Here is a 53,982-nt window from a genome sequence, read left to right as displayed (position 1 = left end):
AACCGGGCGCTATCTCATCCTGGAAAAACTAGGCGCAGGAGGATTTAGCGAGACTTATTTGGCTCGTGATAAATATCTTCCACAGCATCCTTTGTGTGTGGTGAAGCGGCTGAGACTACCCTCAGACAGCAAAATTTCGCTAGAGACAGCCCGCCACTTGTTTGAAACAGAAGCGCAGCTACTTGGACAGCTTGGACAAAATTATCCTCAGATTCCAACGCTGTTCGCGTATGCTCAGGAGCAAGATTCGACCTATCTGGTGCAAGAATACATCGAGGGTGAGACGCTTAGTACGTGGTCGAATCAATCGGTTACTGCCAAGAGAGCGATCGAGCTTCTTACAAACGTGCTGTCTATATTGGACTATGTTCACTCGCATCACGTTATTCACTGTGATGTCACGCCAAGCAATCTGATTTGTCGTCGTCAAGATAGCAAGATTGTCCTGATTGATTTTGGCGCAGCTTGTTCTGAAGCAACGAAGAATTCATCTGCGAATCCTGCTTTGCTGATTGGAACTCCGGGCTATATTCCAGATGAGCAATGTCTAGGAATGCCACAGGTGAATAGTGATCTCTATGCTCTAGGGATTTTAGTGATTCATCTGCTTAGCCGCACTGATCCCCGCCAGTTCAATCAAGACTTGATTACTGGAGAACTGGACTGGAAACACTATTTCAAGCTTGCGTCGATTCCACCCAATCTAGTTCTGATTCTCGATCGAATGGTGCGAAGTCGCGCCAGCGATCGCTACCAACACGTCTCCGAAGTCCTCGCTGATCTGGAGCAGTTGCAAACAAGGGAGCGATCGCATTCTCCGAATTGGTCGCGCCTACAGCGAACGATTTTTCCAATCAGTACGATGCTGTTTGCGGGAACTTTGGTCATGCAGTTCCCCAGATTACAGCAAAGCTACGATCAATCGTTTAAACCGACAATCGAGCAGCTTGAACAACAATTTCTCCCGACATCAGACAATCATTTAACGATGTTGCGAGAACTTTCAGTCAAACCGAGAATTGAGCGGTTACTGATTACTCCACACAAACGAGTCATGGTTAGCGTAGGAACTGATCATTTACTTCGATTGTGGTCGCTGCCAGAGGGTAAACCGTTAGCAACCTTAGCAAGTGGCAAAACACCGATTACCACGTTAGCCGTTAGTTCAGACAGTAAATTTTTAGTCAGCGGTCGCGGAGATGGTACACTTCAGCTTTGGGATATCAATCGAGGTCGATTAGTTCAACAATTTAAAGGACATCAAAAATCTGTACTTGCGATCGCAATTAGTCCGGATCTCAAAATATTGACCAGTAGTAGTAAAGACAATACAATGCGCCAGTGGGATTTACAGACAGGTGCATTGCTTAGAACACTCAAGACTCCTACTTCGGCTATCACCGCGATTGCTTATCCACCAACTTCTGACAGACTGATTACAGCAAGTCGCGATCGTCAACTTCAAGTTTGGAATCTCCGTAATGGGCAGATTGAACGAACATTCTCTGGGCATACCGACGAGATTGTTGGGCTAGAAATTGTAAATGATCATACATTGGTTAGCTTTGGAAAAGACCGAGGGTTAATGTGGGATCTCAAACGAGAAACGATTGCTCAAGTCTTGCCTGAAGCCTCTGCAAACTCCATTATGGTCTCGAAATGCAAGCGCAATATTATGACTGTTCACAGTGACGGAAGCATTCGAGCTTGGATTCCAAAAGAGGGAAAGCTTGTGATGCAAGAAACAGGCAAGCTAGACAATCCCAGAAATATTGCTTTCAGTCCAAATCATGACTATTTGATCAGTTGGAATGTGAATCAACCCTTACGCTTTTGGCAAATTCACGATCGCGAAATTCAGTAACTTCACATCGCTCCGCACAAGAGGAAGAATTTATGCTGCACCAAGTCCCTGAACAGACGATGCACCGGGTTCGCTGGCTATTAACGCTTGGATGGCTTTTGTTGATTGCATCGCTTTTTTATGATCCGATGACTCCTGCATTCACAGATCCGCGTAACTTAGCGAGTCCCTTCCGTGTGAATCTGCATCAGTGCATCAAGCTACGAGAAATTTGCTTACCCCAAGCTTCGTTTTCGATGAGTGCTTTGGTTTGGTGGGCAATGATTGTTCCGAGTGGCATCTTTATTTTGCTGGTGTTTGGGCATGAATTCTGGCGGCGAATTTGTCCATTGTCGTTCTTATCACAGATCCCACGCGCCCTGAAAATTCAGCGACGGCGCAAAGTTGTCGATCGTAATACCGGAGAAGTGCGCCGCGAAGTGGTGACAATCAGCGAACAGTCTTGGCTCGGTCGCAATCATCTCTATGTTCAGTTCAGCTTATTTGTGTTTGGTTTGTGGCTGCGAATTTTGTATGTAAACTCCGATCGCACATCGCTTGGTGTCTTTCTTTTGATTACGATCGCGTGTGCAATCTTAATCGGCTATCTCTATGCAGGTAAAAGCTGGTGTCAATATTTCTGTCCAATGGCTCCAGTGCAAATGGTTTATACCGGACCTCGATCGCTGTTTGGTAGCCAGAACTATCTCAAACCGACCACAACGGCGACTCAATCGATGTGCCGCACGGTCAATTCAGAAACGCATCAAGAGCAAAGTGCTTGTGTTGGTTGCAAAGCAGCCTGTATTGATATTGATGCGGAAAAAAGCTACTGGACAGAGTTGACTAAGCCCGGTCGAAGACTTGTACAGTATGGCTATTTGGGAATGGTGATTGCATTCTACTTGTATTATTTTTTGTATGCGGGTAACTGGGATTATTACTTTACAGGTGCATGGACACACGAAGCAGATCAAGTTGCAAGAGTGTTAGACACAGGGTTTTATATTTACCGTCATGCCATTCCAATTCCGAAAGCAGTTGCCGTCTTCATCACCTTTGTTGTTCTGACTGGCATAACATTTACTCTAGGATTAATCCTGGAAAAACTCTGTCGTAGAGTGCCAAGATCTAGAGTTTCCAAAGAGCAGGCACAACATTTCGCATTTACCATATTTACGATCGCATCCTTTTGGACATTCTTTTCGTATGGTGCGCGTCCCTCACTCAATCGCTTACCGACTTATCCATTGTTAGCCTTCAATGCGCTGATTGTTCTAGTCGGTTCTCTTTGGCTCTATCGCACCTTGCGCCGGACTCGATCGCAATATGAGCGCGAAAATATGGCAATGAGTCTGCGAAAACAGCTTCAGAAATTACCGATCGATCAAAAACTACTCGAAGGACGCTCGATCGACGATTTAACGCCGGACGAAATCTACATGCTAGTCAAAGTCCTACAAGGCGTTTCGCAACAAGTTCGACTCCAAACCTACAGTGATGTCGTGCTGGATCTCCTTCGACAGCAAGCGGTGAGCGCTTCTGGAAGCTTTGAATTTTGCCGTCAACTGCGCCAGGAACTTCAGATTACGGATAGTGAGCATTTCTCAACGATCGAAGCGATCGCGCTCCACTCTCCAGAACTCCTCTCTGTTGCAGCCGCACCTGACTCAGAACTTCATACCGCCACCACTGTCGCAAGAATGATCGCGAGACCCCCTAAACGATTCAATCCTTGAGTTCATGGCTCCGAGGTAACTTCCTATGTTGACGCTAAAATCAGTTAATTTTGAGCAACGAGAGTTTCAAATTCATCAGCTTGACCAATCCCACCCAGAACAAACCGAATGGGTAATTGGGCGACATACAACTTGCGATTTAGTGCTGGCAAGTCCAGAAATTAGCCGAGTGCATGGACGAATTATCTATCTTGATAGTTCTTACTATTTCATTGATGTGGGAAGTGCATCGGGATCAGTGTTAAATGGCGAAGTCGTTCCTCCAGAAGAACCGCGACAACTTCAACTCGGTGATTTACTTCAGCTTGGAGGAACTTTTTTGCACATTGAAGCTTTATCACCGCTGTCTAAATCCTCGATCGAGCCTCCCCTTCCCATACAATCCTGGCAAAATGAGGATCTGCTCTGTCGTTGTTGTCGCATCATTGATGAAGCTCCAGACGTGAAAACATTCTGCTTTGTTGCCGAACCTGCCGTCCAATTCTGCTATCTTCCAGGTCAATTCGTGAATGTTGAACTTGAAATCGACGATCGAACAGTGATTCGTCCCTATTCGATTTCCTCTTCACCAACGCGCCCTTATCATCTCAGTATCACAGTCAAGCGCGTCCCGACCGGGGTAGTGTCTAACTGGTTACATGATCATCTCAAGATTGGCGATCGCATCAAGCTACCCGGTGGCGCGATGGGACAATTTACCTGTGTCCCCAATGTTCCATCAAAGCTACTGTTAATCTCTGCGGGTAGTGGAATTACGCCAATGATGTCGATGCTACGCTGGCTACAAGATACTTTGAGCGATTGCGACATTGTTTTTCTTCACAGTGCGACGACTCCAGAAGACGTTATCTTCCGTCGAGAACTAGAATCGATCGCAGCCCAAATGTCGAACTTACACTTAGCAATTACAGTCACTCGCTCTCATCAGTATTGGATGGGATTAACCGGGCGAATTACTCAATCGATGTTATCTTGGGTTGTTCCAGATTTGCTAGAGCGATCGGCGTATGTCTGCGGTTCTGAACCCTTCATGCAAGGTATTCGGACTCTGTTAGACAGCATGGAATTTCCGATGCAACACTATCAAGAAGAAAGCTTTGGTAGTTCAGCACCACGAGTTCAACCTGCTAGTCAAAATGGTAAAACATTAGTGCCGTCTCCACGAATAGAGGAAGCACTCGTTCTTTACTTCACCAAGTCCGATCGACAAGCCTTAACGGATAGTACCACTCCAATCTTAGAAGCAGCAGAACAAGAAGGCGTTCAGATTCGTCATGCGTGTCGGGCAGGTGCTTGTGGAATGTGTAAAGTAAAAGTTCGCAAAGGGAAAGTTCGCTATCAAACGGCTCCGAGTGCGTTATCGATCTCCGATCAACAAGCAGGCTATGTGCTCTCCTGTGTTGCCTATCCAACCGAGCTTTTAGAAGTTGAGGCATGATCCAGATTCAATGATCTATCCTAGAAACAGTTCTGCGATCGCACTTTTTCTATGTTGAAATCAATTCTCGCTGCTAGTGTTCTTCTAGCGACGCTACCGACTGTTAGTTTTGCGGCTCCCTCCAAATCTGCTCAAACACCCCCTCAACCCACGACCGAGGAAATTTATCAAGCCTGCACCCAAAATCGGGCTGAAACCTTGCCCAATCCCTTTGTAGATGTTTCTCCAAGGGACTGGGCATACAAAGCGGTTTTAACCATGCACTATTGCGGTGCATTCCGTCAGGCGGCTCCAAGAAGCTTATTCGAGCGTCAGCAACCGACTCCCCAACCGTCACCGCAATCTTGATCCCCGTTGAGCATAACAATCGATATAGCTCTGAAGCTCTTGTCTTCGGAGCTTTCCTGATGCACCGGGTTCAGGATATTTCGCCAGTAATTGCCGTGCAGTTTCAATCCGAGCGACTTGAGCTAATAACTGAATCACTTCGATATAGGTTCCAGCCGATTGCGCTCCTCTCCCATTGAGAAGTGCGGCTGCTCGATCGAGAACTGCGATCGCTTCTGAAGTTCGACCCCGACTGATGTAAGCTTGAGCAAGTCTGGGTGAAATGGATAGATATTCATCCGATTTTTGATTCGTGTAGATTAATTCTGCTGCTTGTTGTGCGATGTTCAACTGTCCAACCTGCAAGGCTTTAATAATCAAGTTGTTAAAGTTTGTCTCCTTAAAAGCTTCTTTCGGAATTTCTTGCAGCGTTTTCCAAGCAGGTTCGACTTGATCATCATTAAGAAACTGCTGAGATAAGAACGATAGCGCATAGTTTGGAGTAAACCCTGTGTTCGGATTGATTGGAAGTGCTTTCGCCGCTTTTACCGCAGTTTGACGAGCGCTTTCTGCTGATTGTTCTTGTCCAATTTTGATGTAACCTCGTGCGATCGCACCATAAGTAATTGCTTTCAATTTCGGATTCGTTAAACTTTCTGCAAGTTTCGTTGCTAATTCGAGTGCTGATCGATCTTGAACTCCAATCTGTGCCAAAGCTTCAATTCGGGGAGAACGACTGCTATCGATATTTTGCAGGGGAAGTTGTTGAGCGAGGGAAATTGCTTTATTCGCGTTTTGAGATGCGTAAGCGATCGCGAATTGTTGAAGCACATACAATCGCTCTTCTGGTTCAGTGTTAGGAAAACGCTGGATTGCCGATTCGATCGCATCCAGAGCCTTGAGTTCTTGTGCGATTGGAATCACATAAGATCGAGGTGAAATCAAATTGAGACTTGCTGATCGTCGTAAAGCAGTATTCGCTTCTGGAAGATACCCGTACCGAAGAGCTAAGCCAGCAAGATAAGCTCCGTCGTTATAGTTCTGCGCTTGTCGAACGGCTTGAATGAATTGCTCGATCGCTTGGCTTGCTTTCTGTGTTTGGTTCCGCTTGCGATACTCTCCTGCAACTATTAGCAGATGAAGCGCTCTCACATCAGCAGGACTCGATCGTAGCAGTTGAGCAATGCGATCAGGGTTTCCTCCAGCTTGAAAATAAGCTTGAAGTGCAAGAGAAGGATCAAAATCGAAACTTGGGGTTTTAATCGCTTCCCAAGCGATCGCTAAAATTTTAGGATCATTAGAGACAGCCGCTAAAGCAAGATATCTCGAATCTTCTACATAGGGTCGATCTTTCAGAATTTTATTGAGATAAGGTCTTGCTTTGTCTTCGCGCTTTAGCTGCAAATACAATCGAGCAATGTCAGGATTTAGCTGAGTTGCTGGAGCAAATTTCGTCACTCGATCGACAATCTGTAGTGTTTTTGCAGGTTGATTCGCTTCTAAATAAGATTGAGCTAATGTAAGCGGAACTGTGACTTGAAATAAGAGAGGGACGGTTTGACCGGATTGCATTGTTGCAACGATCGCACTTTCAGCTTGACCTAACAATCCTGCAATTTTCGGGGTTTGTTTTAGCTCTGAAGCAGTCACTAACAATCCACCGAGTTGAGAAGTTCTCGATCGAGCATTCGATTGCTTCAAACTAGCTTGAATTCCACGAGTTAGAACTGTAGTTGCTCGATCGCTTGCTCCCAATCGTTGATAGTATCGAGCTAATCCTGCCATCAATCGATATTTGATTTGCTCATCCGAAAGCTGTTCAATCCGAGCCGCAAGCCTATCTAAAATACCAAGCAGTTGTATTTTCTCACTCGGCTGTGAAAGCTCCTTGAGCAATAGATCCAACTGTGGTGATGTCGGTGTATCAGGACGAACAGCAAACGGTCTACCAATCAACCAGCGATCGAGATAATTTTGTACGATCAGATTGCTCGAAACTGGAGACTGAGCAATTTCATTTAATTCAGCAAAGCTACGGGACACCGAATTGGTGGCAACGATCGCAGGTAATGGCTGATTCGGATAAGGAAGTCGTCGTACAAAATCTTCTGAGATCCGTTGTGAGCAACTTAAATTTACCTGTGCTTGAGCGGGAACAATCGGAAGCGATGTTGTAATCAACAAACCGAGAAGCGAAGCGAGAATTGAGCGATCCGGCATAAGGAACGAACCATCAAAAGCGATTAGTTCTTTTGAATACGATGAGAGCGGCAATGTTTCCAGATTAATTTAGCGATCGCTTATGAAGCAGGTCTAATCTTGCTCATGAAGCGCCTTTGAGTTTTGCAAGTGCTTTAGCTTTCGCAATCCGGACTAAATGCCCAATAGATTCATACAGCACACTTTTGAAAAACAGAATTCCTAAGTGGTCAGGCTGATGCTTCCTGTGGACTCTTGCGTTCAAATTCTGGAGAATCCAATGCTCAAATCTTACTCGTTGTTAGATCTTTCTGCACAGATTCGAGCCAGGAATTAGCTGATGCCCAAAAGAAAGAATGATCTTTATCAAAACACAACATATCATCCTGGCTAATGCACTCGCTCCACTCTTTCAAAGCGTACTCGTACCGAGAGAACGCAGCTTCTAGCTTCATCAGTGTAGGAAATCGAGCAGATTGCGCTTTGGAAGAGAGTCCATCGAGTAGAACTTTTAACTCTTGAACTTGGTCAGCATAGTCTCTGTAATCCACTCCAGTTTTCATGCGTGAGTTAAGAGCAAGAAAAGATTTCAGTATAGTCTCAACATCCTGACGAAGCTCAGGCGGAGAACTTAGAACACTGATACTCGGCTGACCTGCAAGAATCTTTTTCTGTCTCGCAATGTCATAATCAAGTCTGGCTAGATCCTCATCTTTCACTGTCTTGAGAATTTGATCTTTTCTGCTTCTACCCTGATATAAAAGCTTCTCCCTAGCATCAAGTTCCTTACGCCGAGATGCAGTTTTTTTTCGACTTGCCATAATCTCAGACATAGACGAACCAGATTCGATGTCGATCAGCTCTTGCTCGTGTTTAGCATCTTCAATTTCTGTTCTAAGCTTATCGATAGTCTCTTCTACTTTTTCTCTCTGAGCTTTTGCAGCATTTACCGCTAATTTCTTCTTTTGAGTATCTGAAATTGCCTTTTCATATTTTGCAATTTCGCTTTGGGCAGAACTGTGTCTTTGATCCGAATTAGGTAGTTGACGCATTAACTCAACTGCCTTTTGAAAGTATGAGATTGCTATGTCCAAATCTTCTTCTGTTCGCGAAATCGCAGCGATATAAATGGCAAGCTCCGAATTCTGAAGGGCGTTTTCATAAGGATCACTTTGTATTACAGGTTTTCCGACATCTGAGTTTTTAGCTGCTAATTTTTCAGCTTGCTTAAAATAGAAGAATGCTCCAGCGCCCATAACCACAAGTAGAAAACTCGTAAGAATAGCTACAGTCATTTTTCTATTTTTGCCATTAGTCTTCGAGTCCACCTTTTGTGGAGATGTCTTCCGGGTCTCACTAACCGGTTGCTGATATGAGACATTTTTTGCAGGTTCTGGAGTCTTACTAGGGACGTTTAATACGTTGGAGGTCAAATCAAATTCCTGAATCCAGGGAGCTAGACTGCTATCTTTCTGCCTTCCACAAATTTTGATTGACGTAATTGTTTTGAGATTTAATCCTATAACACCTCTATGGACGAATTCTGAGAGTTCTACTTTGTCAAGAGGTTTGGGTGATTCCAATAAGATGTACAAACAGCCAGCTTTTTGATTGACTTTTGCAATAATACCTTTAGGCAAAAGCTGACGATTTATCAAATTTGCGATTGCTTCTGTATTGCCTTTTTTTGCAAGCTCAATCAGATTTTGCTGGGTCATGGAAGTTCGTTTCCTTCACGTCTTCTTCAAAATTCCCCAACAACTGCAACACATAACGCTAATATTTCTTCTACTCATGCCACAGTTCTGAAATCAGAAAAGTTTCTCCTGCTCTTCCTTGGCGAATGGCTTCTTGTAAGTCTGCTAAGATCTGTGTTTTTGGTTCGTGTTCATTGATCGCATCCAATCCACTTTCCTCTAATTGCAGAAACTTGATGAGTTCTTCCCAAAGTTCGACTGGAACTAGCACGTCAGTTTTTTCGCCTGCTGCATTCGTGACATATTTAACGTTGGCTTGAATCTCTGGAATCGACATAACTGCAACTCGACGTAGATTTCTCAATTATAAAAGAAGCCCTCGATCGAACAATTGTCGATCGAGGGCAAATTCATTCAAACCAATCTAGCTAAGGCGACCCGTCACATACGAAGGCGACAGATCCGACCAAGATTGTTTCACCAAGTCCGCATCCGCTTTCACACTACCAAGGTAGTTTCCAGCAGGGAGCGACGGATAACGCTTGTACGGAACCACATCTTCGCCAAAGTAGCGCGAGTATTCTGCACTGTTCACCATCGCATCCACCGCAGCTTTCAAGCCTCCATCCGCCAGAATCTTGTTATATTCGCGAATTTCAGCTTGGGTTGCAGGCGCACGACCCAACAAGTGACGGAACAAGAATTCGATCACTTTAGTGTTCGGGTAGGGTGCATAGAAGCGACGAACATAGATATCGGAGCTTGCCAAGGTCTTGACGAATTCCCGCACCGAGATTTCGCTATTCCGTAGCTTACTTTCGAGATCCGATCGCTTAAATTGGCTCGGTACTTGTCCGCTGAACACATCCATCACTTGCACGTAAATGGCGTTGATCACCAGTTCAGTTTCGTTCTGGGACATCCCCGGATTCATCCGATAAATCCGAGCAGGCTTCCGGCGGCTGGTTCCGACTCCGACTTCTACTGATTGACCGTCACCATTGGTAAACGATCGACCAAGTTGAATAAACCGAGGTTTGCTGCCGTCTGCTTTGCGCTCTTGAACCGCGTTGTCCTGAATTGCCGCAGCCGTTAACGGCATCTGAGCCACATCCATCCGCGATTTCGCAGACGAGAAGCTTGGAACTTCAAGCTTTTTGTTCTGCTTCGTCAGCTTGTTGTACAAGGTCTGCGAGTTCGGGAAGTTTGCCGCAGGCAGGGTTAAGAAGCGGTTGTATGGAACCACGTCTTCACCGAATGCTTCCGCGTACTCTGCACTGTTCACCATCTCGGTAACGAATGCTTTCAAGCCTTGGGTTGCAAGGATCTTGTTGTACTTGCGAATTTCGGCTTGATCCAGGGGAGCACGTCCCAAGAAGTGCTTCGTTCCCAGTTCGATCACTTTCGTGTTCGGGTACGGGGTGTAGAACTCCTTGATGTACAAGCCAGAGCTACCCAAGCCGATAATGAACTCTTTCAGATTGATTTCATTGTTGCCGAGCTTACTTTCGAGTGCCGAGAATTCGTTCTGCGCCACATAAGGAGCAATGTCACGCTCGAACACTTGACGATAAGCGGCTCCGATCACAGTCTTGAGGTTCGCTTTGTCGGTGGTTTGAGTCAGCTTGAACACTTTGGTTTGTTCGCGCTTCTTGCTCACCCCTTGATTGATGCGGAAGTCGATATCCGGTTGAGTCCGCATTCCCGAAGCGGTTCCCAATTCCACGAAGCGAGGCGTTTCTTCCTTCGTAACTTTCGTGCCTTTGTCTTGGATTGAACCGACACGAACCGTTCTGAGGGAGACACCACCCGGAGTGAGATAGCGCTCGTAGGGAACGGTATCTTCGCCGAAGGTCTTGTTGTACTCTTCGGTGTCGAGGATTGCATCAATCACCGCGAATACGCCTTTCTTCGAGCAGAGATCGAAGTATTTGTTGATTTCTTGGCGACCGTAGGTAGGACGACCGAGTAAGCGACGATGAATATATTCGATCGCTTTTGTCACATACAGTTTTTCCCAGTACAGACTGCGGAAAAGAGGCGATTTTGCCAAGCGACGAACGAACTCTTTAACTGTGATTTCACCGTTTTCGAGCTTGATTTCATCGACTTTGAGGCGTTGCCCTTCGTACACATCGCGACCAAAGACTTGCAGATAAGCCGCTTTAATCACTGCTTGGGTCGAACTTTCCGAGAACTTGGTGCTGATGCCTTGAGTTCCAGAAGATTTCTTGCCAAACGAACCCGTAAAGCTTGGGCTTTGATCGTACTTGAAGACTTTCGGACCCAAACTTCCAGGAGCAACACCACGAGCTTCTGGATTGCTCAATTGGTTGTTGATGCCCGGACCGCGATTGATCAGAATCCGACGAGTATCTTTGCCGAATGGAGCCGGACGAGCGCTTGGATTCTTGGTTTCTTTCGGGAAGATTGCACCGAATTGAATTTCCAGCGGATCGTTTCCAGAACCGTAAACGTGCTGATCGGGTAACGGTTGATCGTAAGCAGCAAAGGTTGTGATAAATTGCGGAACCTTGCGGAATGGCGCACTGTAGTTGAACAGGTCTTGTTGTGGACCCCAGTTACGGCATTCTTGTGCTTCTTGACCTAAACCACGCAGATACGGAACGGTTTCTTCTCCGAAGTAGTCCGCATATTCTTTAGAATCGACCAGTGCATCAACCAGCGCATTCAAACCGCCATTGGATACGATCGAGAAATATTTCTGAACTTCTTCACGTGAAGACGGACCCCGACCGAGAATATGACGGAATGCCAATTCTAAAGCGCGGCTATTAATATACGGTTCAAAAAAGTTCTTTCGATACAGCGGCGATTTTGCCAAACGGCGGATGAATTCCTTCATCGAAATATCGCCGTTTTTCACTTTCGATTCGAGGTCGGAGATACCCAGCGAATAAGCGCGGGTGATGTCGCGTTCAAATACCTGACGGTAAGCCGCTTTCACCACATCGTTCTTTTCGCTGCTCGACAGACCGGGCTTCATTGCGAACTTAGGACGGCGTTCTGCTGCATTAAAGTAGATTTGCGGCAGTTGTAGACCTTGAAGATCGCCTGAAGGACGCTGACGTACTTTATCTGAAGGAGTCGGCGCTTTGAATTCGGTGATCAACACGTCGAAATACTGATCAACGATCGTTTTCGCATCCGCATCACCCCGGAAGTAATTTCCAGCGGCAACCTTCATTTCTTGCAGAGCCACGATCGTGGCATCCGTCGAACAAGCCCGCTCAATGATTTCGCGCAAACCGCGAGTATTGACCGAGATAATATTTGGATCGCCTGCAACGATCGCATAAGTCGTGTAGCGCAAGAACCAGCTTAAGTCGCGTAACGACTTCGCCATGTTGCTCGGACCATAACGCGCTACGTTAATCGGACGAAAACCCGGCGGGATTGCTCCTGCACTGGGGGTCAAAAAGAAGTTCCGAATGCCACCGAACAATCCGCCACCAGAGCCTTCCGCATAAGTGACCGTGCCCAGTTTCATCCCTTCTTCGGTATTCAGCGTCGTGCCTGCGATCGTTTTCACAGGTTCTTCAGCGGGTTTTTCCAAAAACGCCATTGGAGAACCACCCGTGAAGATACGGTTCGCCGATCGAGAAACGATTAATTCCGAGTTACGGGTCAGAATTTCAGCAATTTCGAGGCGTTTCTGCCCGGACTTAAAATACTGCACAAGTTCATCAAGCTCACCCCGACCCAAAAAGCGGTCTTGTTGTTCTGCTTGTGAAATCGTAGCAACTGGTACGGTTTGGTATAGTTGCGGGCGTGCAACTGAGCTTCCCCCACTTGCCTTAACACTCATTGATTCTAAAGCTCCCAGTTTACGGATCGTTACTGTGTTAAATCTGACCAGAGCGTCACCTGGCACGTTATTTCTTAAAGAGCCGACATCGCATGACACGCCATCAGCCTTCGCACGTTAAACGATTGCCCAGGGTCAACCAGTTCATTCTTAGATTAAAACGTTTCGGGTTCCTACACTTGAATTATTAAAAAGTGTGACAAAGCCGATCGTGTTTAGTGCTTTGCTCATCATAAAAGACGGATGTACTTATCTGAGAATGGCTTTAAGTTTTGTAACAAAAATGCAATGTGGGGTTGAAACAGATTTGAGGGAATAATGAGTCCGCCCGCAAGATACTCCGCCCAATTGGATTGACGAAACAGGAAGTCAAGTATGTCGATCGAGAAACTTCAACCCGCACCCACTCAACAAGTTGGGGTGTATACGCCCTACTACCCGCAGCAGGGAAAGAAACAGCTTCTACCCTTTGCGATTAGTCTTTATCAGAAAGGCGCTTTAGAGGGAGAGCGCAAAATCGAAGGTGGCGATAGTATTCCCTTTATTGCTTCCTGGAATGTTTCGACGCTTCCGGCGGATTTGTGCCGCTGTCGGATTCAATTCGAGGGAAATGCGGAACTAAGTTATGAAGTGATGATGGCGAATTTTGAATTTGTGGATTTCTTGATTGAAGTCATTCACAACTTTAAGCGCACTCGCTTGTCAGATTTTTCCCAGTCGTTTTATCGAAAGCTGCTGAGAATCGACGATTAAAAGCAATTTAGAAATGGTGTTGAGGGAGCGATCATCTTGGGTCGCTCCCTTAACTTTTAGAGGGATTCTCAGACTTCCGCCCACACGAGTGCGATAGAATTCTTAGAGTCTGAGACGGCTCTTTGATTAACCGGAGTGAGCGCGTGCCTAAGTCTGCCAAGTATTTATTGATTGGTTCCCTGGAAGCCTATAGTGGCAAATCTGCTGCAATTTTAGGACTCTTCCACCAACTGAAAGCGCGAGGGCTGGATCTTGCCTATGGAAAGGCTTTGGGCGGCGGTTGGGGACAAACCCAAATGGCGGATAGTGACGGTGATATTCAGTTTGTGGCAGAAACGATCGGGCTAAATCGCGATCAACTTCAAGCCCCGGTTTTAACGCTGAATCCGGAGACAGTCGAGAATCGGTTGAATGGTTCGGATACGCAGGATTATCGTCAGTTGTTGATTGAGCGATCGCAGCAACAAAAGGGTGATTTGGTCATCCTTGAAGGTCCTGGAACGCTGAGTGAAGGGAAGTTATTTAATTTATCGCTGTTGCAAGTGGCTGATGCAATTCAAGCGTCGGTCATGCTTGTGGCACGATTCCATTCTGTTTTATTGCTCGATTTGATTCTGAGCGCGAAAGAGAAATTAGGCGATCGCTTAATTGGTGTCCTAATTAATGATGTGCCAAGGGATCAGATTGATTCGATTAACAATTCCTTCCGTCCATTCTTAGAGAAACAAGGGATTGCCGTGTTTGGAGTGCTACCCAGCAGTACTTTACTCAGAAGTGTCAGCGTTGCGGAATTGGTTCATCAACTCAACGCTGAGGTTCTGTGTCGGGGCGATCGATTAGATCACATGGTGGAAAGTTTGACGATCGGAGCGATGAACGTCAATTCAGCACTCAAATATTTCCGCGCTCGGCAAAATATGGCAGTCGTTACGGGTGGCGATCGAACTGATTTACAGTTAGCAGCACTCGAAACTTCGACTCAGTGTTTAATTCTGACGGGACATATTCCACCGACGAAAGAGATTGTTTCTCGTGCAGAAGATTTGGAAATTCCGATTCTCTCTGTCGATCTGGACACATTAACAACGGTTGAAATTATTGAACGAGCATTTGGGGAAGTGCGACTGCAAGAACCAATCAAGTTTCAGTGTATTTGCCAAATGATCGAACAGTATTTCGATAGCGATCGACTTCTCACAACCTTGGGATTGATGCCCGCTGAGGCGCGATGAATTGCTAAGGTTTCTATACGATCGGAACAAATCCGATTCGGGTAGCGACGAATACTTTAAGTATGATTTCCAGAATCGAATTTGCTGATTCTGTAGCATTCCTTAAACCTATTCGTTACTTGCTCAATCTATGAAACCCGCGATTCTTGCTCTAACTACTTTTGGAATTGCACTGAGTACTATTTTGCCTGGTTATGCGGAGAGTGCTGATCCAATTCGGCAACTCTTAGAAACTCGATCGTGTGTCCGTTGTGATTTGCGCGATGTGGATTTGCAAGGGAAAAATCTTCGGGGGGTCAATCTACGCGGAGCAAATTTACAGGGTGCAGATTTAAGACGTGCAATCTTGAATGGTGCAAATCTCAGTGGTGCAAATCTTCAAGAAGCAAATCTGAGGAGTGCTGATTTGCAAAGAGCAGATTTGTCGAATGCGGATCTTAGAGATGCCAATTTACGGGACGCGGTTCTGACATTTGCCGAATTGTTTGGGGTAAATTTGCGCGGCACGAACATTGAAGAAGCTCGATCGAGTCAAATTTCCGAAGAGATTCGCAGAACTTACCGCGACATCACTGGACGAAATTCAGACGGCTACAAAGTTCGGGAGTACATTCGAGAACTGGCAGGAGGTCGATCGCTGTCTCAAATTCGGCGGGAAATTGCTCGAAGTGATGATGCGAAAGATGCGATCGCAGAACTCTACGAAGATGTGTTTGGGCGAAGAGTGGATGAAAGCGGGTTGCGAACTTGGACAAGATTTCTAGAGCGAGACAATCGATCGCTGAAAGATATTCGCGAGGAATTAGTTCGCAGTCCAGAAGCACGAGATGCCATCAATCGAATCTATCAGGAACTTCTAGGTCGCGATGCCGATACAAGAGGGCTGCGAACCTGGCTGGATCAACTTCGCCAAGGACGATCGCTCTCTGATATTCGATCGCGCATTGCCAGCAGCAACGAAGCAAAACGGAAATAGGCGTGTACTGCTAAATTAGATGCTGCTTTGCCCAGAGTGCCGCTTGTGTACGATCGTGCAATCCTAATTGGCTCAAAATTCGGCTGATATGGTTTCTAACGGTTCCTTCACTCAGAAAGAGCAACTGGGCAATTTCCGAGTTTGTTTTTCCTTGACTCAATAGTGCAAGCACTTCTAGTTCTCTACGACTCAGTTGATAAGACTCGATCGATTGAGTCGGAAGCATTGCGCTTAAATGTGCGAAAACCTTGGGCGCGATCGTGGGTCCTAATTGACTCACTCCACGATGCAGAGCACGAATCGCATCAATAATCTGGTTTGTAGGTGTGTTTTTGAGAATATAGCCGAGCGCTCCTGCTTGAAGTGCCTGATAGATATATTCGTCCTCATCAAATGTAGAGAGTACTAAGATGCGAATCCAGGGATAACGATCGTGAATTTCTCGCGTTGCTGTCACTCCATCACAATGAGGCATTCGCACATCCATCAAAATGATGTCCGGTTGAAACTGTTCGGCTAATGCGATCGCTTCCTGTCCGTCACTTCCAAGTCCGACCACTTCTAAGTCTGGCTCTAAGCTCAAAATCGCTGCTAACCCTTGACAGAAAATTGCTTGATCATCCACGAGTAGAAGCTTGATCATGTACAGCGCTCTCCTAACCGAGAATGCTCCTCTGAAGTAAGTTGTACTGGAACAATGACTTGAATCTGGGTTCCCTGCCCAACTACGCTCTCAATGCTGAACTGCCCTCCCAGAATTTGCGATCGTTCTTTCATACCTCGTATGCCAAATCCACCCGTTTGCTGAGTTCTATCAAACCCTTTTCCATTGTCTTGGAGCTTGATGAAGATCGCATCAGCGCTACTTCTTCCAAGCAGTATCACCTGAGTTGCATCAGCGTGTTTCTGCACATTTACTAATCCCTCTTGAACAATGCAATAGAGTTGATGACTCAACTGCAAAGGAAGCTGGGGTAGCTTGAAATCAAGCTGGATAGAGAAACCTGCCTGCTGACTTTGTGCAACCAGAACAGCGATCGCATGATTGAGATCAAAGTCAGATTGTCTCAAACTAGACAGCGATCGACGAACATCGTGTAAACATTGATCCGCGAGTTGTCGAGCTAGAAATAGCGATCGCTGTGCTTGTTCTGGATCTCGATGCTGAAGTTTCTGAGCGGCTTCGAGTTGAATTCCTAATCCTGTTAAGGAATGTCCCAGAGAATCGTGAATATCTCTGGCAATCCGAGTTCTTTCTAGAGCCGTCGCAAGCGCTTCAACTTGTTGTGTAAGTGCTTCTGTGCGTTCTCGGCTCTGACGTTCAGATAGAACTAGAAATCCCAGCACGATCGAAAAGGTGCTGCCACCGAGGAAAAAAATTAACTGATTGATCCAAGAGACTTGAAGCTGAAGAACAGTACTCACTCCTTTTTCCGCGATAAGAGCAATTATTCGACCCCAAATTTGCTCCAAAATCCAAGCATATCCCGCAAGATACACGACCCCAAAACTGACCACCATCACGATGACTTCTTTGCGAGGCAGTAGAAAGCAGCTTTTTACAATCCACCAATAGAGAATCAATTGAAAATCAAACTCTAGTAAAACTGCACCTGCAATCATACTCATGCACACAAACAGGTAAAGTCGCCGTTTCCATAGCTCCTGCTGAAACGGTGTGATCAAACTCAGTAAAAGAAAAACAATGTGGAATCCGACCATGAACCAGGTATCGGGCAGAAAGGGTCGATACGGGTGATAGCGCATCATAATCAGACCTAGCACCAAGTCGAGCAGAATGATGACAATATCGAGTGCTGTGACCGTTTCGGGGAGCGATCGCGTCACTGAGTTGAGAAACTGACGGAATGCGATTTTGCCCATAGCTGAGACTCTGCCGAAACCTTGGTTCTATGATCAACGGATTTGCTCCCAACACATCATTACAATTGTCACGATTTTTGATGACATCTGTGGCGGACGATCGCGCCTTCGATGCGACTAAACTGCGGATGATGATTTTGGAAAAGAATAGATGCGAGTTTCATTCTCTCTTGCTGTTGCCAGCTTTCTCGGTTTAGTGCTGATTCAGCCTGCTCGTGCGATCGACTGCGATCCGATGGCAATCGGCATGGAAGCAGATAACTGTCGATCGAAAATTGCATTTAACACAAACACAAATGCGCCTGGGTCGATCGAGCAATACAAACTCAGCTTATCGACTCAACTCCCGATCGCAATTGCTAGATACAACCAAACGGCGACAGCGATGATTGCCCAACGCCAAGTCAAACCTACGATCGTTGTTTCACAGAGTAGCCTTGAAAATTTGCCTGTGGTCGCTCTATCGCTCGATAATGTGCAGGCTCCAATTGCTCTTAGTTCACGGTTACAGCCCTAGTTTTGTTTGTGGTGTGAGATATGCGAAAAATCCTGAAAATGTTGACAACGATCGAGGAAATGGACGATTTCAGTTCTCATTAGGCGGATAGTACGAGATACAACCGTTTCACTGTTTCAATGCTTCGATAATTTTCAAGTTCGCTTTTGGAAATGGGAATTCAGAAAGTTCATCGATCGTCACCCAGCGAATTTCATCACATTCGATCGCTTGTGGTTCTCCTGAGACGTGCTGACAGTGATGAACATTCAAGGAAACTCGAAAGTGGGTGTAAGTGTGATCAACTGTAATCAAATGCTCACCCACTTCAATCTCGATGCCGAGTTCTTCCTGGATTTCGCGCTTGATACAGTGTTCGATCGTTTCACCCGGTTCGACTTTTCCGCCCGGAAATTCCCACAGTCCACCGAGTAAGCCCTCTGCTTTTCGTCGATCGATGAGAATCTTCTGATCTTTCCAAATCACTGCGACTCCAATCACTTTGTGTGGAATCGGCGCACGAGTTTCTGACATAGGAAGCTCCGACTGAACTCCTCGATTGTACGCCTCACAGTGCGATCGCCAAGGACAAATTAAACAAGCTGGATTTTTCGGAGTGCAAACGGTTGCACCTAAATCCATTAATGCTTGATTAAAATCGCGCCCGTTTTCGGGATCGACCAATGTTTCAGAAAGCGCCCAAAGTTGCGACATCGATCGGCTTGGTGGAACTTCCAGCGCAATCATTCGCGCTAAAACTCGTTTCACATTGCCATCTAAAATCGCTAACGGTTGATTAAATGCTGCACTCAGAATTCCGCCTGCCGTGGTACGTCCAATTCCAGGAAGTTTCAGAACGGTTTCTAAATCGGTTGGGAACTGTCCTTGGTGTTCTTCTAAAACTTGTTGTGCAGCACGATGAAAGTTTCGGGCACGAGCATAGTATCCCAAACCTTCCCAAGCTTTGAGAACCATTTGCAAATCAGCATTCGCAAAAGATTCGATCGATGGAAACAGTTTCATCCATCTTTCAAAATATGGAATCACTGTTTTGACTTGAGTTTGCTGAAGCATAATTTCAGAAGCCCAGATTGTGTAAGGATCGCGTGTCTCTCTCCAAGGAAGTGATCGACCTTGATCCACATACCAATCAAGCAAAGACGATCGCAGTTCAGACACAACAAAATTCGGCAGAGAGAAACCCCCTGCCGATGAATTAGTATTCAACGATCGACTATTCGGCATCGATCGCTTGGAACGACTTCTCAAACGCTAATCTTTGCTCTGCGCTCTTGAGGAAATAGCCGCTCATCATTGCAGACGCGAGCAGGCGACCTAAATCTTCGCGGCTCGTGGTAATCGTCACTTCAAAATTTTCGGGTGGAAGACCCCCCAACAATCCGAAAATATTGCGCTCCATCACTTGCAAAACTTCTGGCGATGAAGGCTTCGAGAGTTGAGCGATCGTCTCAGGATCAAGCGACTGAACATACTGTAAAAACTTACCGTTCGATTCGCCGACACCTTGGATGAACTCAGGAAGTTGATTGGATGTATCGTTCACGGTCTTCTACCTCGCAACTGAGGATTGATTCAATATACATACTGTAACAAAGCCAGAATTCCCCCACAGTCAGTAGAACCGAACTTGCTGTGTTCGGGATACTGCCGTCTGTCGGGTGATACGATTTAGACGATGCTTTAAAGATCCCTCGCTTCGGTTGTATTGCGCCCGTGATTGGAAATCACGGTCTATCGGATCAAAGTCCGCTGAAGGGGACTGAAAGCCATTTGTAGAAAACTCCTCAGTCTGTTTCTAACAGACTTTGTTCCGATAGCCCCGAATTCCATTCGAGGGGCGATTCAGGCGGTAAACCACTATTCTTAAACTGTTCGTTCTTTGGGTGTGATTTCGGCGATAAATCACTATTCTCAAACTGTCATCTCGAATCAGTTTAGATCGATCGCAAATTTGTTAACTCAGAGAAGTAAGCTCGATCGCACTATTCACATCTATCTTTTGATAGATAACGTATAAATGCAGATCACTGAACTGTCTAAGTTGTATCAGAAATCACTTAACTTTAATTAGAATTGTTTATCGATAACAGTTCTTTCCAAAAGATCAGCTAAAATTATTTATGCAGTGAAATCTTTTTACTGTTCCCTGGGTTAACTAGGAAAGAATCAGGGCTTCCTGCTAATCCGTGTCGAATTGGTTAAATTCATCTATGCACATCGGGAGTGAGACGACCGCTCCGGAGCGACCTGCCCCATCTTCAAGCCACACTGTGGCGAATCTTGTTGGGACGGCGATCGCGCTGGTTACGCTTGTTCTACCGCTATTCGTGATCGCCCATTACACTCCAGAGAGTCCACCGCCACCTGCTCCTACCCGAATGCGTAATTAAACTCAGAAAGATCGGTTCATACGACTTGCTTGATAAAGGTTTCATCAGGCAGAATGAAATTTACCTACCCTAAATCCGTGGAATCGCTAAGATTATTCCTAGAGGTTAGGAATTCATTCTGAGGCTGAGTACATGACATCTTATGCAACCTCGTCCGCTAGAGCCGACATGAGCGAGTTACGTCGCTTGAAAACTTTGCTGCCTCCAGAACTCCAAAGCTGGGTGACGATCGAGACGACGACCGCTGTAAATCCCCCGTTGATCACGTCCGAAGAAATCGGTCGCGATGAAGTGGAGATTCAGATTGATATGCCGAAATGGGATCAACTGGCGATCGACCAGCGCAATCTCTTGTTTTGGCACGAAGTCGCTCGGATTCAAGCAGACACGATTCCCAAAGATGGCTGGGAAATGGCGGCATTAGCGATCGGGCTAGGTGGCGCAGTGGGTGAGCTATGGGTTCAAGATGGCTTACTGTTGCTGTTGGCAATGGGACTCTCTGGTGTAGCAGGCTGGAGACTGTACCAGAAAAATAATAGTGATAAAACGGTCAAAGAAGCGATCGAGGCGGATGAACGAGCGATCCAGTTAGCGACTCGATTTGGCTACACGCTCCCGAATGCGTATAAAAGCTTGGGCAGCGCGTTGAAAACCTTGATCGATCAGACACCGAAGAAAAAACTGCGATCGCGCTATCAATCCCGACTGGATGCGCTGAAGAAGAGTGCGGCGAAAGCGAAAGCAAAAATGCGATCGGCGGCTCCTTCTGATTTTTAGCTGATTGAAATAAACATATAGTGATCCTATTTGAGTCGTAAACGTTAGAAAGAGTGGGGGGTAGGGAGTAGGGAGTAAGAAATCAAAACGGGAGCAACACCCCACTCCCCACTCCCCACTCCCCACTTCTTCACAACCCTCCCGACTTCACAACTCACTTAGGATTGCTATATCAACGGATGTAACGGCTCTTGATTAAGCGTTACATCCGTTTTTTGTTGCGATCATTATGATGGATCGCGAGGCGTGAATGCCTGCACCGGGTTCAGGAGACAGGAATGGCTTTTAATATCAATGCGCTGAGACTTCCCACGATTCAACGAGGTTCAACGGGATCAGCCGTGGGAGCATGGCAGCGATTTTTACAGGATCAAAATTATCCGATCGGAGCCGTGGACAATGGCTTCGGCAGTGTCGCTGATAGAGTGACTAGAGACTACCAACAGAAAAATGGATTGGTTGCAGATGGCATTGTCGGCAGGGGAACTTATACGAAAGCGTTGTCACAAGGATTTATTTATCGCGTTGCGGGTTTGACTGCTGCAATGTTGCTGAGTTATTTGAACTATGGAATTGCAGAAGTTCAAGACTTACAACGAAGTTTGAATGTCATCGGGCGATTGAATCCACCGTTAACGATCGATGGAAATTTCGGGTTCGGTAGCACGAAAGGAATGACCGAGGCTTATAAGATTCTCGATGTGAATTTCCGCCCACGTTTAGATGCTCAATTGTCGAATCAAACAAAACAAAGATTAGGAATCGACTACGCGCCTGGATTAGCGATTTTAACCGAATACGCTCGAAGACAACGATCGAGATTAAGCGGAGCGCAGTGGGTGAGATTTTTTCCCGCAAGTAGCTCGATCGATGATTTAGCCTCACCCTTCCGTCAGAGAGTCCAAGCCTTTGAAAAAGCGTTACGAGATGCAGGCGCATCGATTACTGTGACCAATACGTATCGTCCGCCTCAACGGGCTTACATGATGCACTATGCGGTGCAATTGAATAATCGGGATATTGCGCCTTGGGATGTGCCCCCGATGGCTGGAATTGATATCGATTGGGTACATTACACCGATGCCGCTTCGTATCAAGCGGCGCGAGATATGGTAAATGCGTTCGATATTGGTGGCAATCCTGCGGCGCTAGTGTCTCGACATACTCAGGCATTAGCGATCGATTGGATTGTCACTTGGAAGCCTCCAATGCGAATCCGCGATGGCAATGGGCGAACCGTCTCGATCGGCACTCCTGCTGAGGCGAATAATAATTCTGATTTGTGGGATGTGGGCGCGACCTACGGCGTGTACAAGTTAGAGTACGATCCGCCGCATTGGTCGGTGGATGGCTATTGAAACTTCAATGTGACACTCCCACGACTCCACTTCGCTAAGGTCGTGGGATTCTTCTACCCTACTTTCTCCTCCCACAGGTCGGGGACGGTCTTGCCTTGTTGCCGCAGTTCTGAATCGAGAAATAACCAATACAAAATCTCTTCGGCTCGATCGCGTTCTTCGCGAATGGCATCAAGATACTGTTTTACTATTTCATACTGGTTCTCATCGGCACATTCAAGTGCCCGTTCAAACTGAACGCGATGCCGATCCTGAATCTGTAAAAATTGATATGCGTATTCATCCTCACGCGGATCTTCGACCATCCAACAATGGTCAATTACATACAACACATCAGATCGCGAAACAGGTTGCACAGTTGCTTGGTATCTCTCAATACAGAACTTATTATGTCAGGCAAAACGGAAAGTGAAGTATCGATTCTTTGATCGTAGACAAATGAGAACGTCCGAAAGCGTAATCCAGATTACAAAGGATAAAGAATTTTAAGCGATCGTAGAACACTTTGTAATGTGGAGAATTGCAAAACAACGCTAATTTTGAGGGGAAAATCCGTTAATTTAAGAGCATAAAAGCCTCTAAATTTTCGTCTCTTCGCTCATCTTCAACATGAAAATACAACTTGATCGGAAGTTGACAACCTGCCCTAAAAATCTAATTTGTACTGTTCACAACACGACATTCGAGGTGGGCAAACTTCGGCTTCTGCTCTATACCGATCGCGGCTTCTTATTAGGCGATATTTCTCCCGACTGTCTCAAGCTTTCTGCTTCTGAAATCCGTACCAAATTGCGTGAGCGGGCTTGCGCGATGTTGCAAGACGACAATCCCGATCGCGATCGCTTGAGAGATTCTGCCCTAGAACTGCTCCAAGCCTCACAAGAACACGTTCGATTCCCTAGCGCATTCGATTGGTGGATGAAGAAATTTGAAATTTTTTCAGAAGAATCCCAGGAAATCGAAGCGACTCGCAGCGGACTCTCGGACTACTATGTGCTGGAACGATCGCGGTTACAGAAAATGCTCGACGACGATCGCGACTAATCCAAACGAGAGCCGATTTGCGCTAGTGTGGTCGAAAGTGATGTGGATAGTTCGATCGTGAAATCGCTCCAGAAATTTTCGGCAACCGTTGGATTGGCAATGCTGTGTGTATTGCCGCTATCCAGTTGTGCAAACTCCCCACTAGCAGGTTCACTCAGGGATTCGCTGGCGGCTGACCCTCGGTTAACGGGTAGTCCAAGTCCTCAGTCTTCACCGCAACAGACTGCACAACTGCCGCCGAGTTTTCCTACAGAAGTGCCTCGCTATCCGAATGCAAGCTTGATTGAAGCTCGATCGACGGGAAATACGCCGATCGAGCAAAGTACCGATTTGTTTACGCGCTGGTCAACTTCGGATGATCGCGATCGTATTTTCAATTTCTATCGGGATGAACTGCAAAAAAATGGCTGGACGCTGAGTGAGCAAAACGCAGAGCAAGGACGACTGATTGCTTCGCGGCAAGGCTTGAGGGTTGGAATTGGAGTTGCAGCGGCTCAGAGTGGAGCAAATTTCTCGATCGAGACTCAAGCGGAACAACAAGCAGCACAACCTGGAACGCCAAGTCCTTCTCCAACTGCAAGTCCCGCTCCGGATAGTTCTAGTGTTGCGTTTTCTGATGTTGAGAAAGCCCCTCAAGAACTGCGATCGTACATCAATGATCTAGCTCAATTAGGTGTGCTAACCTCGCAAACGAAATCTGGTAACACTGCTTTGTTTGAACCGAATAAGACGATTACGCGGCGGGTTTATGCGCGATGGTTAGTGGAAGCGAACAATCGAATTTATCGCGATCGACCTGCAAGACAGATTCGTTTAGCTGTGGAAACAGGACAATCTGCGTTTCGAGATGTGCCTGCGAAAGATGCAGACTTCGCAGTGATTCAGGGATTAGCAGAGGCGGGATTGATTCCGAGTCCGCTCTCTGGCAACAATAGTGCGAACTTGTTCCGACCGGATGCCCCTTTGACGCGGGAAGATTTGATTCTGTGGAAGATTCCAGTGGATACGCGACAAGTGTTGCCGAATGCCACGATCGAGTCGGTAAAACAAACTTGGGGCTTCCAGGATGCGAATCGGATTGATCCGACAGCTTTGAGAGCGGTGTATGCGGATTTCCAGAATGGTGATCAGGCGAATATTCGACGAGCTTTTGGCTATACCACGATCTTTCAGCCGAAGCGATCGGTGACTCGTGCAGAGGCGGCAGCGGTACTTTGGTACTTTGGATTTCAGGGGGATGGAATTTCGGCGCAGCAGGCTTTAAAAGGGGAAACGAAGCCGCAGTAGGTGTTGAGTGTAAGACAAGTCTTGTCGCTTCGTTTTAATCGGCTTCAGCCCCCTAAATCCCCCAAATTTGGGGGACTTTGAGCTAGAAGAATTTCCAGAATTCTAGGGCGGTTTCGCGCTTCAAAGTCCCCCAGAATGGGGGATTTAGGGGGCGAAGAGTCCGTAACATTAACAGACTGATCTGGGATAACACCCCTTAAACCTTTACCCAGCTTGCCGATTTCCCGCCTCCGGCTCCGGCTTGTTCAAGCGCGATCGATTCATTTCGATCGAGGTTCTTGATCTCGTTAGCTTGAACTTTGGCATTAAATGAGGTTTGCCCATGCCATAAGTGAGTGCATAACTCTGAGAGAGTCCCCATAACCAAAGTGCTGGAAATCTCGGCTCTAACCAGGGTTGAATCTGAAAGAGAACTTTCGGGAACCAACCACTGAACATCCAGCTAATCAAAGCATTCAGTCCAAAATTGACATAGTTTCCAGTCCAACGCAGCAGATCTTTCGAGCCTGCCATCTGCCAAATCCAGAGCAATAAAGCTGGATTTTTTAATGCAGCGACGATCGCCATTGTATTAAACCTTGTCCAGGTCACACGGTCTTTGATAAACGCATCTGCAATCTCTGGCGGTTGGTCTGCTAACACATCAAAGAATGTATTCAGCATTGAATTGACTTGCTGTGGTGGTAATGACTTTCCAGTTGGAACCATCATTCCTTTCGAGAACATCCACGTGACCGCGACATTGCTTTGATAAGCTCGAATTGCATTCAGCGATCGCTGATTGAGCAAATCATGTTTCAAAGCACCATCTAATAGCTGTGTGAGTCGGGATAGATTTCGCACTAATGAACCGAAGCCCGTAAAAACTAGCGGGGATTGCAAAGAAGCCGCATCCCCGATCGCAATTAATCGATCGAAAGCAATTGTGCGATCGCGGCTATTGGTGCTGAAATGTCCTGGAATATATCCGAAGGTTGCTTTTTTCCAGACTAATTTCTCCATATCGCAGCGACGATACTCTGGCAAAATCGTAAAGAAATCCTCGTACATTTCGAGCAATGAACCCGGATTCTCAGGATGCACTTGATGATAGTGGAACAGATAAAACGTGAGTTCCTTTCCTTCGGCTGGGAACAGTTCCCAAATCAATTGTCGTCCGCGTGAAATGTCACCGTGACTATTTAGAACATCGCCATAATGCGAATCCCAAACACCCGGATCAAAACCATCCGCAATCACGGCTCCAACCGTCGGGCAAACACTATCAAAAGCGCGTCCTCCGTTTAATTGCCAAGCGATCGGAGAAGCAGTTCCCATCGCATCTACTAACAATCGTCCGGTAATTTGGCGCTCTTGCTGAGTCGGAAGATGCGTTGCATAAACAGTAACTTGATTGGAACTGATATCAGCGCGTTGAAATTCCGTCTCGTCCCAAATTTCGCCCCCTGCTTCTCGAAGTTTCTCGCCACAGAGTTTGAGGAATCTCTCAGCATCGATCGCAATATTCAACACGGTCGGAGTGCGGAGAATTTTCGCTTTTGCTTGCGGTGGATTGTTCGCATCAAAAAATTTATGGAAGCCGTCTACATATTCGTTAGCAATCACGCGATCGAATTCCGCAGATGTAAACAAGCCCAAATCAATCAAGCTCTGAAATTCACTACGCGAAATATTCCACTCTCGATTCATCCGTCCAAACGGCATCCGCTCAATCAGCAGAACTCGATAACCTAATTTCGCCATCACTGCCGCATGAACAATTCCTAACGCGCCCCCTAGATAAATTAGATCAAAAGGCGGTTTTACACGAGCCGTATTGCCATCATCAGTGACAAACACCACTTGACGCGGTTTCTGAGGAGTCCGAACGCCCTCCCGCCAGCGTTGTTCCCACCAGTACACCCGATTGAGGTCATATTCCCCATTCGGAATCTTTTTGAAGAACTCAACGGTTTTGGGATAGTACGCCGCTAACGCTTCAAAGATCGATTGTTGAGATAAATCAATTTGTGGCGGCTCTGGGTAACGATTTGGAAACTGCGATCGAATCTCCTGGACAAACCGATCTAAAATCTGCTTCTCACCGGAGACAGTTCCAAGCCGGAACACTTTGAGATAGGTCGATCGCTGAAGTGACCAGACAAAAATCGACAGTTCACCACCCAGACTCAATCGAATCCCCGCAGGAGTTAGCGTTTTTTCACCAGATTTAGGGCTGTAGCCTGTATGCAACCACTGAATGACGGCATCAGTATCAGGAGTTGGGACTTCAAGATAGAGGATTTCTTTCATAACTGCGTTCTAAACTCCGAATCGGGGACTCAAGCGGGTTGACAAATCAAGGAAAAACAAGCTACTCCTGATACCAACTTTAAAACTTCACATCTCTCTTATTATTCCTGATTAAAGCCGCGACTGGAATTGCCCAATGAATTATCCGCTTTCACGTCCTTCTCAACCTCCCGAACCTGTCACCGAAGAGCTATTGCTAAAAGCACTCTCTGAGGTGATTGGAACGGCTCGATCGCAGGGTCGATCGCTGGAAGAAGTGAAAGCGGAAGTGTTGGCAGAAGATCCGCTACTTGATCCTGCTCAACGTCACTGGCTGAGTGATATTGTGGCGCAGGCGTGGGAAAGTCTTCCATGAGTGGCTCTATTCAAGTCCTGGGAATCGATCTCGGTGGAACGGCAATCAAATTAGGACGATTTACTCCAGATGGAACTTGTCTTCGATCGATGACGATTCCGACTCCTCAGCCTGCGTTTCCTGAACCTGTCTTAAGTGCGATCGTAACTGCAATCTGTGAACTCGATCCAGATCAAGAAGCATCTGCGATCGGAATTGGAATGCCAGGTCCGACGGATGCCGCTGGACGGATTGCCCGAATTGCAATCAATTTACCAAATTGGATCGAAGTCCCGATCGCAGATTGGATCGAAGCTAAGACTGGAAGACCCACGATCGCTTCAAATGATGCCAATTGTGCGGGATTAGGTGAGGCTTGGTTGGGTGCAGGTCGATCGTTCCGCAATTTCATCTTGCTTACTTTAGGAACGGGGGTTGGTGGCGCGATTATTCTCAATGGCGAACTCTTTATCGGGCACAATGGCGCGGCGGGTGAATTGGGTTTGATTAGCCTGGATGCGAATGGTGCGCCTTGTAATAGCGGCAATCGCGGATCGTTAGAGCAACATACCTCGATTCAAGCCATTCGACGACGAACGGGAAAAGAACCAGATGAACTAGGGCGATTGGCTCGATCGAATGATCCTGAAGCGTTGGAATTTTGGCGATTGTATGGGCGCGATTTAGGCTTAGGACTCACCAGTTTAATTTATGTACTGACTCCAGAAGCGATCGTGATTGGGGGCGGTGTGAGTGCGAGTGCGGATTTTTTTTTGCCGAGTGCGATCGCAGAAATTGAACAGCGAGTGATGCCCACTTCACGCGAAGGATTGCAGATTTTAAGAGCAGAATTAGGCAATCGAGCGGGAATGGTGGGAGCGGCGAAACTTGCGATGAGTCAAACTAATCCTTAAAAACTTGGCGATTCCACCGTTTCATCCCAAGTTCGTACACCGTAAGAATACGAAGTCAATCTGATTTTTTTGTAATAAAGATACAGATAAACACGGAGTGTACTTAAGTAATCTCTCTATACACTGTCGGTGCAGTCAGCCTTGCCCTGATTTCACCCAAGAGCAGTATTCAAGCTGTGATCACTATGAAGGATAAACGCTTTATTTCTCAGGTTCGGACATCAACCTTCTGGATACGTTGTTTTGCAGTTTCGCTGATTCTGGGCGGATTCGGAGGCGTAAAATTGGCGACCGCAACCGATTTTGGCAAAATTAGCTCAGAAAAGTCAGAACTCGATCGACTCGCAGCGAATTCAACCCGCTTAGAGAAAACGACGATCGACCTAACGATTCGCGATGCCGCGTGGCTCAAACCGACTTCAAAATCGACTCCCGTTCAATCCAAGCAGCCTTCTGTTGAGAAAGCACCGCTGAAGAAACAAGACAGCAGACCTACATCAAAAACGGAATTCCTAAACCGCCAGCCTCAAGGAAAAGCTCAACAACTTCTCGTAGAAGCCCCGATCGTAGAATCAACGATCGCTCAAACGTCCAGCCCCCAAGATACTGAAGAATTACGTAGACAATTAGTGATTGATCCCTTAACCGAGCTTCGGATTCCTGCTTACTCTCCAGGTTCCTCGGTTGGAGTTCCCACTGCATTCGGAGCGAACTTTGGAGATGCCTTTGTTGGACTATTCATCGCCAATCGCAGACCGAGAATCAATGATCCCGATAGTGCTTTGAGCGTTGGTTTTGGATTAGGCGATTCTGAACGGGCACTGGGATTAGAAATCAATGCCAACATCGGGAGCTTGAGACGCTTCGGACAAAACGGAGAAATTGGACTGAAACTGCATCGTGCCCTCCCTGGAAAAGCCGCGATCGCACTCGGTTATGATTCTGGAATTATCTGGGGTGATGAAAACAGAGACACGGTTTCAACGCTCTACGGTGTTGCCAGCAAAGTCTTTGATCTGCGCCCTGGAAACTTAGAAGACTCCTTGCCGTTAACATTAACCCTGGGAATTGGTGGCGGACGATTTCGATCGTTTGAAAATACTGTAAATCGTCGCGGTGGCGTAGGAGTATTCGCGAGTGCTGGATTGCGCGTGGTTCCTCAAGCCTCAATCATTGGAAGCTGGACAGGACAAGACCTGAATCTAGGCGTTTCCTATGTTCCGATCAAGACAACACCGCTGTATCTCACCTTTGTGGCGGGCAATGTTCTGAACCGAAACGATAACTCTACTGTGTTCTCGTTCGGAATTGGCTATGGGTTCAACTATACCGGGTATCAGTTCTAAGTCTTATGAATCGTATTCTTCTCAATTGTGCAACCCTGTTGGGAACTATCCTAACGTTGTCGATCGCACTTCCAATTTCTGCAAATACACCGACCGGAACTCCTGGATATAACCCCGGTTCCGAAGTGGCTCCTCCTTCCCGTCCGATTCGGTTTCCTCGTGTTCCAGGTCTCCGCATCGATCGCAATGGCAATATTGTTGTTCCGCCTCCGATTCAGCAGCAGTTCAACCAGAATGTGATTGCTTTAGTCAGACAGTTGAGAACGGGATCAGATCTCGATCGAGCGATCGCAGATTTGCTACAAGCTCCGCCTGGAATCTACCGCTACATGGAAGTGATCGGTGAACTAAGAACCGTCATTTCTCAGCCTGCGGTTCCTCCTACTGAGCCAGGAGTTGAAATCGAGCGTCCGGGCTTTGTCCGGCTCGATTTGAAGCGGCAAGGAAGTACTCCTGCGAGTATTGCTGAACGATTCTCGCGCTATAGTGCAAACCTCAACACTCAAGGCGGACGATTTAGAATTTTCGGCAACGATCGACAAGGTGTAACTCGGAACATTGAAGTCGTGTTAGTTCCGAAGCTCGATCGAACAATGGAGCTTCGATTCACCTCGAACTCGAATGCACTAAAAGGTTCAAATGAACTCTCTTTTACTGCGCCGAATCCCAGAATTGCTGCGATTCTAGCGGGTGTATTACCAGCGTTAGATGCTGCGAATGCGTCACTACCCACAATGCAAACTGCCGCAAAGATTGTTCTATCACTCGGCAATCTGAACTTATCTACAACTGAAATCCAACAACTCGCCCAAGGTCTTGCAGAAACCTTGATTGCAAGTGAGGGATTGTTATCAGGATGTGGTCAAGATACCGCAGCTTTGACTTGTACAGATGTGAGTGTGAACTCATTAGCGATCGCAATTCGAGCTTACAATGATGTCGTTTTGAAAACTCCTAAACCTGCTCTACTTGCGTTATCGAACAATCCAGAGTTTCGCACACTAGGCAAGATTCTCCGTCAAGCGCGATCGGCAATCGATCGAAATGCAGCCGCTCGGTAACACATCCAATCATCAGATAGCCCCATGCGTTTGTCAGAGTATCGTGCGCGATTTGTCCAAGTTGTCAATGACTCAAACTATTGGCTCTTGGGCATTGCAGTAGGTTTGATTGCCCTACATTTACAGTTGTATTGGCGGCTGACTGGAAACTTCAGTCATATTTCACTTGAACTGATCGGATGGTCAGCCGTCTTTTATTCACTCTGGCATCGTCGTCATGACTTAATGTTGCAACGATCGCCGATTTCTCAGTTTGCGGGCTGGTTTTTAATTGCAATCTTGTTAGTGCGAGGCGCAAATCTTCGAGGGGCGCAAAGTATTATTCTCGGTGTGACTCCTCTGTTTATTGGACTTGCGATCGCGCTAATTTCAGTCGGGTTCAAACAGTTTAAGCACTATCAGCGCGAACTCTGGCTCATTCTCATCATGGCAATTCCGACAGAATTCCTGGTGCAATTCGTCGATCGCATGATTCATTCCACAGTGCTTACAGCGAAGTATGCTCACACACTAATGTGGTATCTGGGCTTTTTAGTAGAGCGCAAAGGAACACAGTTAGTGATGCCTTCAGGAGCCGTTGATATCTATCTCGGTTGTTCTGGTTTAGAAGCTGCGATCGTTTCTGTGAAGGTTGCACTCTTCTTTCTATTGGTTTACCCAACCCGGTTAAGAGAAAAGATTTTAGTTCCTACGATCGCGATTCTGTCTGCTTTTGTTATCAATGGATTTCGAGTAATCTTTTTAGCCTATCTCGTTTCAAAACAAGACACCGCAAGCTTTGAATATTGGCATGGTGATCAAGGCGCACAAATCTTTTCCATGATCTCAATGACAATTCTCACAACGTATTGCCAAATTCTGATGGAGCGCGGCAAGCCTGAATTCACTCCTGTAGAACCGACTCCAGAAGAACTAGAACAATCCTCTCGATAGTGCTCTATGTATTTTCTATTGTTAAAGCTAACTTTTTTCGGAACGCTGCTGATTCTAAGCAGAGCAATCTTCGCTCCCAATCTAGAAAAAGCAAACTCTTATACCTTTCCTGAGCAAGTTTCGTTAAGTCGATCGCAGTTTATCGATCGAACTTCTATTACAGCAAAGAGCCTCGCTCCAAAGTACTGGTCTGACCTCGAAGGTTATCAATACAACTATCAAGGTTTCAATGTTAAAGTTCACTATCTCAGAGAAACCAATGGGGATATTGGAACTTATCTAGAAAACTATGGCTTGAACAATCAGGTGGTAAAGATCAACGCGATCGACAAACAAAGCCAGTCTGGATTCTATCGATTGTTCGAGCATGATCAAATAGCCTATCTCACTGCCTGCATCAATTCGGCTGGTTCCAGTACAGTCGATCGAGAACAATTCTTTGCCAATCGAAACGCTCATGATTTGCGGCTCGATCGAGTGCTTCCAATTGTTCTCGGAATGGCAGATCCGCGAGATGCCCGATGCCTATGGGTGACTGTTTCAACATCGATCGAGAATCGTCCCATTAATACTGTGCATCAACAGTTAGAAACCGCTTGGCAAGAGATTTATGCCTGGTGGATGCCCAGATTTCCAAAGGTTTAATTGAGGAGAGTAAATATGCAGTTTGAGTCAGCTTCGGCAGGAAAAGCAATCTCTGGGTTGCGTGTGATTGGTTACGGTATCTTATTGCTCTGTTTGTTTGATTTGGTAGATGTCTTGTATCCATTTCAAGCATTTAACTCAAATTGGGAATTCAACACTGTTGGGAATCTCGTGGAGCGTGTTGGCTTTCCGCTTGTTGGATTTGGCTTTGTGTTTTTAGGAGAAGAATCGAATCGATCGAAGGCTGAACGATTTTTGCTAAAACCTTTGTCCTGGTTACTGATGGCTTATGCGATCGTATATTGGGTATTAGTTCCAATCGGTGTTAGTTCTGGTTGGCGCATTCACAATCAAAACAATGCTCAACTCGTGGCACAGCTATCTCAACAACGCGATCAAGCTAAAGCGGCTCAAGCTCAGTTAGGAAAACTAACCGATGAACAAGTTAAAGCATTAGTTCAGCGATCGACCGTGAATGAATTGCAAAATTTCAATCCTGATGAGTTCCGCAAGCGTCAATTAGAAGGCATTGAAACTGCAACTCAACGAACCGAAGTTCAAGCAAAAGCCGCTTTAGAACAGCAAACCAAGAACTTGCTAAAGAAGGGAACAAAGTGGACTTTGGGCGCGTTTATTTCAGGTGTTGTCTTTCTGTATCTATGGCATCTCACGAGTTGGGCACGAGCTAAGAAAGTTCGCAATCGCCCTCTAGCCATGACCCGATAACAGATGTCCGCCTGTGATGATTGTCCGGGCGGATTTTTCATAGCATTCGATCGCTTCATTGCGCTGGCAGCGTTCACGGACGATTGAGAATTTGAGCCTCAGCTTTGCGACATAGGTAAGCAATCTCGAACGTCTGTCTCGAACCCCTGTAATTCTGCTCAAGAAATGCAACGTCGGTTAGGATTAAGCTATTGCGAGTCATAAAACTATGTCTGTTTCTCAAGAACGCTTAAACTATCCATCGGCTGAGGTGCTGGCATACGTGGAGCAGCAAGCGGAAGAATTTGAGAAAATGCGATCGCATCTCGTAAAAACCCATTTAGGTCAATATGTCTGGTTTGAATCGGGTCAAGTGCTAGATGCTGATGAGGATTTTGAGGCTCTCGCGATTTGGGTTTGTCGTGAAGACGAAGATCGACCTCTATTTATCAAAAAAGTTCTACTCCAAGATCCAAAACCGATCGTTATTGGATTGAGTTTGATGGTCAGAGTTTGGCGTTTACGATTTTTTAGAGAAGTGCGATCGAGCTACTCATAATGCGTCCACATCCGCAGAATCTTCACTGTATTCTCGGACTCAATAATCTCGTACACTAGGCGATGCTGAATATTGATTCGTCGCGAATACGCGCCTTCCAAATCTCCGACTAATTTCTCGTAAGGGGGCGGGTTCTGATATGGATTTTCTTGCAAGATGTCGAGCAATTCCTGTGCCTTTTCTCGCAGGTTGCTAGAAGCGAGTTTTTTAGCGTCTTTCTGTGCTTGTTTGGTGTAAACCAGTTCCCAACTCACCACTCTAGCTCCCGATCGCACTCCTCGATCGGTGTTGCCAATCCTTCCCGGATCGATTCTCGCATTCCTGGAACTGAGAGCAAATAGAGCGTTTCCTGCACTGCTGTCCAATCCGCTTCAGAAAGCAATACAGCATTGCTGCTTTGCCCCGCAATTACGATCGGCTGATGCGACTGGCTAACCGCATCAATTAAATCCTGCAACTGCTGTCGAGCTTCATCAATTGGGATCATGGTTTGTTCTCCGAGATCTTTCGAGTGTGGTTAGAGTTGTTCGATCGCTTTTTCATCCATCATAATTTCTCCTGCCAAGCAAGAGGATTCGCCAGTTCATTTTAGTGCAAGTCTCCGGGATGCTGAACAATCGAGCAGTCCCCAATATAAATAGCCTACTGAAGAGCGATCGAGCAGTTGAGCGTTAGCTTCACTACACGGGTACGTGTTCGCGAATGTGGGTCTTGATCGTAATCCCTTGAATCTCCCTCTATGCTTGAAAAGCGAATTCTCTCAAGGGTATGAGTGGTATTGATCGTGAAATTTTTCCTGATTCTAGACACACGGCAAAACATCTACCGGGAACTGCTCAAATGCAACGATTATTGAGACGAGGAAGAGCAGCTCACGTTTTTCATGATGAAGCAACGATGGATCGAGTGGCTCAAGCAGTCATTGCAAGCGGAGAATTTACAGGTATCATTCGAGAATATGAGCGCTATGGGCTATTGTTTTCGGAGTCGATCGGATATCGAATTGATCCGGATGGCTCGACCATTCCTTTGTTCTACGGAGAGGTGAAGATTGATGCAGAAAACCGATATCACGTCATTCCCCGTACCGGACGCAGTGAAGGATAACTGGCAGTTCGCTGAGGTGTGGATTGAACCGATGCTTTCTCCACCCTACATCCTTCTGCTGCTAGGAGAGGAGTCAGGTCGTTGTCAAATTTTTGATCCTGCAAAGGGTTATGCAGTCATCTTCAAGAGTTCCAGCTATGACGAGGCACAACATTGGTTGCTAGAAGACGAGTATGAACCAATCGAAGGTCGGCTGTCGTCTTCTGAGTTATAGCTGCGATCGCACAATGATATTTGCTGTGCTTCACGATCGAACTCATCTGAAGAAAGAGCGGTCACGTATCCGTGTGCCAGCGGCATCGAGCAGTTGAGCATTAGCTTCGCTACACGGGTACGCGATCAAACTGCTCAGTCCTCTACAGGTTTGTCAGAATCCCGAAATTCCCGCCCATACCGTAAAGCTTCTAGGAAAGCTTCTTCGTCTGAAATTGAGCCAATCAGATTTTTTAGCCAATTCGTAGGAACAGACTCAGAGACTGATTTCTGCTTGAGAGCGGCTACTTCTTGCTCAAGTTTCGCTAAACGATGCTCGATCGCGGTTTCATCCAACATAGTTTTACGCCTCACCCGTCAATACAAGAATAGCGGACAAACAGAAAGGCGATCGAGAACTTGAGCGATCGCGAATGCGTGTGTCGATCGCACTCCCTTCAATTTCACTAATGTCACCAATAATCTCAAAATCCACGCTCCAGATAATTAAGTACAGATGTGATTTTGAACGATAGCAGGATTCGATCGAGTCTGAGCAAACGACTCAAGACCACGAAGATTCTGTAGAAGCGCGATCGCTCAAATCTTCGTGGAGATAAGCGATCATGTCAGCCCGAAGCGATCGCATCAGATTGCCCTGAACTTGAGCAATGTTTCATCGTTTCTGAGCCTAAGAGATTTAGGACTGGATCGAATTGAGAAGGGGAAAGTATGTTCGCACTCTCTTTTCTTGCTTTGTGCTGTGATTAAATCACTTGATGAATACTATCAACAACTTGTTCGACGAAATTAACTGCATCACCTACAAGCACTTCATCAATAAACCATCGATTACCAATATTGAAAGTAGGATCAATATCAGCTTCATGAGCAATCTTATTTCTTCGATCAACAATCGAGTTCAGTTGCTGCTTAATATCTTTAGCAGTTCGATTCATTCGGGTTGCTACTTCATCCCATAGCCTCTCGCCAGAGATGTAACGGATTGCATCGGCGATTTTGTCAGCTTGTTGGAAACTTTGATATCCCAGTCGTTCCCGAATTTCTGCTTCTAGCCAAGCAACATTGTTGAGTCTGGTTACTACACTTCCTGAAATAACGGGAATCAATGATGCGACAGTTTGAGGTTGCTGTAGAAAGTCATCTCCGTGAAGCTGGCGGATCTCAGTTTCCAGCCAAGAGGCAATATCAATCGCAGTTTGTCGGTCTTGACGCGCACCGCCTAATGAAACCTGAAATCGCGAGAATGCTGATTGTAAAGTATTAGATGAAATCGGTGGCTCAGGACGACGACCTAAATGAATCTGAAGTATTCCTAAAGTCACAACCTCATGCACATAATAGTCCAGAGCGCTTACCGAAAGAACTAGCGCTGCTCTCAGCATATCTGACACGTCTAGCGCACCAGTCGCTTGAGCTTTAACGGAGTTATGAAGCGCAATCAAGTCTCGGACACGACCAATGCTGATACGAAACTGCTGAATTGCATTTTCTATATCGAATCGATCAAGTGCTGACTGCATATAGGGAGCTTTCTGAACTGAGTGCAATTATTTTATCTGCTAAAGACGAAAAGGTTTCTCTAAACTCTTCCTGCTTTTGTTGGTTCTTTTCCAGCACGACACCTTTTTGCCTCAATTGTTGCGGCGTTAAATCATACACAGGAGTGCGATGCTCTTGAGATAGAGCAATCAGACTATTAAAGTTCGAGATCTTTGCAAGAGAAAGGCTTGCTGGAACACCCTGTTCCCGGTAAAGATGTTGAGGCAGCATCATACCGCTTTGAGATAAGCTTGGGATAAGCTTGTCAGCTACAGCTTGTTCAATCTTTTTAATCCAAGTTTCAAAAGCAACCGTTTCCTTACCTCGAATTATGCGATAATTTTGAACAATTGTTCCTAGAAAGCGCAGCTTAACATCAGGAAACGGATAGTTTGCATCTCTAAGAATTTGCAGTGAGCTTGCAGATTTCGCCCAAGCATACCATTTTGGCAAGATTTTTGTTAAAGAGTCAATCGCCATTACGGAGAAGAAGTCAGCCGTTGTCGGAACAAGAAAGAAATCACTTGTCATGAGCAAGTTCTGGTTGATTGAACTCAAACTCGGACTCATATCAATCAGTATGTAGTCAGCATCAAATTTAGCTGCTGTTTTTTCAAGTAGATCAGTGATTGATCCTGGAAGATTCTTGAGGGCTTGGATTGAACCGCTTAATTCTTGAGCAATTCCTAACGTGACTTCATATTCAGCTAGTCCAACGTGACCAGGTAAGAGAAACAGATCGTTTCGACCCTGAATTGAAATACAATCGACAGCTTCGATTGCTTTTGGCTGCGATTCAAAAGCAGGAGCCAAACCTGTTTTAATATTTGAGCGTGTGTTGTAGATTTCCTGAATTCTCGCCTCATCATCCTCAGTTTCTTCTCCCAATGCGACTCCTGTAAGGTTACACTGCGGGTCAGCATCAACAAGAATGACTTTCTTACCTTTTGAAGCAAGCATCCATCCCAAATTGAACGTTGTCGTTGTCTTACTGACACCACCCTTGTGATTAAATAACGCAATTTTCTGAACCATTGTAGTAAACCTTTCCTGTAAATGTTCAGCGTGGGGACAAGAACAGCAGTTTTATTGCTTTCAGCCTAAGTATAACCTGGAGTTCTTATGCGTTGCCCCTCGAAACTGTGATTAGGCTTATCTACGCCGATTTTTCAGCAGATGAGCAGGAATAAAACTCGCTCAAATATAATCGAATTTAGGATTGCACAGTCAGAGTATGATCTGTTGGATTAAAAATTAAGAGTAAAGTTATGAATTAGGAGAATTCCTATTGTGGAATTTTATCTTATCGAATCGGCGCTCATTGAACTTGGTGGTGAATCATTCTACGGAACAGCTAGCGAATTTGAAGGTGTTCTCCGAGATAATGATCTATCTTCTGTTAAAAAGGCTGAAGCCATTGCTGGAATTCTTAGAGACAGGTTGAAAACCCAAAAAATGACTCCCCAAGGAGTTAAGCGCTAGAAGCGCCAGTACGACCTGAAACTGAAGAGACCTGCATCGTTTGATACAGGTCTCTTCAATCCACTAACTTCAGAACTTAAACAACTTCGCAAGTTCCGCCAGCCGCTTCGATCTTCGACTTAGCGCCCTCAGTAAACGCCGCTGCTTTCACAGTCAGCGCTACCGACAACTCACCATCGCCCAAAATCTTCAGCGGACCATCATCCTGAGTTACAATCCCCGCATCCATCAGCGAAGATAACGTCACCTCAGAATTCGCAGCCAACTCAGCCAAATCGCCCACATTCACCGCCGTAAAGAACTTACGATTGATCACCGTAAAATACTTCAACTTCGGCAAGCGACGATACAGAGGCGTTTGCCCACCTTCAAACCCCGGACGAGTCGGACGACCCGATCGAGATTTTTGACCCCGCATCCCGAAACCACCACTCGCACCTTGACCCGCAGAAATTCCGCGACCGATGCGACGTTTCCGTTTGGTAGAACCCGGTTGGGGCACAGCATCTTCTAATCTCATAGCTTGCTCCTAAACGCTGTAGAGTTGTTCAACCGGAATGCCGCGCTCTTGAGCTACATCCGACAGAGTGCGAAGACCCGATAACGCACTCACCGCCGCACGCGCATTGTTCAGCGGGTTATCCGAGCCAAGCTGTTTTGCCAGGATGTTCTTCACGCCAGCCAGTTCCAACACAGTCCGAACGGCTCCCCCAGCAATTACCCCAGTCCCCGGAGCAGCCGGACGCATCAGCACTTTCGCACCGCCGCCTGTTGCCGTTGCCGGGTGAGGAATCGAGTTTGCCTTGGTGAGCGGCACATCGATCAGATGTTTTTTACCATCTGCGACACCCTTCTTCACCGCGCCGATGACATCGCTGGCTTTACCCACGCCGACACCGACTTGACCTTTCTCGTTTCCGACCACCACGATCGCTCTAAAGCTGAGTTTTTTACCACCCTTAACAACCTTCGTTACCCGGCGGATTTGAACTACACGCTCTTGGAATTCAGATTCCTTTTCACGCGATTTCTTTTCTTTTCCTTTTGCCTTAGCCATTTATGTTTGCTCCTAGAAGTTTAGACCAGCTTCACGGGCAGCATCCGCTAAGGTCTGGACGCGACCATGATATAAGTTGCCACCCCGATCGAACACCACTTGTTCGATCCCTTTTGCTTTGGCGCGTTGGGCAATCAACTTACCCACTTCCGATGCAGCCGCGCAGTTTGCTCCCGATTCGATTCTTTCTTTGAGTTCCGGATCGACGGTGGAAGCGGATGCGATCGTGGTTTGAGCCACATCATCGATCAGTTGCACATAGATATGCTGATTCGATCGATAGACGGCTAGACGGGGACGCTCTGGAGTACCAGACACGCGACGGCGAATCCGAGCGTGTCGCTTTTGTGTAGATTCTCGACGACTTACTTTGCTCATGGCTTATTTCTTCCCTTTACCGCCAGTCTTACCAACCTTGCGACGAACCACTTCGCCTTGGTAGCGAATCCCTTTACCTTTGTACGGTTCCGGGGGACGCACCGCGCGAATCTTCGCTGCCGTGTTACCGACGATCTCTTTGTCAATTCCAGTCACAATCACGTTTGTATTGTTTTCAACCTGGAATTGAATTCCGTCGGGCGGTTCGATCAGTACCGGGTGGCTATAACCCATGTTCATGTTCAAGTTTTTGCCTTGAACCGCAGCACGATAACCCACCCCTTGAATTTCTAAGCGGCGTTGAAATCCGTTAGAAACACCTTCGACCATGTTGGCGACGAGGGTGCGGCAAAGTCCGTGACGTTCACGTGCCATCCGAGATTCGTTGACACGATTCACATTGACGGTATCGCCTTCAGTCTCGATCGTGACTCCCGCAGGTAGCACTCTCGATAGTTCTCCTTTCGGTCCTTTCACTACGACTTGTTGACCGTCAACCGTAACAGTCACTTTCGCAGGAATTGTAATCGGACGTTTTCCAATACGAGACATTGTTTATTCCTCCTACCAAACGTAGCAAAGAACTTCGCCGCCAATGCCCGTTTTGCGAGCTTCGCGATCGGTCATGATGCCGCTGGATGTTGATACGATCGCAATTCCAATTCCGCCTAATACACGCGGCAGGTCTTTACGATTTTTGTACACCCGCAAACCCGGACGGCTCACGCGCTTGAGCGCAGTGATAATCGGTTTGCGATTTTTACCTTTGTACTTAAGACCTAAGACTAAGTTTTTCTTAGGAATTTCACCCACTTCTTCGACTGAAGCGATAAAGCCTTCAGCGACCAGTACCTCAGCGATACTGCGAGTCATGCGGGTGGATGGAACTTCGGTCGTTTGGTGACGCGCCAAGCTTGCGTTCCGAATGCGCGTCAGCATATCTGAAATAGTATCGTTTGCTGCCATAGTTGCCTCTCGTTTTGGTGACTGCGTTAGTTGTCTCGGAACGGCATACCCATTTCTTTCAGCAGGGCACGTCCTTCTTCATCGGTGTTAGCAGTCGTAATGATCGAGATGTCCATCCCCCGAACCTGATCAACGCTGTCGTATTCGATTTCGGGGAAGATCAGTTGCTCTCTCAGACCGAGGGTATAGTTTCCGCGTCCGTCAAAGCTTTTCGGGCTGATGCCGCGAAAGTCCCGAATCCGAGGCAGTGCTAGATTCATCAAACGATCCAAGAAGTTATACATCCGATCGGCTCTGAGCGTCACCATCACTCCAACTGGCATTCCTTGACGAATTTTGAAACCTGCGATCGCTTTTTTAGCGCGAGTGACAACAGGTTTTTGACCAGTGATGATTGCGAGTTCGTTGACAGATGCTTCAAGCGCTTTCGCATTTTGAGACGCTTCGCCTAGACCCCGGTTAACGGTGATCTTGACGACCTTCGGAACTTCGTGGATGTTCTTGTAGCTAAACTGCTCGGTTAACTTGGGAACGACTTTTTCTTGGTACGAGGTCTTCAGTCTGTTGGACATGGTTTTAGTTCCTCCCTGGGCTTGGTCAGGGCTAATTAAATTGAGTCGGCTTAATCAATGATTTCGCCTGTTTTGACGAGCTTTCTTACTTTGCGTCCATCTTCAGTGAAGGTGTAGCAAATCCGAGAAGCAACCTTTTCTTTCTCGGAATACAGCATCACATTAGAACTATGAATCGGAAATTCATACGTTTCAATCCGACCTGTTTCGCCTTCTTGTCTCGGCTTGATGTGCTTGGTTTTAAGGTTTACACCTTTCACAATCACTTTGCTCATCTTGGGGAATGCGCGAACAATCTCGCCCACTTTACCCTTATCGTTGCCAGAAATCACTTGAACGGTGTCGCCCGCTTTGACGTGCATTTTCAGTGCAACCGGGGACTTTTTCTTCTTAAATGGCATCTACAGCACCTCCGGCGCTAGAGAAACAATCTTTGTGAAGTTCTTTTCGCGGAGTTCACGCGCAACCGGACCAAACACACGAGTTCCTCTCGGATTTCCGTCTGCGTTGATGATCACGGCGGCATTGTCATCAAATCGAATGCTCATGCCACTATCGCGACGCAACGTTTTGCGAGTGCGAACAATCACGGCTTTGACCACATCCGACTTCTTTACTGCCATGTTCGGAAGTGCATCCTTCACGACAGCAACAATCACATCGCCAACTCCGGCATAGCGACGATTTCCACCCAGTACACGAATGCACATGAGCTTACGAGCGCCGCTGTTATCTGCCACATTGAGATAGCTTTCCTGCTGAATCATGTCCGTCTCCTAGTAGGGTTAGGCTTTGGTACTCACGATCTCAAGCACAGTCCAACATTTGGTGCGGCTTAAGGGTCGAGTTTCCTGAATTCGGACGCGATCGCCTTGTTTGCACTTGTTTTCTTCGTCATGTGCTTTGTAGCGCTTCGTCCGAACTACGATTTTTCCGTATTTGGGGTGTGCTGTGCGGCTTTCTACAGCAACCACCACGGTTTTGTCCATTTTGTCGCTGACAACTAAGCCAACTCTTTCTTTAACTGCCATTGGAGTTATTCACCTTTCAACTGTCTTTCACGTTCAACCGTCAATAACTGCGAGAGGCGGTGTTTGACGTGCTTGAACTGATGGGGTTTTTCGAGTTGACGAGTTCCCTGCTGCATTCGGAGTTGAAACAATTCCTTTTTGACAGCAAGAATCTGATCTGAGAGTTCTTCGTCGTTTAGCGATCGAGCATCTGCAACTTTTGGAAGTGCCATGATTTATGATTCCTCCTCAACGACTTGCTGACGGGTGATGAATTTAGTTTTGATCGGGAGTTTATACTGCGCGAGTCGCATTGCTTCTCTTGCAGTTTCTTCGGGCACTCCAGCGATTTCAAACATAATCCGACCCGGTTTGACGACTGCGACCCAGTATTCGGGCGCACCTTTACCAGATCCCATCCGGGTTTCTGCGGCACGAGCGGTTACGGGCTTGTCGGGGAAAATCCGAATCCAGATTTGTCCACCCCGGCGGATGTAGCGCGTCATTGCACGACGGCTGGCTTCAATTTGGCGCGATGTGATCCAGGTTGGCTCTAGGGCTTGTAAGCCGAAGTCACCGAAGTTGAGTTGACTTCCGCGTGTCGCCAATCCTTTCATTCGACCGCGCTGCTGCTTACGGAATTTTGTTCTTCTTGGGCTTAACATTGGTCGATACCTGTAAGGTCTGCGGGTGAGAGTTAGGGTTTTGGGTAGTTTGGAGATTGGCGCTTCGTTGCTGTCCCGCCCCGGAATAGAATTCGGGGCTAACGGTGCGAAGTCTGTTGAAACAGACTGATACTATTTCTAGTCCGCAGTCCCCTTTAGTGGACTTTGTTCTGTTAGCCCCGAATTCCATTCCGGGGCGGGTGAATGCGATCGACGACAATCCTCAAACCGCAAACTCTAACGCCCTACCCTTCGTTCGATCGATCTTCAAACCGCTGACGACGCTGTTGACGGCGACGCGGTTGTTGATTCGGCGCGACGACTTCCGCTTCACGCTCTTGTCCGGGCAGGATTTCTCCTTTGAACACCCAAACTTTGATCCCTAACGTTCCGTAGATCGTTTGGGCAGTCGTGCAAACGTAGTCGATGTCTGCTCTCAAAGTGTGCAGGGGGACACTTCCTTCACGAGCTGCCTCTGGACGAGCAATTTCAGCTCCGTTCAGACGACCGCTCACTTGGATTTTGATGCCTTCGATGCCCGCACGTTGAGCGCGTTGGATTGCTTGACGCACGACGCGACGGAACGAAACCCGACGCTCTAACTGTTCAGCAATATATTCACCAATCAGCGCAGCATCAGCGTCTACACGAGCAACTTCCACCACATTGATGCGGATTTGTCGATCGCTAGCTCCCAGTGCCTGCTGAAGGTTCGTTCTCAGCACTTCGATTCCAGCACCACCACGACCGACGACAACGCCCGGACGCGAGGTACGAATTTCTAGATCAATTTGATCGGCTTTGCGCTCGATGCGGATTTCAGAAATCCCTGGCTTCTTCAGGTTATCCAAATTCTTCGGGTTCTTGGTGAAGAAATGCCGAATTTTGTGATCTTCCTGAAGCAAGTCGGGATAACGATCGGAATCAGCAAACCAGCGCGATCGATGTTCTTTGATCACACCGAGCCGAAATCCATTGGGGTTAATCTTCTGTCCCATGTTGTTCTCCCTTATGAATCTGCGCCAGGTGCAACGCCGATCGTGATGTGGCACGTCGGTTTGCGGATTTGATATGCCCGCCCTTGCGCTCTCGGTCTAAACCGTTTCAGCACGGGTCCTTGGTCAGCAAACGCTTGACTCACGACCAGATCGCCCCGGTTTAAACCTTCGTTGTGTTCTGCGTTCGCGGCTGCCGATCTTAAGACTTTAAGAACCGGCTCACAAGCGCGATACGGCATGAATTCGAGGATAATTAGCGCTTCCCGATAGGAACGACCGCGAATTTGATCCAGCACTCGACGCACCTTAAACGGTGACATCCGAATGTAGCGAGCTACCGCTTTAACTTCTCCTGGTGTTTGTGTCGCCATTGTTCCTACCTCCGCGATTTCTTATCGCCGCCGCCATGTCCTCGGTAAGTCCGAGTAGGCGCAAATTCTCCCAGCTTATGACCGACCATTTGTTCGCTCACGTACACAGGAACGTGAACTTTCCCGTTATGAACTCCAAATGTCATGCCGATCATTTGCGGCAGAATTGTGGATGCGCGTGACCAGGTTTTGATCACCTGGGTGTCTCCTTTTGCTCTTGCGTTTTCCACTTTTTTCATCAAGTGGTCAGCAATAAAGGGACCTTTTTTCAATGAACGTGCCATCGTTTTTTCGTCCTCTCTAACTTACGATTCGCGTCCGCCACGTCCGCGCTTAGAAGTCTTACGACGACGACGCACGATCAAGGCGCTACTCAGTTTCTTCTTGTTGCGGGTTTTTGCACCCAAGGTCGGTTTACCCCAAGGAGTCACAGGTCCAGAACGTCCGATCGGCGCACGTCCTTCACCACCCCCATGCGGGTGATCCACAGGGTTCATTACACTACCACGAACTTCGGGACGACGACCTAAATGGCGTTTGCGTCCAGCTTTTCCTAAGCTTTGGTTGCGGTGTTCAGTGTTTCCCACTTGTCCGATCGTGGCGTAACACTCTTTACGAACCATCCGAACTTCAGTCGAAGGCAGCTTCAAAGTTACATAGTCGCCTTCTTTCGCAGCAACTTGCGCGGCAGCACCCGCAGCACGCACAATTTGACCACCTTTTCCGGGTTGTAATTCAACGTTGTGAACGATCGTACCGAGCGGAATCTTTTCCAACGGTAAAGCGTTTCCAACTTCGATCGGGGCATCATCGCCTGCTTGAACTTTCGTTCCAACTTTCAACCCAACAGGCTGTAAGATATAGCGCTTTTCACCATCGGTGTAGTACAACAATGCGATCCGAGCGTTGCGGTTGGGATCATATTCGATCGCTGCAACGGTTGCGACGACATTGCGCTTATCGCGTTTGAAGTCGATGATTCGGTACATTTGCTTGTGACCGCCGCCTCGGTGACGACAAGTAATCACACCTCGGTTGTTCCGTCCTTTGTTGCGGTGCTTGTACACCACCAAAGACTTTTCGGGTTCCGACTTCGTGATTTCTGCGAAATCAGGTACGCTGCGTTGGCGTGTACCAGGGGTATAGGGTCGGAGATTTCGGATTCCCATAGTTTGCTCTCTGAGTGGTTATACTTCGGGGAACAGAGTGATCGTGTCGCCTTCAGCTAGGGTCACGATCACTTTTTTGTACTGCGGCTTGTAACCGAGGTACTTACCGACGCGCTTCTTCTTGCGAGGAAGGTTCATCGTGCTGATGCCCGTTACTTTCACATCGAATAGATACTCGATCGCGGCTGTAATGTCGGGCTTGGTTGCTTTCGGCTGAACTTCAAACGTGTATTGATTCAGTTCGAGCAATCGGGTCGCTTTTTCTGTAATCAGAGGGCGACGAATGATGTCAGCTAAGTTGCGGGGATCAGTCTTCACCGTACACCTCCTGGATTTTTTCGAGTGCTGCGGAAGTCGCAACAATATGATCGGCATGAAGCAAATCATAAACATTGAGGTTGTTTGCTGAGATAAGTCTCAACCGCTCAACATTCCGAGCCGAGAGATAAACGTTGTCGTCGCGTTCAGCCACGATCATTAACACTCTCGATCCAGCTTCAACACCCCAGCGCGACAAGGCTTGGACTAGCTCTTTGGTCTTCGGGCGAGGCAGCTTATCTGCAAAGTCCTGCACCACGATCAAATCTTCTGCACGTCCTTGGAATGCGGTTCTGAGCGCTAATCTTCGCTCTTTACGATTCATCTTGATCGAGTAATCTCTGGGTTTCGGTCCAAAGATCACACCGCCACCTCTCCACAGCGGCGAACGGTTAGAACCTGCACGAGCGCGACCTGTTCCTTTCTGTCTCCAAGGCTTGCGACCGCCACCCCGAACTTCTGCGCGGGTTTTCGTCGAAGCATTTCCTTGACGCGAATTTGCCAACTGGCGAATCACGGCGCGGTGCAAAATTCCTGCTGCGCTTTCGGGTCTTGCGGTCTTTAGCTCGATCGCTGCTGTTCCCGCGTCAGTCCCGTCCCAAGTTTTTACTGTAAAGTCTGCCATGTCTATTTACCCCCAATGGTCTTAGTGGGCAAGATTTGCACCAATGCACCAGGCTTTCCGGGAACTGCGCCTTTGATCAAAACAACGTTTCGTTCTGTATCTACGCGAATTACCGTCAACTTACGAATCGTGGTTTGCGTTCCACCTAAGCGACCCGCCATCTTTTTCCCTGGGTAAACCCGTCCGGGAGTCGTTCCTGCTCCAGTCGATCCGGGTTCACGGTGGTTCTTAGAACCGTGAGACATGGGACCTCGTGCAAAGTTGTGTCGCTTCTGATAACCTGCGAAACCGCGCCCAATGCTGGTTCCAGTTACATCTACGGTTTGACCCGCCTCAAACATACCAGCCGTTAATTGCTGACCGAGGGTATATTCTCCTGCGTTGTCTACTCGATACTCGATCAAGTGTCGCAGAGGGGGCGATTCCGACTTTTTCAAATGACCCAATTCCGGTCGATTCAAAGCTTTCTCGGTACATTCGCCATATCCGATTTGGATTGCAGAATAACCGTCTGTTTCCTTTGTTTTCACCTGGGTTACGGGGCAAGGTCCGACCTGAATGACGGTCACAGGGATGGCTCTTCTCTGCGCGTCAAACACTTGGGTCATGCCCAGTTTCGTGCCGATAATTCCGACAACCACTGTTCTTTCTCCTTGGTTTACACATCATGACAAATACAGCGAACCGAATGTGCGATCGCCGATTTGTGTCTCAGTCACTCCAACGGATTCCACGGTCGGAGACCAGAAGAATCTTACCTCTAGGAGATAGAGGCAGCGGATTCCGCGTGTTTTCGTTGTTCTTCAAGCACTTTAAGCTGATGAGTGCATCATGCTCTGAAATGCGAATTCCAGTCGGACTTGAATAGCGAACTACTCAGTTTCCAAGGGTTGGAATTGACTCGCGAAGAAAGACTGAATTAGGTTTATCAGCTTCTTGCTTGAAGAAGTGCGATTTTCGGAGGTGAATCGCTTCACACATCAAAATCCTCTCTAAATTCTCTCCAGAGAGGTCTTCCGGAAATTCGCGCAACTGTATTTTAGCGACAACTAAACAGTGTAAGACAAGATTGGCAAAACTGTCGAGAAATTTTTCAGGTTGGGATTTGGAGGAAAATAGAGCGATCAAGATTCTATGTCGTAATTCAAAACAATGCTGCCTCCGTTAGCACCTTATCAAGTCTCACGCACTTCTCTAATTTGCTGCATAGCCAGTTCAGTGGTGACGCATTTCCTAGTCATTGGCTTTGTAACTGGTAATCTTTTTGCTATATTTTTTGCTCCAGTTGTATCTGTACTCGTCATTCTAGCTATCACCGTTGCCATAGCATCAATCAAAGCGCTGGTCGTTGCTGTACTCGCTGGTAGTCTGCGCTCTGACCAACTACGGTGGTGTTTAATCTTGGGAGGAACGCTGCTTCTATCGTTGCTAGAAGCAGCCATCTACTACTACACCTGGAATTTATCGTTTCCCTTTGGCTAATGCTGTATGAACGGTTTAAGCACGCCCGAATTAGATCATTGGAGAGTAGTTTCCATTGTACAGTAGTGGTTTCTGCGATCGCTTACACAGTCTGTAGCGTTTGGGGTTGTGGAAGCGATCGACAACTTCTCTAAGCTCCAAAATACTCATCGCCACTAATCAAGCGAACATTGCAGAACCGTTGAATTGTCTCGAAGTCCCTTAAATTATCAGTCACGACTGAAACGCCTGCTCGTTTCGCTGTTCTTGCAATCAGCACATCATGAGTAATTCGATATTTCTGGTCTGCTGACATTCTCGGTGTTAGTCCGCCCCGCTGCGACTTCAACCCACGCTGCAAAGAATTGATCACTTTTCCCGCTAACCACCAATCTTCTACAGTCGGTACAAGAAGTCTGCCTAATTTCTCGTACTCTTTCAGAACAGCATTGAAGATCTTAACTTCAGCATCATCTTCAGCCCCAACAACCAATTCTTGAAGCACCACAACAGATAAATAGAATCCTTTGGGAAGCTCAACTCGTTTGCGTGAGATGAAAATATTTGTATCAAAGGTCACTTTGGGCATTCGAGTCAGGATTTTTTCGCTTTGAGATCATATCCCAAGCTTGCATCATTAATTCATTTGCCTTCCTGATTTGCTCATCACTGGCTTCTGTTTTGGATGCTGTACCAGTGACAGTTTTCCTGACGTTGACTTTACGGCTTGAAATTGTCTCAGCCTGCTTGATTTCCCAATTATTCTCAGCCGCTTTACTTTGATGAGAATTCATTTTTTTCATTGGTATCACACATAGTCGATTACTCACCATCCTAAGCTAAATTAATTGAACTTGATAAAATAAACGCATTGTGTTTGAAGTGCTTCTTATGCAGATCCCCTTATCGCCAGAGCTTGAGAAATTGATTCGAGAGAAGGTTAGTAGGGGGCGCTATGGTTCAGCGATCGACGTCATCGGAGAGGAAAGCGTATGAACAAGAAGATTTCTAAATCTGAGATGGATGACGATCTTCGCCCTGAATATAATTTTGCTGAGATGCTGAAGGGAGCAGAACGAGGAAAATACGTCGATCGCTATCGTGCTGGAACAAACGCAGTCTTATTAGATCCTGATGTAGCGAAGGCGTTTCCGACGGCTGAGGCTGTGAATGAAGCATTACGATCGCTGATTCAAATCTCTGAGCGAATGCAAGCAGACAAGCAATCCTAGAATACCTCTGGTCAATGCTCTATCTTGATCGCAACGTTGTGATCTCACCTTCAAAAGCTTGAGCAGGAATTGCGATCGCAATTCCCTTTCTAGACGCGCTTCTTACACTGACTCACTAGAACTTCTCTCCAAAGCCAAACTGGAATCGTCCTTCACCCTGATCATTGATTCCATAGCCTGCTCGAATTGTTCCGAACGGCGATCTCACCCGAATTCCTAAGCCGAAACCAAATCCTGAACCCGGTAAACCGCGAACCGACCCTGGAGCACCTAAAACGGCATTTGCAGAACCTAGATCTGAACCAAAATCGGCAAATACGGCTCCTCCAATGATGCTGTAAATCGGGAATCGGTACTCAGCAGACGCGAGAAGGAAACTGCGACCGACTGCAACATCGTTAAAACCATATCCTCGGACTGAGTTAGGTCCACCTAGTGTGTAAGCATTGTAGGGCGGTAAATCGCCGATCGTGGTTCCCGCTTGAACATTAAATGCTAGTACTTCCGGTTGTTGCTGTGTCTTTTCTAGATTAAAAAAGTTCACCGGGATGTACTGTGAATAGTTCGCTTGCAGGCGATTCGAGAGAATGCTACCACTTCCAATTGGAATCGATTGCTCGGTAGTGAGTGTCAGGAGCGAACCGCTTGATGGATCAGATGGGTTATTGCGCTGATCTCGGACAGCAGTGAAGTTTAGCGTGGTTAGATCATCGACTCCGGTTCCGCTGAATGATAGAGGAGCACCATTACGATCGCGTCTTGCAACATTGCCATCGCGATCGCGCAAACTAATTCGCGTATAGTTCAAACCTAAAGTGCCATCCCAACCATTCCCGATCGGACGATTCACAGCAACAGTTCCACCAAAGCGACCTTCACGAACGCGATCGCCATTGGATAGTTCACTCGCATCGTTATCAAACACTCGTGAAAGCCCCCGTCTGCGGAAGCCGCTCACGCTATATCCCAATTTGTCGGGTTCGGTCGCGCGATAGGGGCTGACAAATCGCCCATCGAATTGAACATCTCGCGTTCCGACTGAAATGTTTCCGCCGACCTGCTGTCCTATGCCATTAAAATTGTTGTCGCTATAGTTAAAACTTCCGAATAGACCTAAATCATCGTTGAGACCACCGCTAACATTGAGAGCGCGGCTGCGAGCTTCAGTGAGGTTATAAACAACAGTTGTGTTACGGGCATCTCCTTCAAGCGAAATCCGACCGTTTGTAAACAGTCCCGTCTGGAGAATGCGCTGGAGGTCTTCACGGGCAGCAGACTCTTGGAAAATTTGCCCTGGTTTGAGTTGAATTTGGTTTCGTAGGAAATCTTCTCTGGTTCTGCCGCGAACAGGTTCTCCTCGATCGTTGGTGGGACTGCCTTGTTCGTCGGTGAATCGGATTTGAATATTCCCGATCGAGCCTTCTGCCACTTCAACGGTTAGTACACCATCCCGATTCGGAATCACTCCGATCACTCGTGCCAAACTAAATCCATTTTGCCGATACCAATCATTGATCTGTCGAATGCTGGTGTTGATTGCGGTGGGACTAACAGGTGCACCAAATTGGGATTGGAAGAACTGATTCGCGATCGCAGGTGTGAGCGCTTGTGCATTGACGAGATTCAGCGATCGGACTGTGGCAGGCTGAACCTGAAAGGTCACACTTAACCCGTTCGGATTTGTGCGCGTCGTAAAAGTCGCAGTACTGAACAATCCGGTTTCTAGAATGGTTGCAATATCGCGCTGAAGTTGAGGTGTACTAACATTGCCGCCCGGTTGAGTTTGAATGCGATCGCGAACTAAGGTTTGCAGTTCAGGAGAAGCCCCAACGATTTGCACATCAGTTGCGGTGAGGACTAGATCCGATGGCGCTTGAGGTTGTGGAGTAGGGCGTGTAGGGGCTTGTGCAGTGGGTTGAATGAGCGTGGGAACAATCGGCTCTGGTGGAGTCACTTGGGCGATCGGCTTGCGAGAAAATTCTGGCGTTGGACGGGGTGCTTCGATTTTTGGTGTTTCAATCTTTACGACTGTGGCAGGACTCGGAGTTTTGCTGGTAGAAATCGTTTTGGTTTCAGCCGTTGGAGACTCAGTTGGAACGACGACATCTTGAGCGATCGCTGTTCGGGCGAACTCTGAAGTCGAAATAAACCCGATCGCACAGAGAGTGAGTTTAGAAACACGCATTGCAGAACCCGTAGAATTAGAGCTTTGTGAATGAACAAATTTAAGAATTAAGCTTAGTTGTATCAGAAAAACCAGTGAACTAGAGCAGATTTGATCTCCCATTCGTGATCTGATAAACAGCACGATGTGAAACAGTTGTAGTACTGATTGAAGAACAATTTGAAAGCAGAGTTCCCGTCCTATGAATTCATCGCTCTATCCGCTCGGTGTCCCTCCGAATGCTTGGTATGTGAATGATACGATCGCAGATTTGACCCGACCCGCGATCGCCCCGCAAATCATCACGCTGAATACAGCCACAAAAACATTGCAGCTAGACTTAGCAAAATCTGCGCTGATTATCATCGATATGCAGAATGATTTTTGTCATCCTGACGGATGGTTATCGCATATTGGAGTCGATGTCACTCCTGCTCGATCGCCGATTGTGCCGATTCAGCAGTTGCTTCCGATTTTGCGAGGAATTGGACTGCCGATCGTCTGGGTGAATTGGGGAAATCGTCCGGATTTGCTCAATATCAGTCCTGCGGCTCGTCACGTTTACAATCCGACTGGAACTGGCGTGGGCTTGGGTGATCCCTTGCCGAAAAATCAAGCTCCGGTGCTGGAAAAAGACAGTTGGGCAGCCGCGATCGTCGATGAACTTCAACCGATGGAGAGCGATATCAAAATTGACAAATATCGAATGAGTGGATTTTGGGATACGCCGCTTGATAGCATTTTGAGAAATTTGGGGAAAACAACGCTCTTTTTTGCGGGTGTGAATGCGGATCAGTGTGTGATGACAACGCTACAAGATGCAAATTTCTTGGGCTATGACTGCATTTTGCTAGAAGACTGTACGGCAACGACTTCACCAGAATTTTGCCTTCAAGCAACCTTGTATAATGTGAAACAATGCTTCGGATTCGTGAGTGATTCAGCGCAATTCATTGATGGGATCAAGACGAGTATAAAACTTACGAATTAATGAGACAATTGCCATACTGTCTAATATCTTTTTGGTCGAGCTTCCTGGTGCTGAAACGCGAGAATGTAGACATAATATAGTGTTGCCGATTTCGTTGAAGAAAATACAGTATGGCAGTTCCCGAAAGTTTAAATCCGCTAAGAGTTCCTGATTTTAATGGTGATGGTCGTACTGATTTATTCAGTTTGAATTCCAACACTTTTGTTGCTGATTTGCGCTTAGTGTCTGGAGTGCGATCGCTCGGTTCAAGTTCGTTCGCCTCGATTCCAAGCACTTGGGATGCTCCGAAATATGGGGATTTTAATGGCGATCGTAAAACAGATTTGTTGTGGCGAGATTCCGCGACTGGAGCGAATGGAATTTGGCTAATGGATGGCGCTTCGATTCGAGCAGGAGCATTTCTTGACCCGCTGCAAGGAGATTGGCGAAGTGTCATTGGTGAGTTTAATAGCGATGGAAAAACGGATCTATTTTGGTACAACTTCAGCACCGGAGACTATCAGCTTTGGTTGATGGATGGATTACAAAAAACGCGACAAATTAGCGGCAAAATTGAAGGCGGATGGGAACCTACGATCGCGGATTTTAATGGCGATGGTCGAACGGATTTGTTCTGGCGAAATCCCACGACAAGCGGCAATTCATTCTGGACTTTTGATCCACAGACGTTAGCAATTTTTGGTGAATCAATTCCAGTAAAAGGATTGACTTGGAGTGCAGAAGTCATTGATTTTAATGGCGATGGAAGAAGTGATCTTTATTGGCGTGATCGCTTAAGCGGACAGAATCAGATTTGGACTTGGACAGGCAGTGGGTTTCAACCGGATGCAACCCCGATCGATCTTCCGGGTACAAGTTCTGATGTCACCATCCGAACGGCTGATTTTGAAGGTAATGGCTTGACCGATTTCTTAGTTCGCAATCCGAGTACAGGCAGTGATCAGGTTTGGCTTTCCAATGGTAAGGGAATTGAAATTTTGCCTGTTGCAAGTCAATCGGCTGGATTCCGAGCGGAAATTGGAGACTACAACGGCGATCGATTCTCGGATATTCGCTGGACGAGCCTTGATACGACGCAAAGTGTGATTTGGTTTAGCAATGGAATTCTGCCGAAACCAATGGTGGCGTGAAGTTGAGTGTGGAACGATCGGGCTTGATCATTCCACACGGAGCTATTTTCTAACGGCGCGGAACATTCCAAACCGACATAGTCCAGCCCCAAATGCCAATCGCATCAATAGCAAAGTTGGAACTTCCCTGAGCGACTTAATAAATCCAGACACACCAAATTGGATCAATCCTTTAGGACGTGCTATCCCTTGCCAAATCGAGTCCAGCCAGGACGGTAATGTTTCCTGTGTCCAATCCGCTGTTTGAACTGCTTCATCTGTTAGCTGTGTCGCTTCCAATAGTTCCGCGAATCCTTCAATGCTGGCAAACTCTGGATGTGCCCATTGATCGAGCAATTGTTTCATCACGAGACCTTCCCACAGCACGAATGGTTTCTGCCTTGCATCCCTTTGATTCCAGTCCGCAACTACCAAAATTCCGCCCGGTTTCAGAACTCGCATTAGTTCTTTTG

General features: G+C 46.9%; 67 protein-coding genes (2 of these 67 running past the window's edge). 28 read left to right on the top strand and 39 right to left on the bottom strand.

The features are described from left to right. Window positions 1–1,864: the 3' portion of a protein kinase domain-containing protein gene (locus ACQ4M5_RS10875; protein WP_430675629.1), read on the top strand. 17 nt of this gene lie to the left of the window's left edge; the window shows 1,864 of its 1,881 coding nt (coding positions 18–1,881); its start codon lies beyond the left edge, outside the window; its stop codon occupies window positions 1,862–1,864. Here the strand turns inward: ACQ4M5_RS10875 and ACQ4M5_RS10870 are convergent. Beyond that, window positions 1,803–1,970 (bottom strand): hypothetical protein, encoded by a 168-nt coding sequence (locus tag ACQ4M5_RS10870; protein ID WP_430675777.1) that lies wholly within the window; start codon window positions 1,968–1,970, stop codon window positions 1,803–1,805. The two genes, ACQ4M5_RS10875 and ACQ4M5_RS10870, sit on opposite strands and share 62 nt — an antisense overlap. On the opposite strand from ACQ4M5_RS10870, the gene ACQ4M5_RS10865 reads away from it, so the two are divergent. Genes ACQ4M5_RS10865 through ACQ4M5_RS10855 form a run of 3 tightly spaced genes read left to right on the top strand, consistent with a single transcriptional unit; the run spans window position 1,897 to window position 5,368 of the window. Then, window positions 1,897–3,582 carry a hypothetical protein gene (locus ACQ4M5_RS10865; RefSeq protein ID WP_430675628.1) on the top strand — a complete coding sequence of 562 codons (1,686 nt, stop codon included), beginning with the start codon at window positions 1,897–1,899 and terminating at the stop codon, window positions 3,580–3,582. The two genes, ACQ4M5_RS10870 and ACQ4M5_RS10865, sit on opposite strands and share 74 nt — an antisense overlap. A gap of 25 nt (window positions 3,583–3,607) precedes the next feature. Then, complete coding sequence (locus ACQ4M5_RS10860) at window positions 3,608–5,020, top strand: FHA domain-containing protein (protein ID WP_430675627.1); 1,413 nt, start codon at window positions 3,608–3,610, stop codon at window positions 5,018–5,020. A gap of 51 nt (window positions 5,021–5,071) precedes the next feature. Beyond that, entirely contained in the window at window positions 5,072–5,368 is a 297-nt protein-coding gene (locus tag ACQ4M5_RS10855) for a hypothetical protein (protein WP_430675626.1), read from the top strand. Here the strand turns inward: ACQ4M5_RS10855 and ACQ4M5_RS10850 are convergent. The 4 genes from ACQ4M5_RS10850 to ACQ4M5_RS10835 all read right to left on the bottom strand — a co-directional run bounded on the left by ACQ4M5_RS10850 (window position 5,354) and on the right by ACQ4M5_RS10835 (window position 13,072). Continuing rightward, window positions 5,354–7,567, bottom strand: coding sequence for a tetratricopeptide repeat protein (locus tag ACQ4M5_RS10850; RefSeq protein WP_430675625.1), 2,214 nt, complete (start codon window positions 7,565–7,567; stop codon window positions 5,354–5,356). The two genes, ACQ4M5_RS10855 and ACQ4M5_RS10850, sit on opposite strands and share 15 nt — an antisense overlap. 263 nt (window positions 7,568–7,830) lie before the next feature. Next, window positions 7,831–9,264, bottom strand: coding sequence for a hypothetical protein (locus ACQ4M5_RS10845; RefSeq protein WP_430675624.1), 1,434 nt, complete (start codon window positions 9,262–9,264; stop codon window positions 7,831–7,833). Between the two features lie 70 nt (window positions 9,265–9,334). Then, entirely contained in the window at window positions 9,335–9,580 is a 246-nt protein-coding gene (locus ACQ4M5_RS10840) for a hypothetical protein (RefSeq protein ID WP_430675623.1), read from the bottom strand. An 87-nt stretch (window positions 9,581–9,667) separates the two neighbouring features. Continuing rightward, window positions 9,668–13,072 carry a phycobilisome rod-core linker polypeptide gene (locus ACQ4M5_RS10835; protein ID WP_430675622.1) on the bottom strand — a complete coding sequence of 1,135 codons (3,405 nt, stop codon included), beginning with the start codon at window positions 13,070–13,072 and terminating at the stop codon, window positions 9,668–9,670. A gap of 375 nt (window positions 13,073–13,447) precedes the next feature. Between ACQ4M5_RS10835 and ebsA the strand changes: the two genes are divergently transcribed. From ebsA to ACQ4M5_RS10820, 3 genes are all read left to right on the top strand, one after another. Beyond that, window positions 13,448–13,825 carry a type IV pilus biogenesis protein EbsA gene (ebsA, locus tag ACQ4M5_RS10830; protein WP_068380828.1) on the top strand — a complete coding sequence of 126 codons (378 nt, stop codon included), beginning with the start codon at window positions 13,448–13,450 and terminating at the stop codon, window positions 13,823–13,825. A gap of 143 nt (window positions 13,826–13,968) precedes the next feature. Further along, on the top strand, window positions 13,969–15,057 hold the full coding sequence (locus ACQ4M5_RS10825) for a phosphotransacetylase family protein (protein ID WP_430675621.1): 1,089 nt from the start codon (window positions 13,969–13,971) through the stop codon (window positions 15,055–15,057). 130 nt (window positions 15,058–15,187) lie between these two features. Next, window positions 15,188–16,033, top strand: coding sequence for a pentapeptide repeat-containing protein (locus ACQ4M5_RS10820; protein WP_430675620.1), 846 nt, complete (start codon window positions 15,188–15,190; stop codon window positions 16,031–16,033). A 10-nt stretch (window positions 16,034–16,043) separates the two neighbouring features. Here the strand turns inward: ACQ4M5_RS10820 and ACQ4M5_RS10815 are convergent, their stop codons facing one another. After that, window positions 16,044–16,676 (bottom strand): response regulator, encoded by a 633-nt coding sequence (locus ACQ4M5_RS10815; RefSeq protein ID WP_430675619.1) that lies wholly within the window; start codon window positions 16,674–16,676, stop codon window positions 16,044–16,046. Next, entirely contained in the window at window positions 16,673–17,917 is a 1,245-nt protein-coding gene (locus ACQ4M5_RS10810; protein WP_430675618.1) for a sensor histidine kinase, read from the bottom strand. The genes ACQ4M5_RS10815 and ACQ4M5_RS10810 overlap by 4 nt, the downstream gene beginning before the upstream one ends. Before the next feature lie 151 nt (window positions 17,918–18,068). Here ACQ4M5_RS10810 and ACQ4M5_RS10805 point away from each other — a divergent pair, with 151 nt between their 5' ends. After that, entirely contained in the window at window positions 18,069–18,434 is a 366-nt protein-coding gene (locus ACQ4M5_RS10805) for a hypothetical protein (protein WP_430675617.1), read from the top strand. A gap of 108 nt (window positions 18,435–18,542) precedes the next feature. On the opposite strand, the gene mutY is transcribed toward ACQ4M5_RS10805, so the two are convergent. Together mutY and ACQ4M5_RS10795 are read right to left on the bottom strand one after the other, a co-directional pair. Further along, window positions 18,543–19,682, bottom strand: a complete 1,140-nt coding sequence (gene mutY / locus ACQ4M5_RS10800) for an A/G-specific adenine glycosylase (protein WP_430675616.1) — start codon at window positions 19,680–19,682, stop codon at window positions 18,543–18,545. After that, entirely contained in the window at window positions 19,648–19,977 is a 330-nt protein-coding gene (locus ACQ4M5_RS10795) for a DUF760 domain-containing protein (RefSeq protein WP_430675615.1), read from the bottom strand. Before ACQ4M5_RS10795 ends, mutY begins: the two co-directional genes overlap by 35 nt. Before the next feature lie 667 nt (window positions 19,978–20,644). On the opposite strand from ACQ4M5_RS10795, the gene ACQ4M5_RS10790 reads away from it, so the two are divergent. The 3 genes from ACQ4M5_RS10790 (at window position 20,645) to ACQ4M5_RS10780 (ending at window position 22,959) form a co-directional block, all read left to right on the top strand. Continuing rightward, on the top strand, window positions 20,645–20,824 hold the full coding sequence (locus ACQ4M5_RS10790; RefSeq protein WP_430675614.1) for a hypothetical protein: 180 nt from the start codon (window positions 20,645–20,647) through the stop codon (window positions 20,822–20,824). A gap of 132 nt (window positions 20,825–20,956) precedes the next feature. Further along, a complete protein-coding gene (locus ACQ4M5_RS10785; RefSeq protein ID WP_068380815.1) occupies window positions 20,957–21,601 on the top strand; it encodes a DUF3318 domain-containing protein in 645 nt (214 codons plus the stop codon). 278 nt (window positions 21,602–21,879) lie between these two features. Next, window positions 21,880–22,959 carry a peptidoglycan-binding domain-containing protein gene (locus ACQ4M5_RS10780; protein ID WP_430675613.1) on the top strand — a complete coding sequence of 360 codons (1,080 nt, stop codon included), beginning with the start codon at window positions 21,880–21,882 and terminating at the stop codon, window positions 22,957–22,959. A 53-nt stretch (window positions 22,960–23,012) separates the two neighbouring features. Here the strand turns inward: ACQ4M5_RS10780 and ACQ4M5_RS10775 are convergent, their stop codons facing one another. Next, window positions 23,013–23,315: a hypothetical protein gene (locus ACQ4M5_RS10775; protein WP_430675612.1), complete on the bottom strand. Its 303-nt coding sequence runs from the start codon at window positions 23,313–23,315 to the stop codon at window positions 23,013–23,015. Window positions 23,316–23,568: 253 nt separating this feature from the next. Between ACQ4M5_RS10775 and ACQ4M5_RS10770 the strand changes: the two genes are divergently transcribed. Both ACQ4M5_RS10770 and ACQ4M5_RS10765 read left to right on the top strand, forming a co-directional pair. Next, window positions 23,569–24,003, top strand: coding sequence for a hypothetical protein (locus ACQ4M5_RS10770; RefSeq protein ID WP_430675611.1), 435 nt, complete (start codon window positions 23,569–23,571; stop codon window positions 24,001–24,003). Window positions 24,004–24,030: 27 nt separating this feature from the next. Next, window positions 24,031–25,290 carry an S-layer homology domain-containing protein gene (locus ACQ4M5_RS10765; protein WP_430675610.1) on the top strand — a complete coding sequence of 420 codons (1,260 nt, stop codon included), beginning with the start codon at window positions 24,031–24,033 and terminating at the stop codon, window positions 25,288–25,290. Between the two features lie 204 nt (window positions 25,291–25,494). Here the strand turns inward: ACQ4M5_RS10765 and ACQ4M5_RS10760 are convergent, their stop codons facing one another. After that, window positions 25,495–27,582, bottom strand: a complete 2,088-nt coding sequence (locus ACQ4M5_RS10760) for an NAD(P)/FAD-dependent oxidoreductase (RefSeq protein ID WP_430675609.1) — start codon at window positions 27,580–27,582, stop codon at window positions 25,495–25,497. Between the two features lie 136 nt (window positions 27,583–27,718). Here ACQ4M5_RS10760 and ACQ4M5_RS10755 point away from each other — a divergent pair, with 136 nt between their 5' ends. From ACQ4M5_RS10755 to ACQ4M5_RS10720, 8 genes are all read left to right on the top strand, one after another. Continuing rightward, complete coding sequence (locus tag ACQ4M5_RS10755; protein ID WP_430675608.1) at window positions 27,719–27,937, top strand: hypothetical protein; 219 nt, start codon at window positions 27,719–27,721, stop codon at window positions 27,935–27,937. Further along, entirely contained in the window at window positions 27,934–28,830 is an 897-nt protein-coding gene (locus ACQ4M5_RS10750) for an ROK family protein (protein WP_430675607.1), read from the top strand. The genes ACQ4M5_RS10755 and ACQ4M5_RS10750 overlap by 4 nt, the downstream gene beginning before the upstream one ends. A 185-nt stretch (window positions 28,831–29,015) precedes the next feature. Further along, the gene (locus tag ACQ4M5_RS10745; RefSeq protein WP_430675606.1) at window positions 29,016–30,176 is read left to right on the top strand and encodes a hypothetical protein; all 1,161 of its coding nucleotides are present in this window, start codon (window positions 29,016–29,018) and stop codon (window positions 30,174–30,176) included. A gap of 5 nt (window positions 30,177–30,181) precedes the next feature. Then, entirely contained in the window at window positions 30,182–31,237 is a 1,056-nt protein-coding gene (locus tag ACQ4M5_RS10740; RefSeq protein ID WP_430675605.1) for a hypothetical protein, read from the top strand. A gap of 24 nt (window positions 31,238–31,261) precedes the next feature. Beyond that, entirely contained in the window at window positions 31,262–32,170 is a 909-nt protein-coding gene (gene crtA, locus ACQ4M5_RS10735) for a cyanoexosortase A (RefSeq protein WP_430675604.1), read from the top strand. A 6-nt stretch (window positions 32,171–32,176) separates the two neighbouring features. Continuing rightward, entirely contained in the window at window positions 32,177–32,815 is a 639-nt protein-coding gene (locus ACQ4M5_RS10730; RefSeq protein WP_430675603.1) for a cyanoexosortase A system-associated protein, read from the top strand. 15 nt (window positions 32,816–32,830) lie between these two features. Beyond that, window positions 32,831–33,541, top strand: coding sequence for an HpsJ-like protein, cyanoexosortase A-associated (hpsJ-A, locus tag ACQ4M5_RS10725; RefSeq protein WP_430675602.1), 711 nt, complete (start codon window positions 32,831–32,833; stop codon window positions 33,539–33,541). A gap of 208 nt (window positions 33,542–33,749) precedes the next feature. Beyond that, window positions 33,750–34,079: a hypothetical protein gene (locus ACQ4M5_RS10720; protein WP_430675601.1), complete on the top strand. Its 330-nt coding sequence runs from the start codon at window positions 33,750–33,752 to the stop codon at window positions 34,077–34,079. On the opposite strand, the gene ACQ4M5_RS10715 is transcribed toward ACQ4M5_RS10720, so the two are convergent. After that, window positions 34,070–34,333, bottom strand: coding sequence for a Txe/YoeB family addiction module toxin (locus tag ACQ4M5_RS10715; RefSeq protein WP_430675600.1), 264 nt, complete (start codon window positions 34,331–34,333; stop codon window positions 34,070–34,072). The two genes, ACQ4M5_RS10720 and ACQ4M5_RS10715, sit on opposite strands and share 10 nt — an antisense overlap. Continuing rightward, on the bottom strand, window positions 34,330–34,566 hold the full coding sequence (locus ACQ4M5_RS10710; RefSeq protein WP_430675599.1) for a type II toxin-antitoxin system Phd/YefM family antitoxin: 237 nt from the start codon (window positions 34,564–34,566) through the stop codon (window positions 34,330–34,332). The genes ACQ4M5_RS10715 and ACQ4M5_RS10710 overlap by 4 nt, the downstream gene beginning before the upstream one ends. Before the next feature lie 353 nt (window positions 34,567–34,919). On the opposite strand from ACQ4M5_RS10710, the gene ACQ4M5_RS10705 reads away from it, so the two are divergent. After that, the gene (locus ACQ4M5_RS10705; protein WP_430675598.1) at window positions 34,920–35,186 is read left to right on the top strand and encodes a DUF6972 family protein; all 267 of its coding nucleotides are present in this window, start codon (window positions 34,920–34,922) and stop codon (window positions 35,184–35,186) included. Then, on the top strand, window positions 35,176–35,400 hold the full coding sequence (locus ACQ4M5_RS10700) for a hypothetical protein (RefSeq protein WP_430675597.1): 225 nt from the start codon (window positions 35,176–35,178) through the stop codon (window positions 35,398–35,400). The genes ACQ4M5_RS10705 and ACQ4M5_RS10700 overlap by 11 nt, the downstream gene beginning before the upstream one ends. Window positions 35,401–35,534: 134 nt before the next feature. Here the strand turns inward: ACQ4M5_RS10700 and ACQ4M5_RS10695 are convergent, their stop codons facing one another. From ACQ4M5_RS10695 to ACQ4M5_RS10680, 4 genes are all read right to left on the bottom strand, one after another. Further along, on the bottom strand, window positions 35,535–35,738 hold the full coding sequence (locus tag ACQ4M5_RS10695; RefSeq protein ID WP_430675596.1) for a hypothetical protein: 204 nt from the start codon (window positions 35,736–35,738) through the stop codon (window positions 35,535–35,537). Between the two features lie 4 nt (window positions 35,739–35,742). Further along, the gene (locus ACQ4M5_RS10690; RefSeq protein ID WP_430675595.1) at window positions 35,743–35,874 is read right to left on the bottom strand and encodes a hypothetical protein; all 132 of its coding nucleotides are present in this window, start codon (window positions 35,872–35,874) and stop codon (window positions 35,743–35,745) included. A 271-nt stretch (window positions 35,875–36,145) separates the two neighbouring features. After that, on the bottom strand, window positions 36,146–36,922 hold the full coding sequence (locus ACQ4M5_RS10685) for a HEPN domain-containing protein (RefSeq protein ID WP_430675594.1): 777 nt from the start codon (window positions 36,920–36,922) through the stop codon (window positions 36,146–36,148). Continuing rightward, complete coding sequence (locus ACQ4M5_RS10680) at window positions 36,906–37,976, bottom strand: ParA family protein (RefSeq protein WP_430675593.1); 1,071 nt, start codon at window positions 37,974–37,976, stop codon at window positions 36,906–36,908. Before ACQ4M5_RS10680 ends, ACQ4M5_RS10685 begins: the two co-directional genes overlap by 17 nt. A 255-nt stretch (window positions 37,977–38,231) precedes the next feature. On the opposite strand from ACQ4M5_RS10680, the gene ACQ4M5_RS10675 reads away from it, so the two are divergent. Further along, complete coding sequence (locus tag ACQ4M5_RS10675; protein ID WP_430675592.1) at window positions 38,232–38,423, top strand: hypothetical protein; 192 nt, start codon at window positions 38,232–38,234, stop codon at window positions 38,421–38,423. 76 nt (window positions 38,424–38,499) lie between these two features. On the opposite strand, the gene rplO is transcribed toward ACQ4M5_RS10675, so the two are convergent. The 18 genes from rplO to rplC form a co-directional block, all read right to left on the bottom strand. Continuing rightward, a complete protein-coding gene (gene rplO, locus ACQ4M5_RS10670) occupies window positions 38,500–38,943 on the bottom strand; it encodes a 50S ribosomal protein L15 (RefSeq protein WP_430675591.1) in 444 nt (147 codons plus the stop codon). A 9-nt stretch (window positions 38,944–38,952) separates the two neighbouring features. Next, window positions 38,953–39,480, bottom strand: a complete 528-nt coding sequence (gene rpsE / locus ACQ4M5_RS10665) for a 30S ribosomal protein S5 (protein ID WP_430675590.1) — start codon at window positions 39,478–39,480, stop codon at window positions 38,953–38,955. Window positions 39,481–39,492: 12 nt separating this feature from the next. Beyond that, window positions 39,493–39,858 carry a 50S ribosomal protein L18 gene (gene rplR, locus ACQ4M5_RS10660; RefSeq protein WP_430675589.1) on the bottom strand — a complete coding sequence of 122 codons (366 nt, stop codon included), beginning with the start codon at window positions 39,856–39,858 and terminating at the stop codon, window positions 39,493–39,495. Between the two features lie 3 nt (window positions 39,859–39,861). Next, window positions 39,862–40,410 carry a 50S ribosomal protein L6 gene (gene rplF, locus ACQ4M5_RS10655; protein ID WP_430675588.1) on the bottom strand — a complete coding sequence of 183 codons (549 nt, stop codon included), beginning with the start codon at window positions 40,408–40,410 and terminating at the stop codon, window positions 39,862–39,864. A gap of 12 nt (window positions 40,411–40,422) precedes the next feature. Continuing rightward, complete coding sequence (gene rpsH / locus ACQ4M5_RS10650) at window positions 40,423–40,824, bottom strand: 30S ribosomal protein S8 (RefSeq protein ID WP_068379826.1); 402 nt, start codon at window positions 40,822–40,824, stop codon at window positions 40,423–40,425. Between the two features lie 26 nt (window positions 40,825–40,850). After that, window positions 40,851–41,396 (bottom strand): 50S ribosomal protein L5, encoded by a 546-nt coding sequence (rplE, locus tag ACQ4M5_RS10645; protein ID WP_430675587.1) that lies wholly within the window; start codon window positions 41,394–41,396, stop codon window positions 40,851–40,853. 50 nt (window positions 41,397–41,446) lie between these two features. After that, window positions 41,447–41,797 carry a 50S ribosomal protein L24 gene (gene rplX / locus ACQ4M5_RS10640; RefSeq protein ID WP_430675586.1) on the bottom strand — a complete coding sequence of 117 codons (351 nt, stop codon included), beginning with the start codon at window positions 41,795–41,797 and terminating at the stop codon, window positions 41,447–41,449. Then, window positions 41,798–42,163 (bottom strand): 50S ribosomal protein L14, encoded by a 366-nt coding sequence (gene rplN, locus ACQ4M5_RS10635; protein WP_430675585.1) that lies wholly within the window; start codon window positions 42,161–42,163, stop codon window positions 41,798–41,800. A gap of 18 nt (window positions 42,164–42,181) precedes the next feature. Further along, window positions 42,182–42,427, bottom strand: a complete 246-nt coding sequence (gene rpsQ, locus ACQ4M5_RS10630) for a 30S ribosomal protein S17 (RefSeq protein WP_068379834.1) — start codon at window positions 42,425–42,427, stop codon at window positions 42,182–42,184. Between the two features lie 5 nt (window positions 42,428–42,432). Then, window positions 42,433–42,639 (bottom strand): 50S ribosomal protein L29, encoded by a 207-nt coding sequence (gene rpmC / locus ACQ4M5_RS10625; protein ID WP_430675584.1) that lies wholly within the window; start codon window positions 42,637–42,639, stop codon window positions 42,433–42,435. 3 nt (window positions 42,640–42,642) lie between these two features. After that, window positions 42,643–43,071, bottom strand: coding sequence for a 50S ribosomal protein L16 (gene rplP, locus ACQ4M5_RS10620; protein ID WP_058997470.1), 429 nt, complete (start codon window positions 43,069–43,071; stop codon window positions 42,643–42,645). 245 nt (window positions 43,072–43,316) lie between these two features. Then, the gene (gene rpsC / locus ACQ4M5_RS10615; protein WP_430675583.1) at window positions 43,317–44,069 is read right to left on the bottom strand and encodes a 30S ribosomal protein S3; all 753 of its coding nucleotides are present in this window, start codon (window positions 44,067–44,069) and stop codon (window positions 43,317–43,319) included. An 11-nt stretch (window positions 44,070–44,080) separates the two neighbouring features. Beyond that, the gene (rplV, locus tag ACQ4M5_RS10610) at window positions 44,081–44,440 is read right to left on the bottom strand and encodes a 50S ribosomal protein L22 (RefSeq protein ID WP_068379844.1); all 360 of its coding nucleotides are present in this window, start codon (window positions 44,438–44,440) and stop codon (window positions 44,081–44,083) included. A 5-nt stretch (window positions 44,441–44,445) separates the two neighbouring features. Continuing rightward, window positions 44,446–44,724, bottom strand: a complete 279-nt coding sequence (gene rpsS / locus ACQ4M5_RS10605; RefSeq protein WP_058997466.1) for a 30S ribosomal protein S19 — start codon at window positions 44,722–44,724, stop codon at window positions 44,446–44,448. Between the two features lie 21 nt (window positions 44,725–44,745). Beyond that, window positions 44,746–45,609: a 50S ribosomal protein L2 gene (rplB, locus tag ACQ4M5_RS10600; RefSeq protein ID WP_430675582.1), complete on the bottom strand. Its 864-nt coding sequence runs from the start codon at window positions 45,607–45,609 to the stop codon at window positions 44,746–44,748. 18 nt (window positions 45,610–45,627) lie between these two features. Continuing rightward, complete coding sequence (locus ACQ4M5_RS10595) at window positions 45,628–45,927, bottom strand: 50S ribosomal protein L23 (protein WP_430675581.1); 300 nt, start codon at window positions 45,925–45,927, stop codon at window positions 45,628–45,630. After that, window positions 45,917–46,552: a 50S ribosomal protein L4 gene (gene rplD / locus ACQ4M5_RS10590; RefSeq protein ID WP_068379852.1), complete on the bottom strand. Its 636-nt coding sequence runs from the start codon at window positions 46,550–46,552 to the stop codon at window positions 45,917–45,919. Before rplD ends, ACQ4M5_RS10595 begins: the two co-directional genes overlap by 11 nt. Window positions 46,553–46,554: 2 nt before the next feature. Next, window positions 46,555–47,193, bottom strand: coding sequence for a 50S ribosomal protein L3 (gene rplC, locus ACQ4M5_RS10585; RefSeq protein WP_430675580.1), 639 nt, complete (start codon window positions 47,191–47,193; stop codon window positions 46,555–46,557). A 511-nt stretch (window positions 47,194–47,704) separates the two neighbouring features. Between rplC and ACQ4M5_RS10580 the strand changes: the two genes are divergently transcribed. Next, window positions 47,705–48,034 carry a hypothetical protein gene (locus ACQ4M5_RS10580; RefSeq protein ID WP_430675579.1) on the top strand — a complete coding sequence of 110 codons (330 nt, stop codon included), beginning with the start codon at window positions 47,705–47,707 and terminating at the stop codon, window positions 48,032–48,034. Between the two features lie 130 nt (window positions 48,035–48,164). On the opposite strand, the gene ACQ4M5_RS10575 is transcribed toward ACQ4M5_RS10580, so the two are convergent. After that, entirely contained in the window at window positions 48,165–48,602 is a 438-nt protein-coding gene (locus ACQ4M5_RS10575; protein ID WP_430675578.1) for a type II toxin-antitoxin system VapC family toxin, read from the bottom strand. Then, window positions 48,583–48,816, bottom strand: a complete 234-nt coding sequence (locus tag ACQ4M5_RS10570; RefSeq protein ID WP_430675577.1) for a hypothetical protein — start codon at window positions 48,814–48,816, stop codon at window positions 48,583–48,585. Before ACQ4M5_RS10570 ends, ACQ4M5_RS10575 begins: the two co-directional genes overlap by 20 nt. A gap of 189 nt (window positions 48,817–49,005) precedes the next feature. Here ACQ4M5_RS10570 and ACQ4M5_RS10565 point away from each other — a divergent pair, with 189 nt between their 5' ends. Next, window positions 49,006–49,245 carry a hypothetical protein gene (locus ACQ4M5_RS10565; RefSeq protein WP_430675576.1) on the top strand — a complete coding sequence of 80 codons (240 nt, stop codon included), beginning with the start codon at window positions 49,006–49,008 and terminating at the stop codon, window positions 49,243–49,245. A 115-nt stretch (window positions 49,246–49,360) separates the two neighbouring features. Here ACQ4M5_RS10565 and ACQ4M5_RS10560 read toward each other — a convergent pair whose 3' ends face one another. Next, window positions 49,361–51,430 carry a BamA/TamA family outer membrane protein gene (locus ACQ4M5_RS10560; RefSeq protein ID WP_430675575.1) on the bottom strand — a complete coding sequence of 690 codons (2,070 nt, stop codon included), beginning with the start codon at window positions 51,428–51,430 and terminating at the stop codon, window positions 49,361–49,363. Between the two features lie 181 nt (window positions 51,431–51,611). Here ACQ4M5_RS10560 and ACQ4M5_RS10555 point away from each other — a divergent pair, with 181 nt between their 5' ends. Both ACQ4M5_RS10555 and ACQ4M5_RS10550 read left to right on the top strand, forming a co-directional pair. Continuing rightward, on the top strand, window positions 51,612–52,400 hold the full coding sequence (locus ACQ4M5_RS10555) for a cysteine hydrolase family protein (protein WP_430675574.1): 789 nt from the start codon (window positions 51,612–51,614) through the stop codon (window positions 52,398–52,400). Between the two features lie 110 nt (window positions 52,401–52,510). Next, window positions 52,511–53,530 (top strand): FG-GAP repeat domain-containing protein, encoded by a 1,020-nt coding sequence (locus tag ACQ4M5_RS10550; protein ID WP_430675573.1) that lies wholly within the window; start codon window positions 52,511–52,513, stop codon window positions 53,528–53,530. A gap of 42 nt (window positions 53,531–53,572) precedes the next feature. Here ACQ4M5_RS10550 and ACQ4M5_RS10545 read toward each other — a convergent pair whose 3' ends face one another. Next, window positions 53,573–53,982, bottom strand: the end of a protein-coding gene (locus ACQ4M5_RS10545) for a methyltransferase domain-containing protein (RefSeq protein WP_430675572.1). Its footprint extends 517 nt past the window's final position; 410 of the gene's 927 nt are visible here — the last part of the coding sequence; its start codon lies off the right edge, out of view; its stop codon occupies window positions 53,573–53,575.

It is taken from the genome of Leptolyngbya sp. AN10 (genome assembly GCF_050565645.1).
Classification (GTDB): Bacteria; Cyanobacteriota; Cyanobacteriia; order Leptolyngbyales; family Leptolyngbyaceae; genus Leptolyngbya.
The sequence above is the reverse complement of the archived record's forward strand: the minus strand, read 5'-3'. Positions and strand labels throughout refer to the sequence as shown.

Excerpts from the sequence above, each read along its gene's own strand:
- rpsH (WP_068379826.1), bottom strand. The coding sequence starts at position 40,824 with ATGGCAGCAAACGATACTATTTCAGATATGCTGACGCGCATTCGGAAC.
- ACQ4M5_RS10760 (WP_430675609.1), bottom strand. The coding sequence starts at position 27,582 with ATGAAAGAAATCCTCTATCTTGAAGTCCCAACTCCTGATACTGATGCC.
- ACQ4M5_RS10805 (WP_430675617.1), top strand. The coding sequence starts at position 18,069 with ATGCGAGTTTCATTCTCTCTTGCTGTTGCCAGCTTTCTCGGTTTAGTG.
- ACQ4M5_RS10855 (WP_430675626.1), top strand. The coding sequence starts at position 5,072 with ATGTTGAAATCAATTCTCGCTGCTAGTGTTCTTCTAGCGACGCTACCG.
- ACQ4M5_RS10770 (WP_430675611.1), top strand. The coding sequence starts at position 23,569 with ATGAAAATACAACTTGATCGGAAGTTGACAACCTGCCCTAAAAATCTA.
- ACQ4M5_RS10710 (WP_430675599.1), bottom strand. The coding sequence starts at position 34,566 with ATGATCCCAATTGATGAAGCTCGACAGCAGTTGCAGGATTTAATTGAT.
- ACQ4M5_RS10835 (WP_430675622.1), bottom strand. The coding sequence starts at position 13,072 with ATGAGTGTTAAGGCAAGTGGGGGAAGCTCAGTTGCACGCCCGCAACTA.
- rplN (WP_430675585.1), bottom strand. The coding sequence starts at position 42,163 with ATGATTCAGCAGGAAAGCTATCTCAATGTGGCAGATAACAGCGGCGCT.
- rplO (WP_430675591.1), bottom strand. The coding sequence starts at position 38,943 with ATGAGATTAGAAGATGCTGTGCCCCAACCGGGTTCTACCAAACGGAAA.
- ACQ4M5_RS10695 (WP_430675596.1), bottom strand. The coding sequence starts at position 35,738 with ATGTTGGATGAAACCGCGATCGAGCATCGTTTAGCGAAACTTGAGCAA.
- ACQ4M5_RS10730 (WP_430675603.1), top strand. The coding sequence starts at position 32,177 with ATGTATTTTCTATTGTTAAAGCTAACTTTTTTCGGAACGCTGCTGATT.
- ACQ4M5_RS10850 (WP_430675625.1), bottom strand. The coding sequence starts at position 7,567 with ATGCCGGATCGCTCAATTCTCGCTTCGCTTCTCGGTTTGTTGATTACA.
- rpsS (WP_058997466.1), bottom strand. The coding sequence starts at position 44,724 with ATGGCACGTTCATTGAAAAAAGGTCCCTTTATTGCTGACCACTTGATG.
- ACQ4M5_RS10750 (WP_430675607.1), top strand. The coding sequence starts at position 27,934 with ATGAGTGGCTCTATTCAAGTCCTGGGAATCGATCTCGGTGGAACGGCA.
- ACQ4M5_RS10810 (WP_430675618.1), bottom strand. The coding sequence starts at position 17,917 with ATGGGCAAAATCGCATTCCGTCAGTTTCTCAACTCAGTGACGCGATCG.
- rpsC (WP_430675583.1), bottom strand. The coding sequence starts at position 44,069 with ATGGGACAGAAGATTAACCCCAATGGATTTCGGCTCGGTGTGATCAAA.
- ACQ4M5_RS10815 (WP_430675619.1), bottom strand. The coding sequence starts at position 16,676 with ATGATCAAGCTTCTACTCGTGGATGATCAAGCAATTTTCTGTCAAGGG.
- rplV (WP_068379844.1), bottom strand. The coding sequence starts at position 44,440 with ATGGCGACACAAACACCAGGAGAAGTTAAAGCGGTAGCTCGCTACATT.
- ACQ4M5_RS10820 (WP_430675620.1), top strand. The coding sequence starts at position 15,188 with ATGAAACCCGCGATTCTTGCTCTAACTACTTTTGGAATTGCACTGAGT.
- rplR (WP_430675589.1), bottom strand. The coding sequence starts at position 39,858 with ATGAGCAAAGTAAGTCGTCGAGAATCTACACAAAAGCGACACGCTCGG.
- rpmC (WP_430675584.1), bottom strand. The coding sequence starts at position 42,639 with ATGGCACTTCCAAAAGTTGCAGATGCTCGATCGCTAAACGACGAAGAA.
- rpsE (WP_430675590.1), bottom strand. The coding sequence starts at position 39,480 with ATGGCTAAGGCAAAAGGAAAAGAAAAGAAATCGCGTGAAAAGGAATCT.
- ACQ4M5_RS10680 (WP_430675593.1), bottom strand. The coding sequence starts at position 37,976 with ATGGTTCAGAAAATTGCGTTATTTAATCACAAGGGTGGTGTCAGTAAG.
- crtA (WP_430675604.1), top strand. The coding sequence starts at position 31,262 with ATGCGTTTGTCAGAGTATCGTGCGCGATTTGTCCAAGTTGTCAATGAC.
- rplD (WP_068379852.1), bottom strand. The coding sequence starts at position 46,552 with ATGGCAGACTTTACAGTAAAAACTTGGGACGGGACTGACGCGGGAACA.
- rplE (WP_430675587.1), bottom strand. The coding sequence starts at position 41,396 with ATGTCCAACAGACTGAAGACCTCGTACCAAGAAAAAGTCGTTCCCAAG.
- ACQ4M5_RS10840 (WP_430675623.1), bottom strand. The coding sequence starts at position 9,580 with ATGTCGATTCCAGAGATTCAAGCCAACGTTAAATATGTCACGAATGCA.
- ACQ4M5_RS10720 (WP_430675601.1), top strand. The coding sequence starts at position 33,750 with ATGTCTGTTTCTCAAGAACGCTTAAACTATCCATCGGCTGAGGTGCTG.
- ACQ4M5_RS10865 (WP_430675628.1), top strand. The coding sequence starts at position 1,897 with ATGCTGCACCAAGTCCCTGAACAGACGATGCACCGGGTTCGCTGGCTA.
- ACQ4M5_RS10685 (WP_430675594.1), bottom strand. The coding sequence starts at position 36,922 with ATGCAGTCAGCACTTGATCGATTCGATATAGAAAATGCAATTCAGCAG.
- ACQ4M5_RS10575 (WP_430675578.1), bottom strand. The coding sequence starts at position 48,602 with ATGCCCAAAGTGACCTTTGATACAAATATTTTCATCTCACGCAAACGA.
- ACQ4M5_RS10785 (WP_068380815.1), top strand. The coding sequence starts at position 20,957 with ATGACATCTTATGCAACCTCGTCCGCTAGAGCCGACATGAGCGAGTTA.
- ACQ4M5_RS10745 (WP_430675606.1), top strand. The coding sequence starts at position 29,016 with ATGAAGGATAAACGCTTTATTTCTCAGGTTCGGACATCAACCTTCTGG.
- ACQ4M5_RS10570 (WP_430675577.1), bottom strand. The coding sequence starts at position 48,816 with ATGAAAAAAATGAATTCTCATCAAAGTAAAGCGGCTGAGAATAATTGG.
- rpsQ (WP_068379834.1), bottom strand. The coding sequence starts at position 42,427 with ATGGCAGTTAAAGAAAGAGTTGGCTTAGTTGTCAGCGACAAAATGGAC.
- ACQ4M5_RS10555 (WP_430675574.1), top strand. The coding sequence starts at position 51,612 with ATGAATTCATCGCTCTATCCGCTCGGTGTCCCTCCGAATGCTTGGTAT.
- ACQ4M5_RS10740 (WP_430675605.1), top strand. The coding sequence starts at position 30,182 with ATGAATCGTATTCTTCTCAATTGTGCAACCCTGTTGGGAACTATCCTA.
- ACQ4M5_RS10845 (WP_430675624.1), bottom strand. The coding sequence starts at position 9,264 with ATGACCCAGCAAAATCTGATTGAGCTTGCAAAAAAAGGCAATACAGAA.
- rplF (WP_430675588.1), bottom strand. The coding sequence starts at position 40,410 with ATGTCTCGTATTGGAAAACGTCCGATTACAATTCCTGCGAAAGTGACT.
- rplB (WP_430675582.1), bottom strand. The coding sequence starts at position 45,609 with ATGGGAATCCGAAATCTCCGACCCTATACCCCTGGTACACGCCAACGC.
- ACQ4M5_RS10790 (WP_430675614.1), top strand. The coding sequence starts at position 20,645 with ATGCACATCGGGAGTGAGACGACCGCTCCGGAGCGACCTGCCCCATCT.
- ACQ4M5_RS10560 (WP_430675575.1), bottom strand. The coding sequence starts at position 51,430 with ATGCGTGTTTCTAAACTCACTCTCTGTGCGATCGGGTTTATTTCGACT.
- ACQ4M5_RS10780 (WP_430675613.1), top strand. The coding sequence starts at position 21,880 with ATGGCTTTTAATATCAATGCGCTGAGACTTCCCACGATTCAACGAGGT.
- ACQ4M5_RS10565 (WP_430675576.1), top strand. The coding sequence starts at position 49,006 with ATGAACAAGAAGATTTCTAAATCTGAGATGGATGACGATCTTCGCCCT.
- ACQ4M5_RS10580 (WP_430675579.1), top strand. The coding sequence starts at position 47,705 with ATGCTGCCTCCGTTAGCACCTTATCAAGTCTCACGCACTTCTCTAATT.
- rplP (WP_058997470.1), bottom strand. The coding sequence starts at position 43,071 with ATGTTAAGCCCAAGAAGAACAAAATTCCGTAAGCAGCAGCGCGGTCGA.
- ebsA (WP_068380828.1), top strand. The coding sequence starts at position 13,448 with ATGTCGATCGAGAAACTTCAACCCGCACCCACTCAACAAGTTGGGGTG.
- hpsJ-A (WP_430675602.1), top strand. The coding sequence starts at position 32,831 with ATGCAGTTTGAGTCAGCTTCGGCAGGAAAAGCAATCTCTGGGTTGCGT.
- ACQ4M5_RS10860 (WP_430675627.1), top strand. The coding sequence starts at position 3,608 with ATGTTGACGCTAAAATCAGTTAATTTTGAGCAACGAGAGTTTCAAATT.
- ACQ4M5_RS10755 (WP_430675608.1), top strand. The coding sequence starts at position 27,719 with ATGAATTATCCGCTTTCACGTCCTTCTCAACCTCCCGAACCTGTCACC.
- ACQ4M5_RS10705 (WP_430675598.1), top strand. The coding sequence starts at position 34,920 with ATGCAACGATTATTGAGACGAGGAAGAGCAGCTCACGTTTTTCATGAT.
- rplX (WP_430675586.1), bottom strand. The coding sequence starts at position 41,797 with ATGCCATTTAAGAAGAAAAAGTCCCCGGTTGCACTGAAAATGCACGTC.
- ACQ4M5_RS10550 (WP_430675573.1), top strand. The coding sequence starts at position 52,511 with ATGGCAGTTCCCGAAAGTTTAAATCCGCTAAGAGTTCCTGATTTTAAT.